General features: G+C 53.3%; 53 protein-coding genes (1 of these 53 running past the window's edge). 21 read left to right on the top strand and 32 right to left on the bottom strand.

Annotated features, from left to right (window positions below):
* Positions 1-351: 351 nt before the first annotated feature.
* Together BLQ82_RS14150 and BLQ82_RS14155 are read left to right on the top strand one after the other, a co-directional pair.
* A complete protein-coding gene (locus tag BLQ82_RS14150; protein ID WP_062527573.1) occupies positions 352-738 on the top strand; it encodes a MerR family transcriptional regulator in 387 nt (128 codons plus the stop codon).
* A 65-nt stretch (positions 739-803) separates the two neighbouring features.
* Positions 804-1628 carry an NAD(P)-dependent oxidoreductase gene (locus BLQ82_RS14155; RefSeq protein WP_062527571.1) on the top strand — a complete coding sequence of 275 codons (825 nt, stop codon included), beginning with the start codon at positions 804-806 and terminating at the stop codon, positions 1626-1628.
* 298 nt (positions 1629-1926) lie between these two features.
* Here the strand turns inward: BLQ82_RS14155 and BLQ82_RS14160 are convergent, their stop codons facing one another.
* The 12 genes from BLQ82_RS14160 to BLQ82_RS14215 all read right to left on the bottom strand — a co-directional run bounded on the left by BLQ82_RS14160 (position 1927) and on the right by BLQ82_RS14215 (position 15069).
* Positions 1927-2718 carry a TIGR00266 family protein gene (locus BLQ82_RS14160; RefSeq protein ID WP_062527569.1) on the bottom strand — a complete coding sequence of 264 codons (792 nt, stop codon included), beginning with the start codon at positions 2716-2718 and terminating at the stop codon, positions 1927-1929.
* Between the two features lie 485 nt (positions 2719-3203).
* Complete coding sequence (locus BLQ82_RS14165) at positions 3204-3875, bottom strand: YitT family protein (RefSeq protein WP_062527567.1); 672 nt, start codon at positions 3873-3875, stop codon at positions 3204-3206.
* 351 nt (positions 3876-4226) lie between these two features.
* On the bottom strand, positions 4227-4727 hold the full coding sequence (locus tag BLQ82_RS14170) for a Crp/Fnr family transcriptional regulator (protein WP_020431600.1): 501 nt from the start codon (positions 4725-4727) through the stop codon (positions 4227-4229).
* A gap of 179 nt (positions 4728-4906) precedes the next feature.
* Positions 4907-5440, bottom strand: a complete 534-nt coding sequence (gene cysC, locus BLQ82_RS14175) for an adenylyl-sulfate kinase (RefSeq protein ID WP_062527565.1) — start codon at positions 5438-5440, stop codon at positions 4907-4909.
* On the bottom strand, positions 5437-6309 hold the full coding sequence (locus tag BLQ82_RS14180) for an STM4011 family radical SAM protein (protein ID WP_062527563.1): 873 nt from the start codon (positions 6307-6309) through the stop codon (positions 5437-5439). Before BLQ82_RS14180 ends, cysC begins: the two co-directional genes overlap by 4 nt.
* Positions 6306-7691, bottom strand: coding sequence for an STM4012 family radical SAM protein (locus tag BLQ82_RS14185; RefSeq protein WP_062527561.1), 1386 nt, complete (start codon positions 7689-7691; stop codon positions 6306-6308). Before BLQ82_RS14185 ends, BLQ82_RS14180 begins: the two co-directional genes overlap by 4 nt.
* Positions 7692-7725: 34 nt before the next feature.
* The gene (locus BLQ82_RS14190; protein ID WP_062527559.1) at positions 7726-8511 is read right to left on the bottom strand and encodes an STM4013/SEN3800 family hydrolase; all 786 of its coding nucleotides are present in this window, start codon (positions 8509-8511) and stop codon (positions 7726-7728) included.
* Complete coding sequence (locus BLQ82_RS14195; RefSeq protein WP_062527557.1) at positions 8508-9752, bottom strand: STM4014 family protein; 1245 nt, start codon at positions 9750-9752, stop codon at positions 8508-8510. The genes BLQ82_RS14190 and BLQ82_RS14195 overlap by 4 nt, the downstream gene beginning before the upstream one ends.
* Entirely contained in the window at positions 9752-10597 is an 846-nt protein-coding gene (locus tag BLQ82_RS14200; RefSeq protein WP_062527555.1) for an STM4015 family protein, read from the bottom strand. The genes BLQ82_RS14195 and BLQ82_RS14200 overlap by 1 nt, the downstream gene beginning before the upstream one ends.
* Before the next feature lie 793 nt (positions 10598-11390).
* Positions 11391-13322, bottom strand: a complete 1932-nt coding sequence (locus tag BLQ82_RS14205; RefSeq protein WP_062527553.1) for a PTS fructose transporter subunit IIABC — start codon at positions 13320-13322, stop codon at positions 11391-11393.
* A 39-nt stretch (positions 13323-13361) separates the two neighbouring features.
* Positions 13362-14273, bottom strand: a complete 912-nt coding sequence (pfkB, locus tag BLQ82_RS14210) for a 1-phosphofructokinase (protein ID WP_062527551.1) — start codon at positions 14271-14273, stop codon at positions 13362-13364.
* Positions 14274-14307: 34 nt separating this feature from the next.
* Complete coding sequence (locus BLQ82_RS14215) at positions 14308-15069, bottom strand: DeoR/GlpR family DNA-binding transcription regulator (protein WP_062527549.1); 762 nt, start codon at positions 15067-15069, stop codon at positions 14308-14310.
* Positions 15070-15474: 405 nt separating this feature from the next.
* On the opposite strand from BLQ82_RS14215, the gene BLQ82_RS14220 reads away from it, so the two are divergent.
* Positions 15475-15780, top strand: a complete 306-nt coding sequence (locus tag BLQ82_RS14220; RefSeq protein ID WP_062527547.1) for a hypothetical protein — start codon at positions 15475-15477, stop codon at positions 15778-15780.
* A gap of 18 nt (positions 15781-15798) precedes the next feature.
* Here BLQ82_RS14220 and BLQ82_RS14225 read toward each other — a convergent pair whose 3' ends face one another.
* Positions 15799-16272: a general stress protein gene (locus BLQ82_RS14225; RefSeq protein WP_062527544.1), complete on the bottom strand. Its 474-nt coding sequence runs from the start codon at positions 16270-16272 to the stop codon at positions 15799-15801.
* Positions 16273-16435: 163 nt separating this feature from the next.
* Here BLQ82_RS14225 and BLQ82_RS14230 point away from each other — a divergent pair, with 163 nt between their 5' ends.
* A complete protein-coding gene (locus tag BLQ82_RS14230) occupies positions 16436-17551 on the top strand; it encodes an AI-2E family transporter (protein WP_062527542.1) in 1116 nt (371 codons plus the stop codon).
* A 139-nt stretch (positions 17552-17690) separates the two neighbouring features.
* Here BLQ82_RS14230 and BLQ82_RS14235 read toward each other — a convergent pair whose 3' ends face one another.
* The 4 genes from BLQ82_RS14235 to BLQ82_RS14250 all read right to left on the bottom strand — a co-directional run bounded on the left by BLQ82_RS14235 (position 17691) and on the right by BLQ82_RS14250 (position 20267).
* Positions 17691-18095, bottom strand: coding sequence for a hypothetical protein (locus tag BLQ82_RS14235; protein ID WP_062527540.1), 405 nt, complete (start codon positions 18093-18095; stop codon positions 17691-17693).
* Positions 18096-18126: 31 nt separating this feature from the next.
* A complete protein-coding gene (locus BLQ82_RS14240) occupies positions 18127-18795 on the bottom strand; it encodes a uracil-DNA glycosylase (RefSeq protein WP_062527538.1) in 669 nt (222 codons plus the stop codon).
* Positions 18796-18874: 79 nt separating this feature from the next.
* Positions 18875-19537, bottom strand: a complete 663-nt coding sequence (gene rnhA / locus BLQ82_RS14245) for a ribonuclease H (RefSeq protein WP_062527535.1) — start codon at positions 19535-19537, stop codon at positions 18875-18877.
* Positions 19538-19691: 154 nt separating this feature from the next.
* Entirely contained in the window at positions 19692-20267 is a 576-nt protein-coding gene (locus BLQ82_RS14250; protein ID WP_062527533.1) for a TetR/AcrR family transcriptional regulator, read from the bottom strand.
* A gap of 76 nt (positions 20268-20343) precedes the next feature.
* Here BLQ82_RS14250 and BLQ82_RS14255 point away from each other — a divergent pair, with 76 nt between their 5' ends.
* The 3 genes from BLQ82_RS14255 to BLQ82_RS14265 all read left to right on the top strand — a co-directional run bounded on the left by BLQ82_RS14255 (position 20344) and on the right by BLQ82_RS14265 (position 23259).
* Entirely contained in the window at positions 20344-20907 is a 564-nt protein-coding gene (locus BLQ82_RS14255) for a hypothetical protein (RefSeq protein WP_062527530.1), read from the top strand.
* A gap of 86 nt (positions 20908-20993) precedes the next feature.
* Positions 20994-22031, top strand: a complete 1038-nt coding sequence (locus BLQ82_RS14260) for a metallophosphoesterase family protein (protein ID WP_062527527.1) — start codon at positions 20994-20996, stop codon at positions 22029-22031.
* 325 nt (positions 22032-22356) lie between these two features.
* Positions 22357-23259 carry a manganese catalase family protein gene (locus BLQ82_RS14265; protein ID WP_062527525.1) on the top strand — a complete coding sequence of 301 codons (903 nt, stop codon included), beginning with the start codon at positions 22357-22359 and terminating at the stop codon, positions 23257-23259.
* 137 nt (positions 23260-23396) lie between these two features.
* On the opposite strand, the gene BLQ82_RS14270 is transcribed toward BLQ82_RS14265, so the two are convergent.
* The 5 genes from BLQ82_RS14270 to BLQ82_RS31985 form a co-directional block, all read right to left on the bottom strand.
* Positions 23397-23948: a hypothetical protein gene (locus BLQ82_RS14270; protein WP_062527523.1), complete on the bottom strand. Its 552-nt coding sequence runs from the start codon at positions 23946-23948 to the stop codon at positions 23397-23399.
* 175 nt (positions 23949-24123) lie between these two features.
* Positions 24124-25251 (bottom strand): DNA alkylation repair protein, encoded by a 1128-nt coding sequence (locus BLQ82_RS14275; RefSeq protein WP_062527521.1) that lies wholly within the window; start codon positions 25249-25251, stop codon positions 24124-24126.
* A gap of 119 nt (positions 25252-25370) precedes the next feature.
* A complete protein-coding gene (locus BLQ82_RS14280) occupies positions 25371-25841 on the bottom strand; it encodes a hypothetical protein (protein ID WP_062527520.1) in 471 nt (156 codons plus the stop codon).
* Between the two features lie 70 nt (positions 25842-25911).
* Positions 25912-26565, bottom strand: coding sequence for a carbon-nitrogen hydrolase family protein (locus BLQ82_RS14285; protein ID WP_074648261.1), 654 nt, complete (start codon positions 26563-26565; stop codon positions 25912-25914).
* A gap of 22 nt (positions 26566-26587) precedes the next feature.
* Entirely contained in the window at positions 26588-26734 is a 147-nt protein-coding gene (locus BLQ82_RS31985; RefSeq protein ID WP_157243857.1) for a hypothetical protein, read from the bottom strand.
* A gap of 132 nt (positions 26735-26866) precedes the next feature.
* On the opposite strand from BLQ82_RS31985, the gene BLQ82_RS14290 reads away from it, so the two are divergent.
* The 8 genes from BLQ82_RS14290 to BLQ82_RS14325 all read left to right on the top strand — a co-directional run bounded on the left by BLQ82_RS14290 (position 26867) and on the right by BLQ82_RS14325 (position 35094).
* Positions 26867-27085, top strand: coding sequence for a hypothetical protein (locus BLQ82_RS14290; protein ID WP_020428986.1), 219 nt, complete (start codon positions 26867-26869; stop codon positions 27083-27085).
* A 194-nt stretch (positions 27086-27279) separates the two neighbouring features.
* Positions 27280-27495, top strand: a complete 216-nt coding sequence (locus BLQ82_RS14295) for a hypothetical protein (RefSeq protein WP_062527516.1) — start codon at positions 27280-27282, stop codon at positions 27493-27495.
* A gap of 285 nt (positions 27496-27780) precedes the next feature.
* Positions 27781-28782 carry a LacI family DNA-binding transcriptional regulator gene (locus BLQ82_RS14300; protein ID WP_082722816.1) on the top strand — a complete coding sequence of 334 codons (1002 nt, stop codon included), beginning with the start codon at positions 27781-27783 and terminating at the stop codon, positions 28780-28782.
* A 166-nt stretch (positions 28783-28948) separates the two neighbouring features.
* On the top strand, positions 28949-30370 hold the full coding sequence (locus BLQ82_RS14305; protein WP_062527512.1) for a tagaturonate reductase: 1422 nt from the start codon (positions 28949-28951) through the stop codon (positions 30368-30370).
* 27 nt (positions 30371-30397) lie between these two features.
* Positions 30398-31885, top strand: coding sequence for a UxaA family hydrolase (locus BLQ82_RS14310; protein WP_062527510.1), 1488 nt, complete (start codon positions 30398-30400; stop codon positions 31883-31885).
* 33 nt (positions 31886-31918) lie between these two features.
* Positions 31919-33331, top strand: coding sequence for a glucuronate isomerase (gene uxaC, locus BLQ82_RS14315; RefSeq protein ID WP_062527509.1), 1413 nt, complete (start codon positions 31919-31921; stop codon positions 33329-33331).
* Between the two features lie 87 nt (positions 33332-33418).
* Positions 33419-34141, top strand: coding sequence for a rhamnogalacturonan acetylesterase (locus BLQ82_RS14320; RefSeq protein ID WP_074648243.1), 723 nt, complete (start codon positions 33419-33421; stop codon positions 34139-34141).
* Positions 34142-34251: 110 nt separating this feature from the next.
* A complete protein-coding gene (locus tag BLQ82_RS14325; protein WP_062527504.1) occupies positions 34252-35094 on the top strand; it encodes a sugar phosphate isomerase/epimerase family protein in 843 nt (280 codons plus the stop codon).
* Positions 35095-35281: 187 nt separating this feature from the next.
* Here BLQ82_RS14325 and BLQ82_RS14330 read toward each other — a convergent pair whose 3' ends face one another.
* Positions 35282-38587 carry an alpha-mannosidase gene (locus tag BLQ82_RS14330; RefSeq protein WP_062527502.1) on the bottom strand — a complete coding sequence of 1102 codons (3306 nt, stop codon included), beginning with the start codon at positions 38585-38587 and terminating at the stop codon, positions 35282-35284.
* 50 nt (positions 38588-38637) lie between these two features.
* Positions 38638-39678 (bottom strand): LacI family DNA-binding transcriptional regulator, encoded by a 1041-nt coding sequence (locus tag BLQ82_RS14335; protein WP_062527500.1) that lies wholly within the window; start codon positions 39676-39678, stop codon positions 38638-38640.
* A 297-nt stretch (positions 39679-39975) separates the two neighbouring features.
* Here BLQ82_RS14335 and BLQ82_RS14340 point away from each other — a divergent pair, with 297 nt between their 5' ends.
* A complete protein-coding gene (locus BLQ82_RS14340) occupies positions 39976-41910 on the top strand; it encodes an NAD(+) synthase (protein ID WP_062527499.1) in 1935 nt (644 codons plus the stop codon).
* A 403-nt stretch (positions 41911-42313) separates the two neighbouring features.
* On the opposite strand, the gene BLQ82_RS14345 is transcribed toward BLQ82_RS14340, so the two are convergent.
* From BLQ82_RS14345 to BLQ82_RS14360, 4 genes are all read right to left on the bottom strand, one after another.
* On the bottom strand, positions 42314-42766 hold the full coding sequence (locus tag BLQ82_RS14345; RefSeq protein WP_062527497.1) for a GreA/GreB family elongation factor: 453 nt from the start codon (positions 42764-42766) through the stop codon (positions 42314-42316).
* A gap of 179 nt (positions 42767-42945) precedes the next feature.
* Positions 42946-43851, bottom strand: coding sequence for a class I SAM-dependent methyltransferase (locus BLQ82_RS14350; RefSeq protein WP_062527495.1), 906 nt, complete (start codon positions 43849-43851; stop codon positions 42946-42948).
* A 96-nt stretch (positions 43852-43947) separates the two neighbouring features.
* Complete coding sequence (locus BLQ82_RS14355) at positions 43948-44346, bottom strand: RrF2 family transcriptional regulator (protein WP_062527493.1); 399 nt, start codon at positions 44344-44346, stop codon at positions 43948-43950.
* Between the two features lie 126 nt (positions 44347-44472).
* The gene (locus BLQ82_RS14360; RefSeq protein WP_062527491.1) at positions 44473-47136 is read right to left on the bottom strand and encodes a glycoside hydrolase family 78 protein; all 2664 of its coding nucleotides are present in this window, start codon (positions 47134-47136) and stop codon (positions 44473-44475) included.
* A 153-nt stretch (positions 47137-47289) separates the two neighbouring features.
* Between BLQ82_RS14360 and BLQ82_RS14365 the strand changes: the two genes are divergently transcribed.
* Positions 47290-48216: an AraC family transcriptional regulator gene (locus BLQ82_RS14365; protein WP_062527489.1), complete on the top strand. Its 927-nt coding sequence runs from the start codon at positions 47290-47292 to the stop codon at positions 48214-48216.
* Positions 48217-48373: 157 nt separating this feature from the next.
* Here BLQ82_RS14365 and BLQ82_RS14370 read toward each other — a convergent pair whose 3' ends face one another.
* Positions 48374-48895: a hypothetical protein gene (locus BLQ82_RS14370; RefSeq protein ID WP_062527487.1), complete on the bottom strand. Its 522-nt coding sequence runs from the start codon at positions 48893-48895 to the stop codon at positions 48374-48376.
* 413 nt (positions 48896-49308) lie between these two features.
* On the opposite strand from BLQ82_RS14370, the gene BLQ82_RS14375 reads away from it, so the two are divergent.
* Together BLQ82_RS14375 and BLQ82_RS14380 are read left to right on the top strand one after the other, a co-directional pair.
* On the top strand, positions 49309-49533 hold the full coding sequence (locus BLQ82_RS14375; protein WP_062527485.1) for a (4Fe-4S)-binding protein: 225 nt from the start codon (positions 49309-49311) through the stop codon (positions 49531-49533).
* 24 nt (positions 49534-49557) lie between these two features.
* Positions 49558-49839, top strand: a complete 282-nt coding sequence (locus BLQ82_RS14380) for a GNAT family N-acetyltransferase (RefSeq protein WP_062527483.1) — start codon at positions 49558-49560, stop codon at positions 49837-49839.
* 20 nt (positions 49840-49859) lie between these two features.
* Here BLQ82_RS14380 and BLQ82_RS14385 read toward each other — a convergent pair whose 3' ends face one another.
* The 3 genes from BLQ82_RS14385 to BLQ82_RS14395 all read right to left on the bottom strand — a co-directional run bounded on the left by BLQ82_RS14385 (position 49860) and on the right by BLQ82_RS14395 (position 54074).
* Positions 49860-50783: a carbohydrate ABC transporter permease gene (locus BLQ82_RS14385; protein WP_062527481.1), complete on the bottom strand. Its 924-nt coding sequence runs from the start codon at positions 50781-50783 to the stop codon at positions 49860-49862.
* Between the two features lie 16 nt (positions 50784-50799).
* Positions 50800-51723, bottom strand: a complete 924-nt coding sequence (locus BLQ82_RS14390; RefSeq protein WP_062527479.1) for an ABC transporter permease — start codon at positions 51721-51723, stop codon at positions 50800-50802.
* Between the two features lie 746 nt (positions 51724-52469).
* Positions 52470-54074: an extracellular solute-binding protein gene (locus BLQ82_RS14395; protein WP_062527478.1), complete on the bottom strand. Its 1605-nt coding sequence runs from the start codon at positions 54072-54074 to the stop codon at positions 52470-52472.
* Between the two features lie 316 nt (positions 54075-54390).
* On the opposite strand from BLQ82_RS14395, the gene BLQ82_RS14400 reads away from it, so the two are divergent.
* Positions 54391-56112 (top strand): sensor histidine kinase, encoded by a 1722-nt coding sequence (locus tag BLQ82_RS14400; RefSeq protein WP_062527476.1) that lies wholly within the window; start codon positions 54391-54393, stop codon positions 56110-56112.
* Positions 56113-56126: 14 nt separating this feature from the next.
* On the top strand, positions 56127-57411 hold the 5' portion of the coding sequence (locus tag BLQ82_RS14405) for a response regulator transcription factor (protein WP_074648245.1). Its footprint extends 326 nt past the window's final position; only the first 1285 of its 1611 coding nucleotides appear in the window; its start codon is at positions 56127-56129; its stop codon lies beyond the right edge, outside the window.

Genomic DNA, 57411 nt, shown 5'->3' on the forward strand with positions numbered 1-57411 from the left:
GCCCATTTCTAGCAAAATCAAAGGTATTTATACCTCTCATTTCACACAGCTGCCTTTCGCCGCTTCCACAACGGTACTTCTCCGTTGTGGAAGCGGCAAATGCGGACAGGAAATCCGCTAATGGGGAGGATTTGTTCATCCCGCAGGACAGGCGGACAGAGATTCCCGTAATTGTCCTATCTCCCCTTATTATAGGATCAAATGAACAATATAATGGCTTCTGTGTCCGATTAACGTGCGTTGAGAGATTGAAGTCTAATGATCCTGTTCGCCTTTACATAGTGCAATCAAAGTGCTAAGATACGAACATGACGTTAACGTTATATTCTAACTCGAAAGGAGTGAGCAAACATGGACCGCATGCGCATCGGCGAGTTGACAGAGCGGGCAGGAGTTACTCAACGCACGGTCCGCTATTACGAGAGCATCGGACTGCTTCCTTCAGGCGAGCGCGAAGGCAACGGTCATCACTACTACACGGAAGAGACGGTCGCCCGTCTGCGGAAGATTGATCAGTTGAAGAAGCTGGGCTTAAGTCTCGAGGAGATTCGGGACGTAATTGAGCTCTACTTCACGGACCCTAGCGGAGTGCAGCCGAAGCGGAAGGTTCTCGGCCTGCTGCGCCGGCATCTGGCCGACACGGACAAGAAGCTCGAAGCACTGGGGCAGTTCCGTGCCGATCTGCAGTCCCATATCGAACGCTTCGAGCGGTGGCTCGAGACCAATGATCGTATCTAAATTTTTTTGTTCAAAACATGACGTTAACGTAATGTTTTGAATATTTCTAAGGAGGAATAATATTAATGAGCGAAAACATTGGATTTATCGGACTCGGCCTGCTCGGGCTGCCCATCGCAGCCAATTTGCTCCAAGCGAAGTATGCGCTGACCGTATACAACCGCACCGCGGACAAAGCGGAGCCGCTCATTGCCCAGGGCGCGTTGCAGGCAGCCCGTCCCGCCGACGCTGTGACGGCCGGGGGCATCGTCGTCACCTTGGTGTGGGACGATGAAGCACTGGAAAGCGTCGTCAGAAGCGAGGATTTCCTGGAGCGGCTCGGGCCGGGCGGCATTCACGTGTCGATGAGCACGGTGTCGCCGGATACAGGCAGAAGGCTGGCGGACTTGCACGCGCAGCATGGCTCCGTCTATGTCGAAGCCCCCGTCTTCGGGCGGCCCGAGGCGGCCGCTGCCAAGCAGCTGTGGATTCCCGTAGCAGGTCCGCAGGAAGCGAAGGAGCGGGTGCGGCCGGTGCTGGAGGCGATGGGAGCCAGAGGGATCTTTGACTTCGGCGAAGAAGCCGGTACGGCCGTGCTCGTCAAGCTGATCGGTAACTTCCTCATCGTCTCCGCCGGACGCTCGCTGGAGGAAGCACTGGGAATGGCCGAGCGCGGCGGGGTCGATCCCAAGGCGGTGGTCAACATGCTTACGAGCACACTGTTTCCCGCCCCCATCTATCAATCCTATGGCAAAATGATCGCCGAGAAAACGGCAAACCTCTCCGAAAGCAAAATTCCGCAGAAGGATGTCGGCCTCTTTCTGGCGGCAGCGCAAAACGCGCAGTTCCCCGCTCCGCTCGCCGGTCAGCTGCTTAATATGCTGGAGGGCGGAGACCGGAGCAGACCATAGCTTGAACCGATTCGCAAAATACGAAGGGGCTGTCCTCAAGGTCACAACAATGACCTGAGGACAACCCCATTTTTTTCTTTGTAAAACAAAAGGAAACCGCAGACCGGAACGGAGAATTAATTCATTGCCGGCTGCAGTCGGCCCCAACGACCAACGGATACTCACCGCCTAAGCTCCCTAGCCGCAGTATGGTCGGCCTCAGTCGGAATTGTTCATAATCATTGGTGCCCGTAACAGTCAGTTATTGGCGTCACGCAAAGCAGCCCAATAGTCGGATGCTGCACCCGGCGCAAAGCGCTTATCTGCCGTCCAGCAGATTGCCCAGGCCGCCGAGGATGCTGCCTTCTTCCTTGCGGCCGGAATTGCCTGCAGCCGACAGGATGCGGTCTGCCATCCGGCTGAACGGAAGCGACTGCACCCATACCTTGCCCGGCCCGCGCAAGGTGGCGAAGAACAGGCCTTCGCCGCCGAACAGAGCGGTTTTTACGCCTTTTACAAACTCAATGTTGTAATCTACCGAAGAGGTCATCGCCACGAGACAGCCGGTATCGAGCTTAATCGTCTCGCCAGGCTGCAGCGTACGCTCCATGACATAGCCGCCGGAGTGGACGAACGAAAGGCCGTCTCCTTCCAGCTTTTGCATAATGAAGCCTTCACCGCCGAAGAAGCCCGCGCCCAGCTTGCGCTGGAATTCAATCCCGATGGAGACTCCCTTGGCTGCACAGAGAAAAGAATCCTTCTGGCAGATGATTTTGCCGCCGTGCTGCTGAAGATCGAGGGGAATGATTTTGCCCGGATACGGGGCGGCAAAGGTTACACTTTTGCGGCCGTAGGCTCCGCTGTGCGTGAAGATTGTCATGAACAAACTTTCACCGGTCAGCAGACGTTTGCCTGCGCCCATCAGCTTGCCCATCAGCCCGCCTCCGCGTGATCCGGTGCCGTCGCCAAAGATCGTCTCCATGGAAATTTCCGGGTCCATCATCATGAAGCTGCCAGCCTCGGCAATCACGCTTTCGCCTGGATCAAGCTGGACCTCGACACACTGAATTTCCTCACCCATAATCACATAATCAATCTCATGTGCGCTCAATAGTATTCCTCCTAATTGTTGGTGAGCACTGCTTCATCAGCTTATTCTCACTTTGTTATGTAATCCTATGTCCGTGCAGCTGAGATATATACGCTCTCCGCTCTTCGCTGGTTTCAAGAGGACTCCAAAAATATGAATCCTACGGCAATTCCAAGTGGAAAAAGGGTAACTAATTTCCTCGTGAACCATGTTCCACTTAAACCTCACATTTGTTGATTTCAGGGAGAAATAAGTTCCCTTTTTCCAACTAGCACTGCTCACTTGCTTCTTCGCAGCGCTAGTTGGAAAAAGGCTATCGAATCCGGCTAATTTCTACCCTTTTGGGTGAATTCACTGAATTTTCGTCTACTTATCCCCAACTTTATACAAAACTTATCCCCCAGAAAAGGGAAATCATAATTTCCTAAATAACAAAAAAGGCCAGCCCGTTGTTCTTCTGGCTGACCTTTCTCTTATCCCCGAAACAGGGGCGGATTCTGAACTCTTCACATTACGGTACCATCATGCGGCTTGCTTAGTTTGGGCTGAATTTTGGGTGCTTTGCTCAGCTTAGGTCTGCCAAGTGAGGTTGTAAACGTAATAACGTAGCCGGCTACGACTACAGCCATTACTGTGTACAGCGTTTCCTTGAGAGGCATGTAGAAAAGCGATAATGCCAGAACGATAACATCCATCAGGATAAATACGGTTCCTACCTTAATCCCCTTCCATTCACTGATCAGCAGCGACAAAATATCGTCACCGCCGCTCGCCCCGCCGCCGCGCAGGACCATCCCCGCTCCTAGACCTGTCAGTACACCGGACAACAGCGCCGCAAGCGGCAGGTTATCCTGCAAGTTGATCACCCATCCGGAGTAACGTTCCATCAGACTGTAGAATACCGTGAAGGCTCCTACGGAGATGAAGGTGTTCAATACGAACGCTCTTCCTTTGAAGATCATCGCAATTAAGAGTACTGGTATGTCTAAGATTAGAATAGATAAAGAAGGCGAAATGCCTAGCACATATTTACCAAGCAGCGACAAGCCTACAAATCCGCCCTCGGTCAAATGATTCTGATAATTAATGTGATAATAAGTAAATGCAAGCAGCAATGTTCCGGACAATATGACTGTGAGTTGTAGCGGCATTCCCATGCCACTGTCTTGTTTCCTCATACAGGTCTCCCCTTATCGTAAATGGCGGCTTAGACGTCTGCCAAGCCTCTACGACGGGTCTGACCGGAGGAAGTGTTACTCCTTCGCATACAATACTCCCTTCCCTCGCAGAGGCGGTTAACGTCAAGAAACAACGATTCGCGCACTTTCTACAGGGAAGCTAAGTATAAGACAGATCATAACGTTTCCAAATCGTCCTTTGGGGAATCGTCCTTCGGGGACACATGGTATCCTGATCCTTTCTCTAATTTGATGTGTTCTGAATAGATTATACCACGCAGAAGTGCCAGTCTAAACAAGTTTCCATTAAAAAACATAAGGAATCATGTAAAAGTTCTGTAAAACCGGCATTTAGCCCGGATTACGCAGCAGGCGGTTGACCGTCTCCCGCCGCACGCCAATCAGCTGTCCGATCTCCTCCTGTGTCAATAAATCCGTCAGCTCTGCGCCATGGGAATATTCAAGAAGCCAGCGTTTCAGCAGATCCAGCCGCTCTCCGGGAGTGCCCACCGTAAGGTGGTCCAGGCGGGTCTGCATGAACCGCACCTTCTCTTGAAGCAGCAAGGCGATCTCCATCACCTTATCCGGATCTTCGCGCAGCTCGCGGTACCATTCCGCTGCCGGGACAAGCTCTACTTCACTTTTCATCATCGCTACAGCCGTTCCATGCGCCTCCTTCGGTGAAATGAGTGAATGATGGGGGACAGTCTCCCCGGGGTACAAGAGATTGAACAGCACCATGTTCCCATTCTCATGCAGCCGGATTACCTTAAAGAGTCCGCTCTTCACCTGAAACAGATTCTGGCAGGCATCCCCTTGGCGGAACAGGACCTCTCCTTTGTGCAAAATCATCCCGCTCTCTCCTTTATATTCTCAGTATGTATTACTCTATTCTACAAAATGTAAAGAAACCCTGTACCAAATTGCAGGCAGGGCATAATTTGGTCAAATTTACCAGGAGTTAGACCGAATTAAGCCGAACTTCACTCCTGTCCTTTTGTTGTTGTACCTCCATCATGCGCTGTTCCAGATCAATACAGACCCTGCCGTTTCTCCAGCCAAGCCAGCAGTTCATCAGCACAATCCTCCGGCTGATGTTTGGCCGTGTACAGCGTAATTTCGGGGCTGGCAGGAGCCTCATAAGGATCGGAGATGCCGGTAAAAGAGGGGAGCTCGCCACGGCGGGCTTTGGCATACAGGCCTTTGACATCCCGTGCTTCGCAAATCTCCAGCGGACAATCCGCATAGACTTCTACGAATTCGTGCAGCTGCTGCCGGGCATAGCTGCGCATTTCTGCATAAGGACTGATCAGCGAGATCACCGTTATCACACCATGCCGGTTCAGCAGTTCCGCAACATAAACCGCACGGCGGATGTTCTCGAAGCGGTCTTCCCGGCTGAATCCGAGTCCGTGTCCAATGCTGCGCCGCAGCTCATCCCCGTCCAGCCATTCCACGGCCTGCCCGGCTGCCCGCAGCCTGTCTGTAACCAGCGCGGCAATCGTAGATTTGCCAGCTCCCGACAGACCGGTGAGCCAGATGGTAATTCCCCGCTTGACACTCATTCTGTTCCCTCCCGTACACCGCAGGGGATTCGTTCCAGCAGTCCGGCCCCGTACACCTGCTGCAGCTGCAGCTCAGGTATATGGATATAGCCGATATAGCAGTCACAGACCTTCATACGGCAGCTTCGTTCCAACGATAAGCCTTCCAGCCCGTCCCGGTAAAGGTTGCCGATAACTCCCCTGTCCTTATAACAGCGTTTGACCTGGCCGGAACCCTGCACATAGAACACATCGCTGCCTGCACTGCAGGCTTTGCCCAGGCTTTCGTAGTCCCTCGCATTGAGCACGAAATAAGGATCTATTCCGCTTAGGAAGGCTATATCCTCCCCGGTATAGTAATTGGGCTTATCCTTGTAGGCATTCACCCACAAATAGACATCCTCCGGCAGAGCTGCACGAAGGGAAGCGATGGCCTCAAAGCTGCTTCGAATCCCGACGCTGCCCACACTGAAAGGAATACCCTGATCATATACAGCCATACATTGGGCAAGGAACCGCTGCTCCGTTACCTGACCCGGATGATAGGTTGCCCAAAAGGCTGCCTTATACGGGTTCAGTCCGGCAGTGAAATCAAGTCCTGCGGACAGATTGGTCTGTATGGCCACCTTGTCCACATGGTCAAGATTGGAGAGTGTAATCATAGCCTCTTTGTACCAGCGGTGAATCAGCGCCTCGCCGTAGGGGTTGAAGAATATAGACAGGCGGTGGCCCTCAGCCCCTTGGACGGAGACCCAGCGGACAAAGGCCTCCAGCTCCTCCCGGTCCTTGGCAAGGCGCGCTGCACTGTCTTTAGTCTTGCCAAAAGGGCAGTAGGGGCAATCATAGTTGCAGGAGGTAAGAGAACCCCGGTAGTAAAGAACAGCTTTCATGGCAAAACAAACCTTTCCATCTGCTCCCGGATCTCTCCCGAAATAAACCAGTCGCCGATTGAATCGGAGTATCCGAGGCCTTCCGGGGTCAAGCGTAGTATGCCTGCTTCTTCCCTGCCCAGACCGCTCTGCAGCAGCAGCCCCAGCTCCGGGTGATCCTTCCACAAGGAGGATGCAAAACGCCCGCTGTAGTCCGCCAGCTTCAGTCCTTCGCTGTGAAGAACCGCCTTCAGAATAAACCGGCGCTTCTGCTCTTCCAGGCTCAGCACAATGCCGTAGTCCGCTGTATCGTAGCGTTCGGCCGCAACATAATCGGCGATAATGCTCTCCGTAGCCTTGCGGCTGACCCCGTAACGGGACGCATAGTGCACATTCCGGGTATAAGATCTGGCTCCGCAGCCCAAGCCCACCATTCCTTCCTCCTGGCAGCTGTAATCCAGGATTTGTTTGTCCGTTCCGGCGGTTTCTTTCGCAAAGCGGCGCATGGAATATTGGGTGTAGCCATGCTCTGCCAAAAGCAGCTGCGCAGCCATATAACATTCATGGCGGATGTCCGTCTGGCGCTGCATATCCTTTGGCTTCACGATCGTGTGGTCACGGGTATACAGCGGATAGATGAAAATTTCCTCCGGCTCATGATTAATTGCCTGCTGCAGGGAAAACAGCCAGGATTCCACAGTCTGACCCGGGAGGCCATAAATCAGATCCAGGTTCAGAATCGGAAAATCATACTGCTTCAGCAGCTCCAGCGCCCGGTATACCTCATCCGGATTCTGCGGGCGGTAAATGGCAGCAGACTCCGCAGCGACAAAGCTCTGAATGCCCATGCTGACCCGGTCCACGGTATGTTCCTTCAGGATATTCAGCTTCTCCTCCGTAAGCGTCTCCGGAGACGTTTCTACCGAGATCGAGGCTGTGGCAGAGTCCAGGCCCATAATATCCTCAGCGATCCGGAACAGCCGGCGGAGCTGTGCAGGAGCGAGCAAGCTGGGGGTGCCGCCCCCGATGGCGAACCTTGCAAACGGCTTGCCGCCGGTGAATGCTGCCCACCGCCTGGCCTGGCGCTCCAAAGCATCGACGTATACGGTATGCACCTCCGCCCGCTTGTCAGGCAGGGTGAACAGGTTGCAGAAGCCGCAGCGGGCCCCGCAGAAAGGAATATGCATATACAGAAAAAAGCTCTCCGCAGGCTCCTCCCGCCAGAGCGGTTCCAGCGGAACCGGAGGATTAAGGTCGCGGTAAGCGGTTTTGTGCGGATAGGAATATAGATAATTGCGGTAAGGGTCAGCGGTAATGTGTTCTCTCCACTGCGTAACGTCCTCCGAAGGGAATGGTGTTCTTCCGTCATCGCGGAGATGCAGGGGAGGCTGTGTTGTCGTCATACGGTCTCCATCCTTTCGGTAAAATCCGGTATGGCTATAGGAAAAACTCCCGGTATGGGACATTCCACACGGTTTCATGCGCCAGCCTGTGTCCATGGTAGCCATCTTCGCCGAAAGCCTCGCCATGATCTGAAAAAGCCAGGCAAAAGACCGGATTGCCTCGTTCACGAAATGCTTCGAACAGCCGGCCCAGCTCACCGTCCACATAACGCAGAGCAGCGCGCTGGGTGTCTATGGAATCTTTGCGGGCACCCGGTACAAAATAGTGATTCGGCCCATGGATCGCCGAGACATTCAGAAACAGGAACAGCCGTTGATCCAGCGGGGTGTCCTTCAGCAGCTTCAGGGCATGATTCACCTGATGTTCTGTGGACCGGGGGTTTGTGACCCCGAACGTCATCCGCCAGTAGCTGTGCTGGAAATAGCCCGGCAGGACCCGGGCGAGCGGTACTTTTTTGCTAAAAAAAATAACTCCCCCAATACAAATAGTCCGGTAGCCTTCAGCCGCAAACCCTGACACGACATCTGGCGTATCAAACAGCCAAGTGTAGGGATGGGTCTTCATTCCGGTGTTCCGCGAATGGAACAGCCTTACATGCTGTGACTTGTCCGTGGTGGCCGGTGTAGGCAGAAATCCGCCAAAAAAGGCATGATGCGCGGCATAGGTGAAGCTCCCGGGGGTATGCCTTTTTTCCCAGGAACCGGTCCCGCACAGATTGGGGCAGTTCGCTTCCTCCAGAACCGCTGCGTCATAGCGCAGAGTGTCGAGTGTGATCATCAGCAGATCGTGGCTGCCGACAACAGCATTCATGTCTGTCATAAGTGCCCTTCCTTTATGAGTTGCTTCAATTCCCATTCATAAGTGCCGAATCCTTGGTACTCTACGTTATAGAGCAAGTCGCCAAAAGGATTGACATCCGCGGCATATGTTAGTTGAGAGCCTGCGGATACCAGCACATCTATACCTGCAACACTTGATCCGGGAAAAGCCGCCAGCGCCTGAACGGCTGTATTCCGCACCTGTTCCTGAGTCTCCCCGGAAAGTCCGGCATCTGCCGGGGACATCCGGCGGCTGCGCAGATGAAGATTGGTGATCGGCGTGGTGCTTACCCGGACAATGGAATGGCAGGCTTTGCCCAGTACCACCAGCTGGCGGATATCAAGCGAAGTGCCTCCTGCACCCGATTTGGGAATCCACTGCTCGGCATATGCCCCGTGGCCGCAGAGCCAGTTGATCAATCCGGCAATCGTGCGGCTGTCGGTATAACGCCGCAGCTTGCCGGAATTATAATAAATAGGGGGACGGGTAATATAATTCTCTACCCCCACCGTGGTCACCGCAATCTCTGCACCTGTGGACGGGTTCACCTGATAGGCAATGACGCCAGAAGCGGCAGACCCGCAGGCCAGCTTAATAAAAATCCGGTGCATGCGCTGCCGGATCATCTGCTCACGGATGGAGCTGTAGTCTTCAAGTGTCTGCTCTGCGCTAAGCGGACGCGGAATTCTGACATCCGCAGAGGCCAGAAGCTGCTGGGTGCGCCGTTTGTCGGTCATATCCGCAATATCCTGCGGATCATTCAGCCACTTGGAATCCGGCAGGAGGAGAGCCGCTTCCTCCCGGAGCCTGGCCAGCAGGCGGCAATAGCCGCGAAACCACTGGGAAGGATGGTGCAGCACACCGGGCACGTCCCTAAGCTTGCCGGCAGTTCTGCTGCTTAGCGGAAACGGGTCGGGCCTCTGCCCGAAGGGATGCAGAACATCCCTGCAGTCTCCGGCATCGGGTGCTCCGAGCGTAATTAAGGCCCGCTCCACCTCAAAGCTGCCGCCTGGCGAGTCCAGCCGGAGCAGCGGCGCGGAAGGTCCGGCAAGTGAGGCGGCTGTCCGCTGCGGGAACCCCTCCGCCTCCAGCAGCTCGGCCAGCGTCCGGCCAGCCAGCAGGCCGGTATACGGTATAATGATGGCCGGGGGTAACCCCAGACGGCTTCCGGCCTGTTGAATTCCGCCAGTCCGCTTGTCACCGGGGATGCCGATGACGATCAGCGGCCGCGTCTTCTTCATCACTCTGTGATCGAAGGATACCGCCAGTCTTCGTCATCATCGCTGGTCTGGCGGTCGCTGATATCGGCAGGCAAGCCGCTGCTCTGCCAGCGGGCAAGCATCTCCTCAGACATGTAATGATGGCTGAGGTTCAGCGCCTTCAGGCCTTTGATCCGCCCGCTGGCCAGAAGGACCTCGGCACCTTTGTCACTAAGCGTTCCTAGGGACAGGTCAAGTGTATCCAGCTGGTCCAGAATAGGGGCATCAGCAACCGCTATGGCGATTTCATCCTGGATTTCGCTGTTTTTTAGGCCCAGGTAAGTAAGCTTGGGGAATTTTCCCGGCTCAATCAGCGGAAGAAGATCTGCTAGGCTGCCGTCAAAGCCATAATCATCCACGCCAAGGTACAGCTCCAGCTTGCGCAGATTTGGCAGCTCAGAAGCCGCGATTTGGGCCAGAACGCCTTTACCCAGACCGCCGGTAATAATAATTAGTTCTTCCAGCTTGTCATGCTCCAGCTTGCTCAGACTCAGCCCGTTCCCGCCCTGAATCGTCAGCGATTGAAGCTCCGGAAAAGCCGGCAGCAGCGGAGAAAGATCACTTTGCGTAATCCACGAAATCTCACATTCCTCATAGCCCATCTCGCCGATAAACAGCTTGCGGAGAGCCGGGAAGCTTGCGCTGTGTTTCACGAGCGCTTCTACAACGTCCTCCGAGCTGTTCTCATATGCCTGGCCCCAGTCTCCGATAATAAGACTGCTCAGCGATGCGGCTTCGGGACTTGCGCTTAAGCTTTCAACCGCGGTTTCTATCCGCTGGCCATCCTCAAATTCATCGTACCCAATCGCAAGCTTTACTTCCGACATGAATAATCCCTCCCGGCAAATTTTGGCTATAAATCACCCTAACATCTTCGGGGATGGTTGGTCAAATGAATCCAAATGCTGCCGGTGAAGCCGACCCTTTTAAACCAGGAAACCCTGGTTGTTAGTAGCTTTTCAGCAAAAAGAGCATATAGATCCTTCTATTCCTGTCTATTCCTGTCCGTGTATCGAAAAAAGCAGAAAAGAGCCTGACACTTTAGTATAAGCTATGTTATGTACGAGCATTGTGCTGGTCACTGAGGTGGAGGTCATTGGGCGAAAGCAGCACCTTCCCTCCTGAGCAGCAGCCAACTCAAAGAACGGTATCTCTGCCGTTATTTTTTGCACTTCTCGCCACTTCTCGTCCTAAATCGGTCAACAACGGCAATTGCGGAGATTGTTCACCCCGTAGCCCGAAAACGCCAAATTCAAGGGTACTTATACCTCTCATTTCGCCAATATGCTAGTCGGGATGGGGTAAAGGTAGTGTGTAAGGGGAGAAGGTGTTTCTAGCGTTTCGTTAGCTGGCTTCGTCAGCTGGTCAGGTGGAAAAAGTATCACTAATTTGTTTAAGCATCAAGTAGCCCGGCAAGCCAAGTGGATAATTTATAGCGCGAAGCATATACGCTTATATTTTAAAATAACCCCACAAAGCAGGGCTTCTGCATGGAAGCTCATTCAGATACTTTTTGGGGGCCTAATGAATACTTTCTGACATGCAAAAGGGCTGCCCTCACCCGCAGAACAAGCTCTGCATAAAGATGACGTTGGGCAGCCCCTTCAAATTCTATTATACTCAGCCGGTCTTAAGCGGCTTCTTCCAGAGGCCGAGCGTCAGACCGGAGATGACTGAGCCGATCAGCACGGCTAGGATAAACAACAAGGCATTGCTGGAGAGCGCAGCCACGAAGATACCGCCATGCGGTGCAGGAACGTTGAGATTCCACAGCTGGGTCAGGCCGCCGGCAACGGCTGAACCTATGATACAGGAGGTCAGGACACGCAGCGGGTCTGCGGCGGCAAAAGGAATAGCGCCTTCTGTAATAAACGACAATCCGAGCACATAGTTGGTCAGGCCTGATTTGCGTTCTGTTTCAGTGAATTTATGCTTGAAGAACGTAGTAGCCAGGGCGATGGCAAGCGGAGGAACCATCCCTCCGGCCATAACAGCCGCCATCATCAGTCCGTTGGTGTTGCCGCTGGAGGTAAAAACGCCAATGGCAAACGTGTAGGCGGCTTTGTTGAACGGCCCCCCCATATCAATAGCCATCATTCCTCCAAGAATCAGTCCAAGCAGAACTGCGTTGCCTGTTCCCAGGTGGTTGAGTCCGTCGATCAGGCCTTCATTAATCCAGCTGAACACCGGATCGAACAGGTAGAACATAATCCCGCCGGTAATCAGCAGGCTGAATACGGGATAGAGCAGGATCGGCTTCAGTCCGTCCAGCGTTTTGGGCAGACCGGCAAACGTTTTGCGGAGCAGGATGACCACATAACCGGCCAGGAATCCGGCAGCCAGACCACCAAGGAAACCGGCGTTGGAATTGAGGGCCATAAACCCGCCGACCATACCCGGCATCAGAGCCGGACGGTCACCGATGCTGAGCGCGATGAAACCGGCCAGGATTGGAATAAGGAAATGGAAGGCGCCATCGCCGCCGCCAAGGGTCTGCAGCAGCTTGACGATCGGATTGTCAACGCTCGCCGTCTGCTCGATCAGGAAGGATATCGCCAGCAGTATCCCGCCGCCGACTACGAACGGCAGCATATGCGAAATGCCGTTCATCAGATCCTTGTAAATTTTGCTGCCGACACTGCCCGATTTGGCTGCCGGAGCCTCATCGCCGCCGCGTCCTTCGCTGCGGTAGATTGGAGCTTCTCCCTTCACCGCTTTGGTGATCAGTTCTTCAGGCTTGCGGATGCCGTCGCTTACCGGTCTTTGCAGCACCGGCTTGCCGGCGAAGCGGGCCATCTCCACATTTTTGTCCGCAGCGATGATTACGCCGCTGGCCCGGGCGATCTCGTCCGCAGTCAGCACATTCTGGGCGCCCTCCGAACCATTGGTCTCTACGCGGATGTTCACGCCCATTTCTTTGGCTTTTTTCTTCAATGCATCTTCCGCCATAAAGGTGTGGGCAATTCCTGTGGGACAAGCGGTTACGGCAACGACGAAGCTCTGTGAAGCCGGGTTGCCCACAATCACACGTTCAGGAGCTTCCGGTTTGGTTCCGCCTGCGCTGGCTGCTTCCTCTGCCTTCGCCTTGGCTTCAGCTTCGGCCTGTTTGGCATCGAACAAAGCCACCACCTCATCCGGTGTCCGGGCATTCATCAACGCTTCAATGAACTCGCTTTCAATGAGCAGCCTCGACAATGCGGCCAATGTGCGCATGTGCATATTCCCCGCTCCCTCAGGCGCGGCAATCATAAAGAACAGCTTTGCAGGCTCTTCATCCAAAGAGGCGAAGTCTACGCCTGCTGCGCTTTTGGCGAATACAACAGTTGGTTCGTTGACAGCCCTGGTTTTGGCATGCGGCATGGCGATTCCCCCGCCGATACCGGTGCTGGACTGCGCTTCGCGCTCCAGAATCTTTTGCTTGAATAAAACGGGATCATTAATCCGGCCGCTGGCCGCAAGGCTGGCGATCAGTTCATCGATCGCCGCTTCCTTGGACGCCGCCTGAAGGTTCATGATCATTGTTTCTTTTATCAACAGATCTGTAATTTTCATTACAATCCACTCCCTTTAATCACAAGTGTGCTGCTTGACTTATATCTGCTCAATCTGAATCTGGGTCTTAAGCTGCCCGATAAGCGCTCTGTCCGCAAGGTCATCCGAGAAGGCCGTTGCACTGCCTGAAGCTACACCTGTCCGGAAGGCCTCCAGCACATCGCCAGTAAGTGACAGCGTGCCGACGAATCCGGCAATCATGGAGTCCCCCGCTCCTACCGAGTTCTTCACCTTACCCTTTGGTGCATTGGCATAGTACACACCTTGATCCGAAATGAAGAGCGCACCCTCTCCTGCCATAGACACCAGAACATATCGTGCACCTGATTCCAGCAATCTGCGGCCGTAGGTAATAATCTCATCTCTGGAGCCGATGCTCACGCCGAACAGCTCTGCCAGCTCATGATGATTGGGCTTTACCAGCAGCGGCCCCTGAGCCAGCGCATCCTTCAACGCCTGACCTGTGGTGTCGATTACAAACTCAGCCTTTTTGCGTTTGCATTCCGCAATCAGCCTGCTGTAGAAGCTTCCTCCCAGCGAAGGCGGAGCGCTTCCGGACAAAACCAGAATATCTCCGGCCTGCAGCCCTTCGAGCTTAAGCAGTAAAGCCTCCGCTTCCTCCTCACGAATCACAGGTCCGGTTCCGTTAATTTCCGTTTCCTCAGCAGCCTTCAGCTTGATGTTAATCCGAGTGTCCTCGGCTACCGTTACGAAGTCACTCGAGATTTGCTCTTCACCCAGCCATTGCCCGATATATCTTCCGGTGAAGCCCCCCAGAAAGCCTGTTGCCGTATTGTCCACTCCAAGCTGGTTCAGCACACGGGAGACATTGATTCCTTTGCCGCCCGGGAGCTTGAGATCCCGTATCATCCGGTTTAAACCGCCGAGCGTCAAATCTTCAACTTCCACGATATAATCGATGGAAGGATTAAGCGTCACAGTATAAATCATGGTTATCCCTCTTTATTATGTGTTTAGCTGGCCCTTACACCAAGGTGTAGTCGAGGTCCAGGCCTTCCAGCCCGCGAATGAAGCCTTCAGGTGCTCCAGTATCCAGAATGCAGTGATCGATTTCCTGCAGGTCAGCCACCTTGCAAAAGGACACCTGGCCAATCTTGCTGTGGTCTGCCAGAAGGATAGCCTGCTTGGCTACGGCAATCATTTTGCGTTTGGTAGCGGCCTCCAGCATATTCGGCGTAGTGATGCCTTCATGCATATCCAGCCCGTTCGTCCCGAGAAAAGCTTTATCTACGCGGACCATTTCCAGCGAACGCTCCGTCATCGGTCCGACAAAAGCCAGTGTATCCGGCCGCAGCATCCCTCCGGTGATCGAAACTTCGATATTGCGGCAATCCTTCAGCTCATTGAGCGCAATCATGGAATTGGTGATGACCTTAAGGTTCGAGAACGTCTTCAATGCCCTGGCGATCTGCAGCGTTGTGGTCCCTCCATCCAGAAGGATGGCGTCACCTTCCTGAATCATCTCAACAGCCTTGCGGGCGATCCGCTGCTTCTCTTCAAGAAACCGGTCGGCTTTGTCCGGAAACGCCGCTTCAAAATTCACACTCTGCAGCGAGACCGCTCCGCCGTGCGTGCGTTTCAGCAGCCGTGCTTCTTCAAGCTCCTTCAAATCACGCCTCACGGTGGATTCGGATACGCCCAGATCCTGGCTAAGCTCCTGTACGGATGCCCGGGTATGCCTTTCGACAAACTGGACGATGCTTCTTTTGCGTTCTTCTTCAAACATGATGCCCACTCCTTGTGAACAGCGAAGAATAGTAAAACTGCGGTTATGCTATCTATGAAGCGATGCTCAAAATGATCAAAATCACGCTCACTCAGTGACCATTGTTGATCATTTATGCTCATTTATGATTGTAACAGCGTTTACATCTGGTGTAAAGTGATTTTTCTTTGGCTTATTTTCTCTTCATGCAGCATAAATATACCCTTTCCCCAAGGTTTTTTTGCCCGTAACCCTGAATACTTGATCCAAGAAATTCCAAGCTGCTCATTTCCGCTCATTGTTGCTCATTTCCCGCCCGGCTGTCCAGAAAAATACTGTTCAGAAATATCCTCTCATTCGCCTATTCCTTCCGGCGCCGTTTGACATATTTTATAATACATATGGGAAAAAGCAGGTGAACAGGAGATGGCCTATAACAACAAAAACAACAATAACTTTGGATACGGTAATAACGGGAATGGCGGCGTTGGCGGCAACAGTACTAAGAACAGCAACGGTGCCCCCCTCGAAACTGAAGAGCTGGATGCGGAAGACTATGCCATTATTGCCGCCGGGCTGACAGCATTGGGGGACATCTTCGCCTTTTTATCTCTCGTGAAAGCCAAGCAGGTAACCAAAGAAACGGGGGGCCAGGCCGGCATAGATCCGGTTCTGTTCATACAATCGAGAAAAAAAAAAGCAGCGAAACGGAAAAACCGTCCACTGCGTTGATTTTCGATTCATGTATGCTCATGGAGAGCCTAGCGGAATGGCATGATGCTGTTCAAACAAGTTGCTTATCGCTTGCCGGTGCTGCTCTTCCTCCAGGGTTACAATGACAATAATATGTTCCTTGCCTGCATGGCGGGCGTAGACTATCGCATCCTCCTGCGGAATTCCGATGCTGATCAGACTGACGGCAAGTCCATCCCCCTCCAGATCCGCTCCTGCCAGCTTCCGGGCTGCCGGACCGGCTGCAACCGCTGTATCAGGCAGCATTTCCAGCCCGACACCCAGCGCTTTGGCGGTTCCGAACAAGCCTTCATTCCCCTCGCCGGATTCTGTGCGGCCAATCCCTGTATCGTGGCTGATCATCTTCAGCGTATTCTTTTCCTTCGTCACCACCGAAATCTGCTTCGGCTTGATTCCCTGTTCCCGGACAGCCTCAATCGCCAATGCAGCGTCGCCCGGATGGCCAAAAATCCCCACAACCAGTATCGTCATCACTCATTCCTCCTGTTAAAGCGATATTAACCTCAGCTTCCCGCGGCTAACCAGAGAAATCCTAAGTTTGGGACAAGCGATATCTGAATCATTCTCGCAAAATCCGGTTATAAAGATAGAATCGATACATATTGCTATAATTGAGAGATCAGGGGGTGCTGCAATGCTGCAAAGCAAATATTTTAGGACATGTCTGGCCATTATCGCTTTTTTGACAATTCTATATCTGGGCTCCAAAGTCGTTTTTTTGATTACACCATTGGTAGCTATTTTCAATCTGCTGCTTGTGCCAATGATGCTGTCAGGCTTTATGTATTATTTGTTGCGTCCGCTCGTCAATTTCCTGGAGAGCAAGAAACTGAACCGCATGCTGTCCATTCTGCTGATCTATGTCGTGTTCATAGGATTGTTTGTCCTCTTCTGGGTGCTGGTCTGGCCAACGCTGCGCGAGCAAATCCAGAATTTTATCGACAATACTCCTTATCTTGTAGAGGGGATCCAGGAACAGTTCAATAAGCTGCAGAGCGACCCATACTTTTCCCGCTTCTTCAAGGGGGATGCCGATCTGTCAGCACGGATATCGGGTTACTTGAGCGATACTATCACCTGGGTGACCAATTCCATGTCCAATCTGATCAGTGTGGTATCAAGCATTGTAGTGGTCATTGCTACTCTGCCTATTATTCTGTACTACATGCTGAAGGATGGACATAAGCTCTCCCCCATCCTGCTCAGCCTGGTGCCAAGAAAATACCGCAAGGAAGGGCAGGATATGCTGCAGGATATCGACAGTGCGCTCAGCGGATTCATTGTTACAAGAGTGCTGCTGAACGTGGTGCTGGGGGCCATGCTCTATATCGGTTTCCTGATTATCGGACTGCCTTATTCCCTGATGCTTGCCATCATATCTATCCCGCTTAATTTCATTCCGTATGTCGGCTCGCTCCTGGCTGCTGTTCCCGTTGTGATCGTGGGTTTTATAGAGTCCCCTACGATGGCTATCTGGTCGGTGGTGATTATAGTCATCGCCCAGCAGATTCAGGATAATGTGCTTTCTCCGATTATTTATGGAAAATCACTGGATGTGCATCCGCTGACTACTGTAGTGCTGGTGCTGGTGGGGGGCGATTTCTATGGGATCATCGGCGTGTTAATCGCGCTTCCGGTCTATATGATCCTCAAAATCATTTTCCTGCATATTTACGAGATTATCATCGCCGAGCGTGTGGAAGAGGTTACGGTTGTCAAAGATGAGCAGAATCTGACTCAGGACAGCTAAGTTTATACTACCAATATAGCCCTACAAAGTGGAGCCATTGCATTGAAGCTGATTCCTTTCGGGGACCCGATAGATACTGTTAAAAAAAGACGCAAGCCTCTCTCATGGAGAAGCCTGCGTCTTTTGCTGCCGGAACCGGTCAGCCCCGGAGGGAACGTACTACAAAGACATGGCTGCCTTTCAGCAGATTCTGTCCATCCTTCAACGTAACGGAGCCCTTGGTATGTGAAACAATCGTTGTATTGTAAGCAATCAGCTCATCGCCCTTCCAGACGGTTACTGCCGATTTAAAATAGACTGCATTGTCGAACTGCTGGCGTTCTCTCATGACGTATCCGACAGCATGCAGCGTCGGGGCCAGGGCTCTTTCCTTGGGGGCCAGAGCCTTGATGAATACAATGTCATGAAAGGGCACCGCGATTTCCTGATGGCCAATTACAGCCACCGAAGCCGCCGGGTCCCATTTGCGCAAAACACCTTTTATGATCGTGTAGGGTTCTTCGCCGCAGTACATAATAACGGGCCTGCCTACCCAATGCTTCATGGCCCCACCCCCTTTGCTGTCTCTGAGCTGACTATATATTCGGTATGGACCAGTCTATTCCCTGTAAGCCATGCGACTCCAGATACTGGTTGGCCCGGGAAAACGGCCGGCTGCCCAGAAATCCCCGGTGCGCCGAGAATGGGCTGGGATGCGGAGACTGGATCACCAGGTGGCGGCTGCGGTCGATATATGCCCCTTTTTGCTGGGCATGGCTGCCCCACAGGATAAAAACCAGAGGCTCCTGCCGCTCATTCAGCTTCTCCATCACCGCATCGGTGAAAGTCTCCCAACCGAGCCCTTTATGGGAGTTCGGCTGGCCTTCCCGGACAGTCAGTACAGCATTCAGCAGCAGCACCCCTTCCTCAGCCCAATGCATCAGCGATCCGTGGTTCGGAATAGAAACACCCATGTCTTCATGCAGTTCTGTGTAGATATTGCGCAGGGAAGGCGGTATCCGCACTCCCGGTTTGACCGAGAAGCTGAGTCCATGTGCCTGTCCTGCTCCATGATAGGGGTCCTGCCCCAGAATAACTACCCGTGTTCTGTTGTATGGCGTCAGCTTAAGCGCCGAGAACAGTTCCTCCTTGGGCGGGTAGACCGTGTATTGCTTGTACTCCCGTGCCAGTGCATAGCGCAGCTCCTGAAAATAGGACTTCTGCGTTTCTTCCTGCAGGATCTCATCCCAATCGTTGCCGAACATCTCCGTTCTCCTTCCGCTCCCATGCGTGTTATTCAGTCATTACCTGTTATTACCCAAAATATATCCGGCTCCCGGCAGATTATTTGCGCCCGTAATCAGCCTTAATCTCGCCCCACTCTTTGGTCTGCCACTTGAGAATCTTGTTGTTGTATGTATTCGTCTGCAGCCAGCGTTCCGCGCGGTCGATCAGCGTCCAGATTTCCTCTGTGGAAGCATCGCGCGGCAGCGTGGTAGCCACCTTCTTCTGCTTGACCCATTTCATGGCATTCACAGAATCGCTGTAGATCGTCCGGCTGCTGCCCTCTTTCTTCAGCAGGGCCAGCGCATGGACGATCGCCAGGAACTCGCCAAGATTATTGGTGCCTTTGGAAATAGGTCCGCAGGAAAAGATAATGTCTCCGGTCTGTGTATCCACACCCTTATATTCCACAGGCCCTGGGTTGCCCCGCGTCCCCACATCCACGGAAATGCTGTCATACTCAATTTCTGCCGGGGTTGCTGCGGCTGTGCTGCGCTTATAGGAGCTTGCCGGTTTGCTTTTGCCTGCTCCTGATGCGGCTGCTCCGCTTCCCCAATTGCCCTTCCAGCCAGCCTTGAAGGCAGCAGCCGCCGCGGCCCTGGATTCATAGGATTTATATTTTGCCCCCGTATAATGATCCGTCTGTGCCTGGCATTCCGCCCATGTTCCGTATACACCGGGCTTCTTGCCCTCCCAGACCACATAATATTTCTGCTTAGCGATTGTGATCTTCCCCTTCCAGCCTCAATTGCGAGGTCAAAAGAATATTGTAATCCAAACGGCAGCGAGTTTGAAGTCCTAAATAACGAGGCCCGCAGCCGCCGCATATTTCAGCGGATAATAACCCGGCTGCAGGTTCATAATATACCCACGGAAATTAGTCCAGGACCGCAAGTGTAGTATCGGCAATCCGCTGCAGCTTGCTTGGATCCGGGCTCGATTTGACCATAACCCGAAGTCCCACCAGCGCATTATGCAGGAATACCGCAAGGTCAGCCGCCCGGAGATGTTCAGATATTTCTCCGCTTGCTTGCCCGTGGGTTATCAGTTGTTCCAGCAGCCGCTCAGTATTCAGAAAAGCATCGTTTACTTTGGAGGTGGCCTCCGGGTCATGATTGGCCAGTTCAACCGCAGTGTTCACCAGGAGGCAGCCTGCGGGCTCCGTGTCCTGCCTATGGATGATCATATCGAACAGCAGCCGGATGGCTTCTTTGGCGGAATCCACGCCTTCTACGCGCCCTTCCATTCTGCTGACAGTCATCTCTGCAAAACGTTCCATGGATTTTATATATAAAGTATGCTTATCACCAAAAGTATCGTACATGCTCCGCTTGTGAATGCCCATGCCGGCAACCAGATCCTGCATCGAGGTTTTCTCATAGCCCTGCTGCCAAAAAACATTCATTGCTTTGCCCAGCACGTTGTCGACATCAAACTCTTTGCTTCTTGCCATCATCAAGCTCCTTTCTGCCTCTATTTTATCATTTATAGAACGTTCGGTAAATATTAACCAGAAGGAGGATATTCACATGAAAAAGCTTGCAGCCTTAGCGGCGATATTCGTTCTGACCTTGCTTGTCGGATGCGGCAACTCAGCGGACAACAATAACACGGCAGGCACAAATACGCCGGCAAACAACGGGAACGCCAGCAATGCCACCGCCGCACCGGATGCTGTAACCTCGGCTTCCGTGGTTGACAACGGCGAGGATTTCAAAAAGGCGATCAGCAAAGAGGGCACCTGGATTGCCGCCACACTGAAGGATCTGACCTTTACGGAGGATCTTGTCGTCGAAGGAGAGTTCAGCAACAAGGGTGAACCCGCACGCAAGATCGCGCTGTACACGCAGGATGCGGATCACAATATCACCAACTCCTTTAGACTGACGGCTCCCAAAATTACGATTAAAAGTGAAAATACCCAAATTCAGGGCGGCACTTTTGTTGGTGATGTCTATGTGCAAGCGAACGGCTTCAAAGTGGTGAATGCCACCATCGAGGGCAATGTCTATTTCTCCGATGATAAATACCAGGCCACCTACAGTGCGTCGGACCAGGGCAAAGTAACAGGTGTAACCGAAGTCAAAAAATAATTACGGATTACCGCAAAGGTGCTTCCCTTACGGCTTGAATGCCGGGGAAGCACCTCTTTGCGGGTTAGGGGAGAAAAGAGGCTATCATGCATATTTCATTCCGCAGGCTTATGCTTGTAACTCCGCTGCTTGCCCTGTTTTCGTGCAGCTGGCCAGAGGATAAGACGCAGCTGCCGCAGTATCGGATTCAGTCCGGACAGGATCTGACCATTCTGACTACAACAGACACACACTACTTGTCCAAAAGCCTGACCGACTATGGCCCGGCCTTCACCCAATTTCTCGCCGCCGGGGACGGGAAGCAGCTAGGCTACAGCGAAGAACTTATCGGTGCACTCGCCAACGATATTGCCATCCGGAAGCCGGATGCCGTTATCATCAGCGGGGACCTCAGCAATAACGGAGAGAAACGCAGCCATCAGGATCTGGCGAAGCATCTGAAAGCCATTGAGCAGGATACGGGGACACGGGTCTACGTCATCCCCGGCAATCACGACATCCTGAATCCATGGGCCCGCAAATTCAAGGGCCAACGGAGGTATCGGGCGGACAATGTTACTCCGCAGAAATTCCGCAACCTCTATCAAGATTTCGGGTATGACGAAGCTTTGCTGGAGGATCGGGATTCCCTGAGTTATCTGGCAGCTCCCTCCGGCGACTTGTGGCTTCTCATGCTGGATACCAGCCAATACACCAATAACAAGCAACTTGGACATCCTCAGTTGGACGGAAGAGTAGCAGCCTCGACGCTGCAGTGGATCGATGAATGCGGCAAGCTGGCGGCAGACAGCGGCGCGCAGATCGTGGCGGTCATGCATCACAGTCTGCTGGATCACAGTGAGTTCATTCAGAAAGGCTTCACAGTCAATGATAATGCCGGGGTGATCGAAGCCCTGACAAGAAACGGTATTAACACTGCCCTCAGCGGCCATATTCACATCCAGGACATCAGTAAAAGCAGCAGGAACGATAGCAGCATATACGACATCGCAAACAGCGCCCTATCCGTATATCCCCATCAGTACGGCATGCTGCACTATTCCTCTGCGGATCATGCCTTGGACTACAACACCTTCAAGCTGGACCTGGAGATGTGGGCGCAAGCGACCAGGCTGCACAGATGAGAACCTGCTGCACTAGGGAATCTACACGGGCAGAAATTTCAGGAAGCGTTCCGCTACGCAGGCTAGCGCTAGCTCGCTGACATTCTTGCTGAATTAAGCTGGAGTATCTAGTGAAATGGGAATTTGAACTTGCAGAGTTGAATTTCCAGGTGTCTTTATGCAAAAATGCATGTTGCTCCCCCTTCACAAAGATCAATTTTTCTTAATCAACAACTGCATATAGAGCTTGCGGAGCGGTAGTCGTAATGTTTAAGAACAGTGGATTGCGTTTAAGTTAGGGCGGTAGGTACACTTCTGCTGAAGCGCTAAGGAGGATGAGGATTCAATGTTCAAACGCATGGATGAGATCATGATCGAGATTCCCGATGTCGAGAAGCCGGACCCTAATGCCGCAGCCGCCGTACAAGAACTGCTTGGAGGAAAATTCGGCGAGATGTCCACACTTAACAATTATCTCTATCAATCTTTTAACTTCCGTTCCAAAGACAAGCTGAAGCCCTTCTACGATCTGGTAATGAGTATAACGGCCGAGGAGCTGGGCCATGTCGAGCTGGTATCGCATGCGGTGAATAAATGCCTCAGAGGCTCAACAGCATACAAGGAACCGGACTCCACCCCACTGGATGCTGTAAAAGATGCCCGGCTGTCCTATCACTTCCTGGCCGGAGCCCAGGGGGCGATGCCGTTCGATTCCATGGGCAATCCATGGACCGGGGCCAATGTGTTCAACAGCGGTAACCTGGTGGAGGATCTGCTGCATAACTTCTTCCTGGAATGCGGAGCAAGAACACACAAAATGAAGGTCTATGAAATGACCGACCATCCGGCTGCACGGGCGGTCGTCGGTTTCCTGCTCGTCCGCGGCGGCGTCCATGTGGTGGCCTATGCCAAAGCGCTGGAGATTGCAACGGGCGTCAACGTCACCAAGCTGGTGCCTATCCCTTCCCTCAGCAACAAGTCTTTTACCGAAGCAGCCAAATATGAAGAAAAAGGGGTGCACACCAAACTGTACACTTGGAGCGACAATGACTTCAGCTCCATTGACCAGATCTGGAAGGGCACCCATCCTGAAGACGGCCTTCCGCTGGAAGTGATTCAAGGGGCGCCTGAAGGCGTACCTATCCCTGAAGCGCCAGAATCCAAGGAAGAGTTCGCACCGGGCATTTCCGCCGAGGAATTCAAGGAAATTGCCAAACGCCTCAAGATGGCAGGAAATATAAAAGATTAGGCCAGCATGAGTATAACGGTTAGTCTGATATGGGCAAGCAGAAGCAGCCTCGCATTCATTTAATAAAACGGCACTGGTTCAGCCAATGAAAACGGCTGCGCCGTCCTTAACTGGACAGCGCAGCCGTTTTGGTCCGATTAATCATACCCGCCAACCGATTCAGGAAGCGCCTGATATTCGGGCTTGCTCTGGACCAGCTTCACAATCTGGTCCCGCAGTTTCTGCAGCTTCCTGGCATCCGGAGTGGTTTGGCAATACTCTCCGCTCCAATTTAACGCCTTCTGCTCGCTATTGACCCGAATGATCCAGTATTCCTCATCATAGGGGATCTGCCTGCAGCTTTTGTCCGCAATCTCCAGCTCCATACCACCCAGTACATTCATCTCACGCATCTGCCGGTAAATCTTACTCCTTTCAGCATCCGTCAGCCTGAGCTTTGCTGTAGCAGAACCCTTGGAAATCAAATCCTTCGTTACCGTGCCCTTAAAGGTATTGATCTCATTCTTAGCAGTAATCCCATAACGCACAGAAAATGCAAAATCCTCAGGCATCTGTTCCGGCATATTTACAGCCTCCGCAGACGGCTCGGGCTGCAAGGCGGGAGCAGAATGCTCTATATCTTCACAGCCTGCAAGTAAAATCACCAAAAAGGACATCAGCAGATCCGGATAAGCTAGCAGTTTGTTCACGGTCAACCCTTCTCACTTAGCTTTAGAATCAAGTAGACATTCGTATCATGGGGTACACCGCCCGGCACCGAGGCTTCATTCGCAGAAAGTACTACAGCGCTGAAACGGTTCAGGTCCAACAATTCATAGCTCCTCCCAGATCCGCAGCATTGGAGGCAGCAGAGTCTGCTGCTTATCACAGCTCCAAGTCTCCTTTGCGCTGCGGCTTCAGTACAAGCTCTGTAGATGCCGCTTCCCGGCCGTTCACCAGCAGGGTGATCTTATGTTCCCCCGCATAATGGCGGCGGGTGGTCAGATCCGCCCAGCGGTGGGTCCGTTTTCCGGTTAGGCGGGTGCCTCCCGGAACCGTTTTATCCGAGAGCAGGAACAGCTTGCGCGAGGTTTTGCCCCCGGCTTTTACAAAATCAATTCCGTATTCTATACGTATACGGGCCTCATCCCCCTCGCGGACGTTAAGGGCATAAGCCAGCTCACAGCTCCCGCCTATCTGCAGTTCCGCAGGCTCCACAGACAGGATGGCGCTGACGGCAAGCGGGGTTTCGTCCTCCTGGCCTGCATAACCAAAAAGCGCCAGAACCTCAGGGTTCGCTTTGCGGATCAGCGTGCGGCAGCCATGCCGCACGATCCAGTCTGTGTGCGCATTTACGCCTTTCCAGCGCCGGACCATATCAATCACGACACCGGGGTGGTCCTTCGCGATGTCGTTCAGATTGTTCGCCACACTCTTGCGCACGTATAGCGAAGAGTCTGCCTTCAGCTGCTCCAGCACCGGGAGCACCGGCGACGGGTCACGCTTGAACATGGGCAGCGCCTGGCCCCAGGGAAGGCGGGGCCGGCTGCCCTCGCTCGACAGCCGCCGCACATGCTCGTCCGGGTGCTGCGACCAGCGCAGCATCTGCGCCATCATCCGCTGCGGGTCCCGCAGCAGAAACGGCCGGACGGCAAATTCTGCCGACGATTTGGGCGTGAAGCGTTCCAGCGCTGACATGGACAGTTCCCAGTGCTCATCGCTTCCTCCGAATACCTCAACGAAATCGGGGAAGATCAGATACGGGAAGCCTACGCACTCTTTATCTATGGCAAAAAGAATTTCCAGAGCATCCTCATACCGCCGGGGCAAAAATGCTCCCAGTGTCTCCGTGATCCGCCGCATCCGTCCCTTTAGCTCCAGTTCTTCCCAGGGGTCCTTCATCGCCGTAGTGACGAATCCCTCCAGATCAAACCCGCTATATACGGACAGCAGCTTTTTGCCGAAGCTGCGCAGAAATCCCTCATTGTACATTGCTTTTAACGGTTCCGCCATTTCTGTCTCCTCCTGCCGGTTACTGCCTGTGCAGTGTATTACACTTCTGGTTACAAGTGTAGCCAGAAGAGCGTAACATAAATAACTCGACAGCTTAATGTCATATTCAATCGGCAGGATTATGAATAATGTTTAAGCTCAGTGCTTTTTCTGGCTCTGTCCACGATTGGGCCTTGTAAAATATTTACAAAGGCAACATTGCTGGAACGGATGCTTAACAGCTCATCCTGTATGCAGACACCCATGGCTTCCAGAACATTTTCAGGAAACGAGATATAATGTCGCTCATCCAGATAGACCCAGCTGAATATCCTCTGTTTGGTGCGGTATATGTAGCCTTCTTCAGTCTGGTTAAACAGAACAGGATCTTTTTTCAGAACATCAAGGAGGTAGGATTTGTGCGCTTCCAGCATCCCTCTGGACATTACACTGAATCCTCCCGAGGTTCCGCTCCCCGACATTATAAAAAGCTTGCTGCATTTCTGTATGCCATACTCTTCAAGCGGCTCGTCCGGCAAATACAGTGTGCGGTCTTCTTTTACCTTAAGCCAGCCGTATATGTATTTTCCTCCTGGTGTAATTAAAGGCATCACGGCACCTCCTCCCCCAATTTATAACCAATCACTTATGCTGTCCTCTAACGATTCCGGCGAGACCTGTTCATGTTTCAGCAATCACAACCGTACCGCTTTTCAAATCCACAATACGGCTTCGTGTGTCAGCGTGTGAAATGAACAGCGGTTGCCCGTTTGCCTGTATACAGTAGGATATAGGGATGGACACCCCGCAGTTCCGGTAGGAGCCGTCGGCATGGCTGGTCCCAATGATGGGACATTGATATTTCACAGCGATCCGCGCTGCCTCCACCGTCCACAAGGCGAACTGTTCTTCACTGAACATTCCCACTCCAATCGGATGAGCGATGAAATCTAAGGTTCCAGCATTCCCTTCCAGCCCGCTCAGCCCCTGCAAAATTTCAACACACAGCAGATAACCTATCCTTATATCACCAGCCTCAACTACCGAAGGAGTATGCAGCTCTCCTTGCATCGGAGACTTCGCCCGTTCCAATAAAATCTCTCCGTCCGGACCGATCATTAACGCTCTGTCTTTGCCGTTATCGTCTTTGTAACTGGTAATCATCAGCTTCCTATACTGCCTGGCAAGACTGCGGAGTATCTGCACACTGCCGGTATCGGCTACATACCCTTCAGGGTAGAGCACTGCATCACAATAAGCGGACCACTGCCTCAGCTCCTCTTGCAGCTTCAACATATCAGCTTCATGATCAGGCTGGGAGACCAGTAATTTCATCAGGATTCCTCCATACATTTACTCACTGCTCCAGCGCGGCAACCGCCTCCCAATCGCGGATCGGCAACTGCTCCAGATACCCGGTGAACATTTCGTCAACCCACTGTTTTTCTGTTTCTTTGGCGATTGCGGACTTCTTATACTGCTCCAGCACACCTTCGCGGTGCATTTTCAGAAAAGCGTCATTTTCACATATTTTGCAAATTAAATCTTGTTTTCAAAATGTACTACCTGGCGTATTATAGATAAAAAGCTTTTGTAGACACCCGCGCTAAAGCGAACGAACGGAGGAATGTCAGCCATGCCGCAGACACTTGTTAAAAATGTTGATTTTTTTGTCGCCGCCCTATCGCAGACCTATGTGTCCGCGCTGCAGCTCGACCCGGATGGAATGTATTCCCAGGTGGGCATCGGAATCGTCGAGAAATTTGCTGAAGACTATGTACGCCTCAAAAGATTCGACGGCAGCGTCTCCCATTACGACCGGGAAATCACGAAATTCCAGCATAACAAAGCCTGATCCATCTCTATTACATTCCGCCTTGAGCATAATTATCCTGCTTACTCCAGATGAAAGGCTGTAAGCCCTTGGCATTACGGCACTGCCCTGACCCCCTTCTCCCCCTGTATAGTGGTTCAGTTCCTCCCATTTGGTTAATCGTTACATAAGATGGCCGTTTGGGACATATCCTAACTTTTGCAGGAGAGAAAGGAATGAGAGGCATGAGCGACCAAGAGAATTTCACGGACGGGCGCAGTCCCGGCTTTAACCAGATCCCCGATGCCAGCAGACCTGGACAGACAGCCTCTACGGACAAGCTGGACGATATCGTCGGAGGTATTATGGATAATGTGCAGGAAACCCTGACCGGCGATCCCCCTAAGGAATCCGGCAAGCATCGGGCTGGCAATACTACCACGGACAAGTAAGAACACCCCTATGGCAAGAATCTGGTGCAATCTTGACGGTGTGAAAATGGACTTAGGCCGCATACACCTAAACCATTGATAATCTGGATAGCACACAGCCGGTAAATTACTAACGAAAAGGCGGCACACGTTTAGAGCGTGAGCCCGCCTTTTTGGCAACGAGTGCCCCGGAGGTAACACTCCGCCATAAAATTTTAACGTGTGCATTTCAATAATTCCTTGACTTGACAGTGCCGAGGCCGTAAACTGAAATCGTTAACAATTCTATTTTTCCGGAGAGATATTATGATCACCATCAAAGATATTGCACGTGTTGCCGGCGTCTCCCATACAACCGTTTCCCGGGCGCTGAACGGCAGCCCGCTGATCAAGAAGGTCACCCGGGACAAAATAGAAAAAATCGCCGCAGAAATGAACTACATCCCCAATTACAGCGCCAAAAGCCTGGTAACCAGACGGTCCTTCACTATTGGTCTGTTTTTCTCCAGCATTGAGCAAGGGACCTCGGCCAGTTTCCTGGTGGATGCCATCAAGGGAATCAGCCACATCCTGGATGAGAACTTCAACTTGACGGTCAACGGCATTGACGGCGTGCATCATTTTGGCAATATTCAGCCGCAGCGCTTTGACGGTATCCTGGTCATGAGCCAGAGCGATGAGGATAATGCCTTTATCTATCATGTGAAGAAGATGGGCATCCCACTGGTCGTGCTGAACCGCCAGCTTGAAGATCCCGGCATTATGAACGTGGTGGCAAATGACCGTGAAGGTGTGAAGGAAGCCATCGACTATGCCGCCCGGCAGGGACACCAGAAATTCGCCATTATCGAAGGCAAACCCGGCTTCAAGTCGTCGAGCGAGCGCAAGCAGGGCTTCATGGACAGCCTGATTGCCCATCGCCTTCCGCTGAACTCCGATTATTTTGCGGCGGGTGATTACAGTATTGAGAGCGGTTATGCGGCTATGGCTGCTCTGCTCCTGCTAGAAGATCCGCCGACAGCCGTATTCTGCTCCAATGACGATATGGCGATTGGTGCGATGAATGCCTGCTACGCCCACAAGGCTGATGTTCCCGGCAAGATTTCTCTGATTGGATTCGATGATATCATGTTCTCCCGGTACACGAATCCCGCCTTGACCACAGTCCGCAAACCGATTACAGAAATCAGCGAGCTTGGCACCAAAATGCTGGTCCAGCTGCTTCAGCAGCCGGAGACCCAACCCCAGCAGCTGTTCGTGAAGACATCGTTAGTCATACGCCAGACGGTAGCTGAATTACAGCAGTAATGAGGGGGTTGGCGAATTCCAACTAATCTTTTCATTTGGACATTGTCCCGCGGATTAGTTCTACTAATTCCACTTAAGCTTTAAAAAAAGAGCCTCTCTTTTTTTGTTTAAAATGTTCACGTGTGCATTATTCCAATTCATTATAAAAGGAGATTATTGAACACTTATGACACAGCGTTTATCCAGAACCACTCAGCCCGGCCTGCCGCAATATCCGGAACGGATGATTCAATTTGGGGAAGGGAATTTCATGCGTGCCTTCGTAGACTGGCAGCTGCAGCAGATGAACAAACAAGGCCTGTTCAACGGAAGCGCAGCGGTTGTCGTGCCGATCGGCCAGGGACTCGGCGGACTGATGGCCGAGCAGGATAATCTCTACACGGTGCTGCTGAACGGCATCATGCAGGAGCAGCCAGTCAATTCGCGCGAGATCATCACCAGTGTCAGCCGGGTGATCAATCCCTACAGCGACTATGAAGCGTATCTGGCCCTGGCCGAAAATGATGAGCTGGAGTTTATCACCTCCAATACAACCGAAGCAGGCATCGCCTATCAGCCGGGAGACCGTTTGAAGGATGCGCCTCCCTCAAGCTTTCCTGCCAAATTGACCGCCCTTCTCTACAGACGGTTTGAGCTGGGCAAAAAAGGCTTCGTCATCATCCCCTGTGAGCTGATTGACCGCAATGGGGAAAAGCTGCGGGAAATTGTGCGCCAATACGCCGCAGATTGGAACCTGGGTGAAGCGTTCCTGCAGTGGCTGGACGCCGAGAACACCTTCTGCTGCAGTCTGGTTGACCGGATTGTTCCGGGTTATCCGCGCGACAAGGCCGCTGAGCTGGAAGCTGAGCTGGGCTACCTCGACAAGCTGATGGTAACCGCAGAGCCGTTCCTGTTCTGGGTCATTGAAGGCCCGGCGTGGCTGTCCGAACGGCTTCCGCTGGCGAAAGCCGGACTTAACGTAGTCGTTACAGATGACATGACCCTCTACCGCGAGCGCAAGGTTCATCTGCTGAATGGGCCGCATACAGCCATGGTTCCCCTCGCCATGATGGCAGGGCTCGAAACCGTGGAGGATGTGATGAACGATGAAACGTTCTACCGCTTTGTGCGCGGGCTTTTGGATGAAGAGCTTATTCCGATGCTGGATCTGCCGCAAGAAGAGCTTCTCTCTTACGCGGACGCTGTGCTGGAGCGCTTCAAGAATCCGTTCATCCGCCACGAGCTGGCCTCGATTTCACTGAACAGCATCTCCAAGTTTAAAACCCGGCTTCTCCCTGTACTCCTCCGGTATCAGCAGGAACGCGGCCAGCTGCCGCCATTGATTACACTGGCCCTTGCCGCACTGCTGCTCAGTTACCGGGGAGACCGTGTGAAACGTCAGGACAGTGCTGAAGTGTTGGAAGTCTTTGATCAAGCCTGGGGCAATCCTCCCACCTTCGCTGCTTCAATTCTTAGAGAAGTCAGCCTGTGGGGCCAGGACCTGTCACAGGTGCCGGGCCTTACTGAAGCAATTGACGCCCAGCTGCACCAGCTTCAAAGCTCCGACAGCCGTGCCGCACTGCAGCAGTTGGTCCGTTCAGAAGCCTAATTCATCATTTTTTATAGGAGGGACAGCATGAAACGATTAATGAAAATGAATCCCCGGGATACAGTAGCCGTCGCGCTGCGTCCGATTGCCTCCGGTGAAGTACTTTCCTTTGAAGGGCTTAGCCTCACAGCCGCCCAGGATATTCCGCAGGGGCATAAAATCGCCTTAACCGGCTTCGCGAAGGGCGATGTCATTACCAAATACGGATACCCTATCGGGCATGCGGTGGAGGAGATCCGGGCGGGTGACTGGATTCATACGCATAACATCAAAACCAACCTGTCGGGAGAGGAAGAATATGAATATCTTCCCGACCTGCATCCTGTCGCCTATCCGAAACGCGACCTGACCTTCCAGGGCTACCGCAGGGCAAACGGCAAGGTTGGCATCCGCAATGATCTGTTCATCATCCCTACAGTTGGCTGCGTGAACGGCATCGCCGAGCAGATGCTGCAGGAGTTCAAGGCAGAGCATCCCGATCCGGGCGGTTTCGACAACTTCACTGTGCTTAAGCATCCTTACGGCTGCTCGCAGCTCGGCGACGACCACCGCATGACCCGCAGCATCCTGCTGGATGCCGTAAATCATCCCAACGCCGGGGGCGTGCTTGTCTTCGGCCTGGGCTGCGAGAATAATATCGTCTCCGAATTCCGCAGCATGCTGGGCGGCTATGACGAGAGCCGGGTCAAATTCCTCGTCGCCCAGGAGGTGGGCAATGAGGTGGAAGCCGGTCTGGCTCTGCTTGAAGAGCTGTACGAGGCCGCAAAAAATGATGTCCGCGAGCCCGTTCCACTCAGTGAGCTGAACATCGGCCTGAAGTGCGGCGGCTCCGATGGTTTCTCCGGTATTACTGCAAATCCGCTGCTGGGCGCTTTTTCCGACTTCATTATCTCCCAGGGCGGAACCTCCGTGCTGACCGAGGTCCCTGAAATGTTCGGGGCGGAAAAGATGCTCATGGCACGTGCGGAGAACCGCGAGGTCTTTGAAGACATCGTTTCCCTGATCAATAACTTCAAGCAGTACTTCCTCTCATACGGTGAACCGGTGTACGAGAATCCCTCTCCCGGCAACAAAGCCGGAGGAATCAGCACGCTTGAAGACAAATCGCTGGGCTGTACGCAAAAGGCAGGCAGCTCGCCCGTTGTGGATGTGCTGGATTACGGGGTGAAGCTGCGCCGCAAAGGCCTCAGTCTTCTGCAAGCTCCGGGCAACGACCTGGTGGCGGCCTCCGCCCTCGCCGCTTCGGATTGCCAGCTTGTGCTTTTTACGACCGGCCGGGGAACACCGTTTGGCAGCTTTGTGCCTACGGTCAAGGTGGCGACCAACAATGAGCTTTTTGCCAAAAAGGGCCACTGGATGGACTTCAATGCCGGACCGCTGCTGGAGCGTCCGATGGCCGATGTGCTTGAGGAATTTATCGCCTACATTATCGATGTGGCCAGCGGCCAAAAAACGCGCAACGAGCAGAACGAAGTACGTGAGCTGGCGATTTTCAAAACCGGAGTTACGCTCTAATCCTGATCAAATCCAAGCAAAGGGAGAATTGCAATGTTTTTAAATGACGATTTTCTGTTGACCAGCGAAACGGCACGCCGGCTCTTTCATAATCATGCCAAAACCATGCCGATTATTGATTACCACTGCCACCTCGACCCGAAGGAAATCTATGAAGACAAGGCGTTCCGCAACCTCACCGAAGCCTGGCTGGCCGGGGATCATTACAAATGGCGGCTTATGCGCGCTAACGGGGTTCCGGAATCCCATATTACCGGAGATGCTTCCGACTATGACAAGTTCCTGGCCTGGGCCCGTACGCTCCCGAAGGCTGTCGGCAATCCCCTGTACAGCTGGACCCACCTGGAACTGCGCCGTTTCTTCGGGATTAACGAGACGCTGAACGAGGCTTCCGCTCCTGCGATCTGGGAGGAAGTGAACCGCAAGCTGGCTGAACCGGCCTATACGCGGCGGAGTCTGATCCGGAAATCCAATGTTAAAATCGTCTGTACCACCGATGATCCGGCGGATTCCCTGGAATATCACCGGCTGCTGAAGGAGTCGGAGCAGGACTTTCAGGTCTTCCCGACCTTCCGACCCGACAAAGCGCTTAATATCGACGCCGATGGCTTCACGGTTTGGCTTACCCGGCTGGGGGAAGCTGCTGGAGTGCCCGTAACCACGTATGATACGCTGGTTGAAGCCTTGCGGAGCCGTGTGGAATTTTTCCATCAGAACGGCTGCCGGCTATCAGACCATGCGCTGGATGTGCTGCGTTATCAGGCGGCTGGTGAAGCTTCACAGCTGGAGCGGATTTTTGCCAAACGTCTGGAAGGTGCTGTTCTGTCGCCGGAAGAAATTACAGTCTACCGGACAGAGCTGCTGTCAGAACTGATTGGAATGTACCATGATAAAAACTGGACCATGCAGCTGCACCTGCACGCCTTCCGCAACAATAATACGCCGATGTTCCGGCGGCTGGGCCCGGATACCGGGTATGACGGAATTAATGACCTGTCATTGGCAGAGGCGCTCTCGAAGCTGCTGGACCGGGCCGAATGCAGTAAGGGATTGCCGAAGACCATCCTGTATTCTCTGAATCCGGGAGATTACCCTGCCCTGCTCGCGCTGATGGGCTGCTATCAAAAGGACACCGCAGGCAAGCTTCAGCTCGGCTCCGGCTGGTGGTACAACGATACCCGCGACGGGATGCGCCGCCAGCTGACCCTGCTGGCCGACAACAGCCTGCTGGGCAATTTCGTCGGCATGCTCACCGACTCGCGCAGCTTCCTGTCCTATACCCGCCACGAGTATTTCCGGCGTGTGCTCTGTGAGCTGCTGGGCGAATTGGCCGGGCGCGGTGAAGCGCCGGACGACCAGGCCCTGCTTGGACAGCTGGTGGAGGATATTGCCTACAACAACGCCGCCGGCTACTTCGGCTTTGAAGCCCGCAGCGCAGCCAAGTAGCACAGCTAGACAGAAGCGGACACGCCATCCTTTTGAAGATAACCATTAAAGGCACAAAGTACAAAGTATCAGGAAAGGAAGTATATTATGCCTACGCTATATATTGCCGGTGACTCCACCGCCGCACAGAAGGGCGGAGGCGAAAAGCCAATGACCGGCTGGGGAGAATTCCTTCAAGAGCATTTCAGCCCTGATATTGCTGTAGATAACCGGGCGGTTAATGGACGCAGCACCCGCTCCTTCCTGGCGGAAGGTCGGCTTGAGGATATCGGCAAGGACTTCCGGAGCGGCGACTACCTGCTGATCCAGTTCGGACACAATGACCAGAAGGTAGAGGACCCCGCCCGTTATACCGATCCCTCTACGGAGTACCGCCGGAATCTGCTCACGTTCATTGAATTTGCCCGCAGCCGCGGCGGATACCCTGTTCTGCTGACTTCGGTCAGCCGCCGCCGGTTCACTGCAGGCAGCGAACCTGACCCGCTCGCGGTCGGGCTGTACCCGGAAGCGGTGCGCGAGGTTGCAGCGCAGACCGGCACGCCGCTGCTTGATATTTTTGCCTCCTCCCAGCAGTTGTACCGCGTGCTGGGAGTGGACGGCTCGCGGCAGCTGTTCATGCATCTGCCTGCAAGCGTGCATCCCAATTATCCGCAGGGCATCACGGATGACACGCATTTCTGCAAAGAAGGCGCCGCCCGCATAGCTGGCCTGACCGCCGAGGCGATCTCGCAGTCGGCAGAGCTGGCTGCCTTGCATGCATATTTGCGGCGGCCGGGGTTTCGCGCCGCAGAGAGCATGCCAGCAATCTAAGGCTCCCATGGACTCCGCCGATCATCGGAAGAGAGGAACATCGGGTTCGCGATGTTATCGAACGCCGGACTCCGTGTTACCTTCAAACGCCGCAAAAGGAGGTTTTTATTATGACTGCCCCGCTTCATCTAGGTGTACGCGCCCATGATTTTGGCCGTCTGCCTTTGCCGGAGCTGACCGGGAAGCTTAGCAGGTATCGTTTTTCGCATATTCAGCTCGCTGTACATAAGTCCTTTCCCGAAAGTGTTCCTGCGCTGACTGCGCTAAGCCCAGGAACCGCTGCTTATTTTGGCGAAGCCTTCCGCCAGGCAGGAGTCCGGATTGCCGTGCTCGGCTGCTATGTGAATATCGTCGATCCTGATCCTGTCAAAAGACAGCTGGCTTTGAACGCATTCAGCACCCATCTTCGCCTGGCCCGCGATTTTGGCGCCAGTCTGGTTGGTACCGAAACAGGCAGTGTAGGCAAAGGGTATACTGCGGAGAATTTTACCGAGGAAGCCTTCCGCCAGGTAGCAGTTTCGGTACAGGCCTTGGTGGCGGAGGCGGAGCGGTTCGGCGTAACGGTAGGCATCGAAGCAGGGATCAATCACCCGCTGCATACCGCACAGCTGGCACACCGGCTGCTCACGCTGATTCCCTCCAATAATCTGCAGATTATTCTCGACTGTGCCAATCTAATGACCGCGGACAATTACCGGCAGCAGGATGCCGTGATTGGGGAAGCGCTGGAGCTGCTGGGGGACCGGATTGCTGTCCTGCACCTGAAGGACTTCACGGTCAATGACGGACAGATCGGGATTGTGCCTGTCGGCCAAGGGCTGCTTCACTTTGCTCCGCTGCTCCAATACATAAAATATAAACGGCCGCATATTCAGGGCATTTTGGAGAGTACCCCAGAGGAATATATGCAGGGCAGCATAGATTTTCTGCAGCGGCTGTATGATGAAGTCTGACCGGTTGCAGGAAACTGGGGACAGAAGGAAGCGATAGCTATAAAACTGTGCCGCAGACCGCCTAACCGACCCCGATTACTATGCCTAAGCGGCACACCAAAACGGGCATCCCCTCACACCTGCCGTGAGAATCGGATGCCCGTTGCTGCTGTCTGTGACTAATTTTACCGGCTTCTATGCCCGATACCTAACCGGATAATTTTACAATAAAAGTAATAATTTCATACGGCTTGACGTCAAAGGTAACCGCCCCGCCAGGCTTCACTTCGCCCGCAGGCCGCTCCATCAAGTCACATTCCTGCCAGGAATGAACCGGATAATCGCTGCTGAGCGTTACGGTGCTGCGGGTGCCCGTATACTCATGCAGGCGGACGATGAAGCCTTCGCCATTCTCCGCCATTTTAATGGCGTCAACGGCAATGCTGCCGCAGTCCGTCTTAATCAGTGATTTACCGGCCCCCGCAGCATAACCGCCCTTAACCACACGCAGCGGATTATTCAGTGACCAAGCTTCCTGAACTGTACTGGCTGCTGCCCAGTCGCCCTTATGCGGCAGCAGGGCATAGGTGAATCGGTGCTCCCCCTGATCCGCCTGCCAGTCAGGCTCGGTGGCCGACTTGATCAGCGACAGCCGCATTACATGATCCTTGATGTCATAGCCGTATTTGCAATCATTCAGCAGACTGGCGCCATACCCCCGCTCCGACAGATCGGCCCATTGATGGCCCACACTTTCGAACCGCGCATAGTCCCAGCTTGTATTCCAGTGCGTCGGCCGCTTAACGTTCCCGAATTGGATGTCATAGGTAGCTTCCGTAGCCCGCACCGCTACCGGAAAAGCGGTCTTCAGCAGCTGATGCTGCTCATGCCAATCGACCAGTGTCTCAAAGTCAATCCGGGCGCTTCTGCTGTACACCTTGACCTTCTGAACAATGGAGGAGTCCATATACTTCCATGTGAATTCCAGCACTGCCGCAAGCAGGCCGCATTCGGTCAGCTCTACTGAGCGCAGGTCAGTGATTTCTCTCTTTTTCTCCTGATAAAACAGGTCAATATCCCAGGCATCGAACATCTTCGGCTTATCCTCAAAAACCTGAAGCACGTTGCCGTTCTCGCCCGGAGCCAGCACCTCCCGCTGTTCCCGGCGGTCATAAATGCGGCTCAGCTGCCCCGCACCGTTCCATTCCAGCACATAAAACGGAGTCGTAAGCCGGGAATCCTGCCATTCGAACGGAACCGGACTACCGGACGTTAAGGAGTTGCCTTCCCGCACCTCAGTCTTTCCTGCGGCAGAATCGGCAGAAACAGCAGAACCCGCTGAATCCACCTGAACCGATAATGCTGCCGCAGGTCCTGCCTTTATGACTGTGCTGCCCAGCATCGGAACCGCCGGAACCTCGATCAGCCAATCCCCGCCAACACGCTGGGAAGATAACTGTCGGCCGTCCGCAGTGGTCCACACCCTGTCCTCACCTACTGCTTCATAAGGAATGGCTGCCAGCTCCGTCCGATCGTAGAAAGCTCCATTGAAGACGGTATATTCTGTCTCATGCCGGGTACCGGCCCCTGCAGCCTGCTCTTCGGCCTGCCCATGTGCCTTCCCTTCTGCTAACCCTTCTGTCAGCCCTTCTGCCAGCCCTCCAACCAGCCCTTCAGCCGCAGCCTTCGCCGCCGCGCTGCCGATCCGCTCCGCTTCCGCATATTCCAGTCTTGAATCCTCGTACACCTCGCGGATGGAGGAGCCTGGGATAATATCATGGAACTGGTTGCGGAGGATGGTGTGCCAGCCTTCCAGCAGGGACTGCGCCGGATAGCTGCTGAAGCTGCCTTTTTCTACAGCCAGGAGGACCTGCAGCCACTCCGCTTCACGGTACAGCAGTTCCAGCTTCCGGTTCATCCGCTTGTTGTAGGCCTGGCTGGTATACGTTCCCCGGTGGTACTCCAGGTACAGCTCCCCGTCCCAGGTATGAACATACTGGTCAGTGGCGCGGACCGTTTCATTCAGGCGTTCAAAATATTCATCCGCCCGCCCCGTCCGGACCGCAGGAATGCCCGGCATCTTGTCAAGGCGGCGGCGCATTTCCAGCATTTCGCGGTTAACGCCCCCGCCGCCATCACCATATCCGTAGGAGAGCAGCAGCTCGCGGTTCAGATTCTTATCCCGGTACTGATCCCAGATGCCCTGAACGGAGAAGGCTTCAATCAGACCGTTGTAGGTGTAATACCAGGCGCCGGAGTCAGGCCCTTCAGGTGTGGTGATAAAATGGGTCAGCACTTCACTGCCGTCAATGCCTCTCCAGCGGAACGTATCATGCGGCATACGGTTATATTGGCTCCAGCTGATCTTGGTGGTCATGAAGGTATCAATGCCCGATTTGCGCAAAATCTGCGGCAGTGCCCAGCTGTAGCCAAATACATCGGGGAGCCATAAATATTTGCAGTCCACACCGAATTCCTCCCGGAAGAACTTCGTCCCGTACAAGATCTGGCGCACCAGTGATTCCCCGCTGGTCAGATTGCAGTCCGCCTCCAGCCACATCGCACCTCCGGCTTCCCAGCGGCCCTCTTCCACCCGCTTGCGGATTTCGGCATAGATTTCCGGGTAATCCTCTTTGATGTACGCATACAGCTGAGGCTGGGTCTGCAAAAATATATATTCCGGGTACTGCTTCATCAGACGGAGCACCGTCGAGAAGGAGCGCGCGGCTTTTTCCCGAGTATGGGTAAGCCGCCACAGCCAGGCAACGTCGATATGAGTATGGCCGATTGCGGTTACGGTTACCGGATGCTTCGCCTCAAGCAGCGCCAGCTGCTCCAGCAGCAGCGCTTCAGCCTCCTGGACGGAAATGTAAAAGCCTGCGCTGCCCGGTTTCGACCAGTCCAGCTTGTTAAAAGCCCGGTTGAGCGCCATCAGCAGCTCCTGCTTCTCCGGCTGATTGTCGGCAAGCTGCTTGTAGGTGGATAGTGCAGCACGGCCTGTATAATATAAATTATCCGCCGCCTCATCCAGCCAGGCCAGCTCTGCCCGCTTGATCCGGTGTTCCTGGGGAACCGGGAGGCCACCGCCCTCCAGCCCAGACCACAAGCGGAAGGTGAAATCCAGCGCACGGCCCGCCGCATCCTCCTCCAGAAAAACCTCCTGGTGGTTGGAATCCACCCCCTGATAAGGCTTGCCGTCAATATACAGCAGCGACTCAAAGCCGCTGTTGTTGCCCCCGCCGGTCCGGCCGAAGTCAAAAAGCCCGACCACGCGTTTCCCCTTCCACTCCGCAGGCACTTCAATGGTTCTATGCAGCCAGATGTATGCATCCCGTCCGGTCCAGTAGTCCCCCTGCTGAAGCCGGCTGCCTCCTTTGGGCTGCGGAGGGTATACCCCGTTCGCTCCATCCTTATCCTCTACTGCCAGCCAGTCATTCAACTTGGCAATTTCGCGGTAACGGTACCCTTCCAGCTCCCGCAGCCGCGCACCCAGCTTCTCCTCAGTCCAAAACATTTGCCCTTCCTCCTCTAATAACACGTGTTATGTGCCCGGAAAAAGCGCACTTACGCGCTTTCTCCCGCCCTTAGAACTGCAGGCAGCCATATTTTCCCGGCGGCTTCTGACGTTGTTCCGCCTTCAATCTGCTTCAGCACCCGCCGCACCGCTTCTTCCCCCATGCCTACATAGGGAATTTCCACACAGCTTAATGCCGGGAGGCTCAGCCGGTGGCCCTGGATCGTGTTGTCTGCCGCCATCACCCGCAGTTCTTCGCCGATGCGCAGGCCCAGCTTATGGGCGGCCCGGTACAAATCCGGGACCCCGCTGGACCAGTTCACCAGCAGCGGCGGCGGCGGCTTGCTGATATCCGCCAGCTTCAGGAGCCATTCCTCCCAGTCCACCCGCCCTTCCCGTTCGGGAAGGCGGAAGGAAAAGGGATTCATGCCCCGGCCGCTGCACCAGCGGGTGTAGGCGTCCCGGCGCGTCCGCTCCGCCCAGCTCCGGATGCTGCCATGATATACCTCAGCATATACCGGAGTCTGGACCTGCGGAGTTCCCGGCCGCAGCAAATAATCCAGCGCCAGCTCCACACTGCCCTTGTAGTCGGCCAGCACAGAGCATACCCCCTCCGCTTCGGCATAGCCCTCCACGGATACATAAGGAACCCCCGCCTCGCTGACCTTGGCGGCCCATGCCTCATCGCGGTAGCTGGTATCATCCAGCGTCACGATGCCGTCGATCTTCCGCTGGTGGTAGAGATCCACCAGCTCATCCCTGGCCTCGCCGTCCGGCCGGTGGCCCGGCGAGCAGAGCAGAATGTGATAGCCATGCGCTTCACATTCCCGCTGCATGCCCTCCAGCAGCCGCATGAACAGCGGATGCCGTGTGTCGCCGAACGCAGCCAGACTCATGGTGCGGCCCGTCTTCATGCTCCGCGCCTGGGCATCCACATGGTAGTTCAGCTCGCGGATCGCTGCCAGCACATTCTCACGCGTCTCTCCGCTGACGCCGATACCCGGCGTGCCATTCAGCACAGCAGAGACCACGCTGCGGGATACACCGGCCAGCTTGGCGACGTCGTGGCTGGTCACTCTTTTTTTGCCCATATCAGCACCTCGGCAAAAGTATAACACGTGTTATTTCTGTTGTATACCCTTTTTATGGAAAAGGTCTGAAAGGGGATTCACCCGGCACCGGCAGTACAATCGGAATGCAGCAAAAAGGGGACAGCACAGCCTTTAACGGCTTCCGCTGGCCCCTGTTTTTGGGCCGGTTATTCTTTCACTCTCGGAGCTGCATGCAACTTCATGCTCTATTCGGCCTTTTCTACTTGTTACGGGCACCAAATCATGGGTACAATTAATTATTAGTACGTGCCATCATACAAAGGATAGGTGAAACAAATGCAGAATTTCGGATTCGCAAGAGTCGCGGCCGCCTCCCCTGAACTGCGGGTTGCCGACTGCGAGTATAATGCAGCACAAATTATGGATGTGATTGGACAAGCGGATGAGAAGCAGGTGGAATATCTGGTGCTGCCGGAGCTGTCCATTACCGGATATACCTGCGCGGATTTATTCCTGCAGCCGGTGCTGCAGGAAGCCGCACTGGCTGCCTTGCAGAAGATCGCCGCCGCTACCAAAGGGCGGAATCTGATCGTCATCGCCGGTTTGCCCGTTGCGATAAAAAGCAGGCTGTTCAACTGCGCTGCCGTACTGCAGCAAGGTAAAATTCTGGGGCTAGTAGTGAAGACCTGTATCCCCGGCTACAGTGAATTCTATGAGCCCCGCTGGTTTGCCGGAGCCGAAGAGCTGGAGATATCAGAGCTGCGGATGGGTGAAACGGCCGTGCCGATCGGCAATGATCTGATCTTTACCAGTGAAGGCAGCGGCATCTCCTTTGGTGTGGAAATCTGCGAGGATCTCTGGGTTCCGGTTCCTCCGAGCAGCCTGCTCGCCCAGGCCGGAGCTGTCTTGCTGTTCAACCCTTCGGCCAGCAATGAGCTGGTGGGCAAAGCGGATTACCGCCGCCAGCTGGTCTCCAGCCAATCCGCCTCCTGCGTGGCAGGTTATGTCTACGCCGGCTGCAATACCGGCGAATCGACAACGGATGTCGTATTCGGCGGCCACTCGCTGATCGCCGAGAACGGACAGATGCTCGCGGAATCCGAGCGCTTCACCCATGAGAGCCGCATCATCATCGCCGACATCGATGTGCCAAGAATCCAGTATTCCCGCACAGTGATGGGCACCTTCCGGGCCGGCAAGGGCGGCCGCAACTACCGTGAGGTGCTCTATGCGGCACCGGGCGCCCTGCTTGAAGGACGGGAGCTGGCCCGCAGCCTCGCCGTGAACCCGTTTGTTCCCGGCAATCCGCAGCAGCGCGACGACCGCTGCCGGGAGATTCTCTCCATCCAGACCTCCGGCCTGATGAAGCGCATCCGCCATATCGGCACCAAGCAGGCGGTGATCGGCATCTCCGGCGGTCTGGATTCCACGTTGGCGCTGCTCGTTGCCGTCCGGGCGATGGAGCTGCTGGGCCGCCCGGCCAGCGATGTGCTGGCGGTCACCATGCCGGGCTTCGGCACGACGAACCGCACCTACGACAACGCCGTCGGCCTGATCAAGGCACTCGGCGCTTCGCTCAAGGTAGTGGACATCAAGGCCGCCTGCCTGCAGCATTTCGAGGATATCGGCCATGACAAGGATGTTCACGATCTGACTTATGAGAACGTTCAGGCCCGGGAACGCACGCAGATTCTGATGGACCTGGCCAACAAAAACGGCGGCATTGTGATCGGCACCGGCGATCTGTCGGAGCTCGCCCTCGGATGGTGCACCTATAACGGCGACCATATGTCTATGTACAGTGTCAACTCAGGTATTCCGAAGACGCTTATTCAATATGTCGTCGCCTGGTATGCCGACCACGAGGCAGACGAGACCGTAAACAAGCTGCTCTACGACATCATCGACACGGGAATCAGTCCCGAGCTTCTGCCGCCATCCGCTACCGGCGAGATTGTCCAGCTTACGGAGAATATCCTCGGGCCTTATGTAGTGCATGATTTCTTCCTGTATTACATGCTGCGGACAGGCGCTTCTCCCGCAAAAATGTTCTACCTTGCCCGGCATGCTTTTGGCGACGCCTACCCCAAGGAGCAGCTGGTGAGCTGGCTCCGGGTATTCGTGACCCGCTTCTTCACCCAGCAGTTCAAGCGCTCCTGCCTCCCGGACGGACCGAAGGTCGGAACGGTCAGCCTCTCGCCGCGCGGCGACTGGCGTATGCCGAGCGACGCTTCTGCAGCGCTTTGGCTGCGTGAGGTCGAGGAGCTGTAAGCAGCAGCTGATCCGCTGGACAACCTGGCAGCATCCGAATACAAACAGCAACGGCTGCGCATCCATAAGGACAGCGCAGCCGTTGTGATGTAGTATGACTTTTGGATCGAGACCGGGGCGGAAGGAGCTTAGTGGAAAAAGTGAACTTAATCCGGCCCATCTGGCTCCAGAACCATCTTTAGTGGGAAAAAGGTAATCTAATTCAGCCGATTCACCCTATTATGAGTAAAATTGCTTAAATTAAGTCTACTAATTCCAACTAACACTGGTGCAGAGCGCCTTCCAGCCGATTTAGTTGTACTAATTCCACTTCGATCACCTTCCCACACGAAGCAGGCGCCCTTTCCATTGAACAGCACCAGAAGCACGGTTAAAAATAAGCTTTCCCACCCTATCCCAACCGCTACCTCTGCTTTTCACGGACGGCATAATCATAGACGTTATTCAGTACAAGCACCTGGTCACTGCCAAGCGGAGTATGAACCGTTACCGTCTCACCGGGTTCAGCCAGGAGCAGCGCTCTGCCCATAGGGGAGCAGAGGGAGATCGAATACTCATCCAGGCTGGATTCGCCGGGAATCACAATACGATACGCGTCTGTCAGCGTTTCCGGGCCGATCCGCAGCGAAATCCAGGAGCCGACCAGCACCGTAGAGCGCGCTAGCTCATCACCGGTGCCGGACAAAATGCGCTGCACACATGCTTGATACTTCTCAATCAAAGCACGAATCTCCGCACGGTCCGCAGGCGATTCCATAGCTGTCCGTTCCAGAATGCCATAGGTATTCTCATCAAAATATACAAGCTGGCGCACCAGCTCCTCACGCAAAGAATCCGTAATCAGACTATGGTTCATAGTAGATTTCACCCGCTTTCTTCATCCGGTCTTGCTCGAAAACCTGCACTTGTCCTCTCATTTCGCTCATTCCTTCCATATAGTAAAATAGATCCCGCTATGGGGATCTATCTATAACATATCATCTTTTGTCAGAAATACAAGGCCAATCCGCCTTTACCGCCGTTTGCCCTTATTGATTAACGTTTGCCGGTTTCTGCTCTGCTGTACATATTCAGCTCCTGCAGCCGGATCAGCACCTTGCCGAAGCGTCCTCCCTGCTTAACCTGCACCTTGCCGTCAGGATAAGTGCGGTGCACATATTCCGTAACGGTCCGGCGGGCCGCCTCATCCGCGGGCAGCTTATGATGCTTCAGGAGCATCAGTGTCTCCTTGATCGCCTCCTCGCTGGAGAGCTCGGTGCTTTTCATCTCGCGTGTGATCAGCGACTCAAACGAATATCCCTTCAGATAGAGCAAGTGGGTTAAATAAGCCATATCCGAGCTTTTCACATGCCATTCATGCCCGTCCAGCAAAGGAAGCACCTCATTCAGCAGACTGTTCTCTCTGTCCCCTGCATTCAGGCTGATGTAGCAGTACTTGCGCGCACAGCTGAGCACACTCTCCACACTCTCCCAATCCACAACCACCGGAGACATGGATACAAAGACCAGATCGAAAGCGCCCTTCCAGCCTTTGGCATCAAGATCCACATGTTCAAACCGCTCACGCACCAGCTCTACCTGTCCCGGATCGAACCTGGCGGTATTCTCCATGAACAGCTCGGATAATGGAAGGTTCGGCTCCACTGCGGTAACTCTCGCCCCTCTGTCGGCAAAAGGAACCGTGAACCCGCCCGAAGCCGCACCCACATCCAATACAGACAGTCCTTCAAAGTCGACACCCTGGCCTTCAAGCCAGCCGATAATCCGCTCGCTTCTGCGTCTTCCTCCTTCACTGAACACTTCTTCATTAAACGACTTCGCTTTATGGTCAAAGGTGCGTGCCATGTCCATCCCCGACTGCTTGAACCTGTTGCCCGTCGCCTCCGGGTCCTCTTTCCAGGCCTTTTCCCATACATCGGCATTAAATAAATCGGTTGTCATTTCAGTTCATCCCTTTCCAAGATCGTTAATTTCAAGCTTTTACAGATTTAAAAGACTATCTATATCTATAATCATTCCGCCAAAAACGGCGGATGATCAGTCCACCGTCATTTTTCCGGCAAGCTCGGACATCTTCTTGTTCTGCAGATACTGCTCCATCTGCCGCTCCGCTTCGACCATCTCCTGCTGAATCAGACACTTGCTGGAGTGGTTGAGCGTACAATCGAACAACGAAGCCGTACCTTCAATGGCATGAATGATGTCCAGAAAAGAAATCTCTTCCTGCTTGCGCTTCAGCCGGTACCCGCCGTTCGCACCGGATGCGGACTCGATGAGATCCGCCTTTACCAGCTTGGTCAGGATCTTCGACAGATATGTGGGAGATACCCCCTGCCGTTCCGCGAGCAGCTGTACACCTATTGGCTTGTTCGGTGCAGCAGACACCAGATAGAGCATTGTGTGCAGCGCATAGTTGGTTGCCTTTGAATACTTCATGAACATCCACCTCAATCAAAGACTTTATTAATCTATAATAGCGCTAAAGAAAGCAAAAAGCAAACGGAGACTTTAACAGCCGTTCACTGCCGAAATCCGTTTGCTTCCTTCATTGTTACTCTTAGCTCATTTCGCGCCCAGCTTATAAGTAAACCTATAGTCCCCGGAGCCCAGTATTACTTTCACCTTATGCTCTAGCTGCTCTGTGGAATGTACGCCGGCGGTCCGCTCAAGCGGCACATCACCCTCCAGCACACGGGCCAGACTGGCATTCGGGAGATATAGCGTTGCAGAAGTGTTCGGCGGCACCGAAACGGACATTTCCATTTGATCCGCAGTTATACTCCATTCCGAGCGGATGCGCCCGTACATCGTTTCAAGCGTGGCTGCAGTCCAGGTCAGATCCCCGCCCGGCTGCGGCTTGATCACAAATTCCTTGTATCCCGGATGCGCTTCATCCAGTTCAATGCCTGCAACATGGCGGTACAAAAAATCCCCGATGGCTCCATACGCATAATGATTGAACGAATTCATATCCTTGCTCCAGAAGCTTCCGTCCTCCTTTATCCCGTCCCAGTGCTCCCAGATGGTCGTCGCTCCTCGGGTCACCTGGTACAGCCAAGAGGGATAGTCGGTCTGCAGCAGCAATTTGTAGGCCGCATCCGTATGCCCCGCTTCACTTAACACAAGGTTGAGATAAGGTGTGCCCACAAACCCGGTGGTGAGATGGTGGCCGCTTTCTTCCAGGAGCTTCAGGAGTTTGTCTGTTGTTCTTGCTTTTGCCAGGCCTTCCACCAGCCCGAACATCAGGGCCAATACACAGGCTGTCTGTGTGGGTACGGATAAACGCCCCGAAGGCGTGATAAACTCCCGGTTAAAAGCTTCTTTAATGCGGCTGTGCAGGTCCGAGTAATGTTGGGCGTCTTCAGTTCTCCCCAATACATCGGCCGTCTTCTGCAGAAGCTGAACGGAATAAGCATAAAAGGCAGTTGCGATCAAATCGGTATCCGTAGCACCTTTGTAGCTGTCCGGTTTGGCATCCAGTCCCAGCCAGTCGCCAAAATGAAACCCCGTGTTCCACAGATATTCATCTTGGCCCTGCTTGCGGATATACTCCACCCAGCCTCGCATGCTTGGATACTGCTGTTCAAGGATACGCTTATCCCCGTAACATTGGTACAGCGTCCAGGGACAGATCACGGCGGCGTCGCCCCATGCCGCAGACGAATGCTCATTTTCTCCCAGGACGTTCGGGATCACGAACGGAACACCGCCATTGTCCAGTTGATCGGCAGACAGGTCTTTGAGCCATTTGGTGAAAAACGGCGCCACATTCATCAGATACGCGGAGGTGCGGATGAACATCTGCGCATCCCCGGTCCAGCCGAGCCGCTCATCCCGCTGCGGGCAATCCGTCGGCACATCGACAAAGTTGCCTTTTTGGCCCCACAGGATATTGTGCTGGAGCTGGTTGATCAGGGGATTGGAGCACGCGAAGGAGCCTGTGTGCTCCATATCCGAATGAAGCACAATCCCCGTGAAATCCTGCAGCGAAGACTCCTCGCCGAACCCGGTCAGCTGCACGTAGCGGAATCCATGGAAGGTAAACCGCGGCTCATAGCTTTCCGGGCCCCCGCCTTTGGCTATATACGTGATCTTCTGTCCGGCGCCTCTCAGATTCTCGGTATAGACATTGCCGTCCCGGTCCAGCACCTCGAAATGAACCAGCTCCACCTGCCGCCCGCGCGGGGCATCCAGGGAAAATTGCATCCAGCCGACCATATTTTGCCCCATATCAAGCACGGTTTCACCGGCAGGCGTCTTAAGCAGCTTAAGCGGCTTGATCTGCTCAATTTTTTTTACCGGAACATTCTCCTGCGCCACCAGAATCTCCTTCGAATGCGCGATGAGCTCGACCTTGGACCAGCTGCTGTCGTCATAACCGGCCTGGCTGAACCCGCTCAGCTCCAGACGGGCATCATAGGTCTCTCCATGATAAAGCTCCGACATCAGAATCGGGCCGGCGGCGGCAGTCCAGTGCTCACCCGTCGCAAATATCTGCTCGCTCCCATCCTCATAGGCCAGATGGATTTGCATCAGCAATGCGGTGCGGCTGCCAAAAATATGCCTGCGGTTATCCCAGGCCAGGTTCCCCTTGTACCAGCCGTTCCCCAGCCAGGCGCCCACAGCATTCTCTCCGGCTGCAATCTGCGCTGTAATATCATAAGTCTGCACCTGCAGCCGTTGACCGTAGCTGGTCCAGCCCGGGGTCAGATAACCATCGCCTACGCGCATGCCGTTGAGTTCCAGTTCATACAGCCCGAGAGCAGTCGCATACATTCTGGCCTTAAGCGGTTTAGCAGAGGTGTGAAAGCTGCCCCGAAGGAGCGGACACTGCTCTGCTTCTACACCGAGTAGAGACAGCGGGGCGCTGATCCATTCAGCCTGCCACTCCTCCTGTGCCAGCAGCCCCATCTCCCAAAATGCAGTTTCCGACCATTCTGTACTCCGGTTCTCCATATCCCACACTCTTACCCGGTAGTAATAACGCTCCCGTGAGCGCAGCAGCAGTTCCGCCAGTTCCACATGGGCCGATTGCTCCGAAACCACCCTCCCGGAACTCCATAATATCCGGCGGAAGTCCGCTTCAGCAGAGACCTCGATCTCATAGGACTGCTGCAGCACATTCCGTTCCTCCGATAGAAGCTGCCAGCTGATTCTTGGGAAGCGCACATCAAGCCCGACCGGATTTTCCTTATACTCCACACGTAACTTTTGAACCGTCAGCATCCTGTCCACCCCGTCTTTTCTTGGATTCACCCTATAATTTTGAAACGCTTTCTATTACAATTATAAGAATTCAAATCCATTCTATTACCTGTAAAAAAGACATTTCACCTGCGCAAAAAGGACTTTTGGTCCAGCGGAGAAAGGGGTGGACGGGTGAATTCTGCAAACCATACGCTGAAAGGCGAAAGCTTTTTCGAAAAAAATCTGCTCCTGTACGTGAACCGTGCTACAGAGACTTATCAGCTTCCGCTTCATTCCCATGATTTCATCGAGCTGGCCTTCGTTGCGGAAGGCAAGGGGTTCCACTATATAGAACAGGAGGTTCACCATGCCTTCAAAGGACAGTTGTATTTCATTCCCATCGGCGTCTCCCATGTCTTCCGGCCGTCGTCGCCCGAATCCCTTAAAGAACCGCTTGTAGTCTACAATTGTTTGTTTACACCCGGGCTGCTGGAAGGACTGGTTTCGGTTATTCCGGACCCGGCGATTGCCGAATATGCGGCACAGATCCGAAATCACCAGGTTTCTGCGTTCTCAGTCACCGACCTTCATAGCTCCATTGAGAATCTCTTTCTCTCGCTGCACCGGGAGTACAATTTACCGCAGACCGGCTCCGGCACCTATTTATTGTCCCTGTTCATTCAACTGGTGGTTACCCTCTACCGCTTCAAGCATGATGAGCTTCATTTTCCGGTGAACAAGCACACGCGATTCCTGCATGTTCTCCGCTATATCCAGCAGGAGTATGCCCAGGATATCACCTTGTCCCATCTTGCCCAGGCCTTTGAGTGGAGTGAACGTCATCTGCAGCGGTTGTTCCAAGCGCACACCGGCCAGACCTTTCACCATTTCCTGCAAAATGTCCGGATTCAAAAAAGCTGCGGGCTGCTGGCCCGGCAGCCGCACACTCCCCTCCCGCTCATTGCCGAGCAGGTGGGGTACCGTGACACCAAAACCTTCAGCCTGGTCTTCAAACGGATTATTGGCAAAACCCCCGGCGGGTTCCGGCAAGAAGCGGAAACTGCTGCGGCGACAGCAGGCGGGGCCAATAATAGCAAATCGCAACAGCAGCTTTATTAGCAGCAGGCTGAGCGATGGCTTACAATATTCCGTACAATAAGAAGCGTTCCTATTGAAAAAGAGGCCGCCCCGTGTCATTGCAGCCAATGACGGAGCAGCCTCTAATATTGGATTTTTTACAGCGGTTTACATTGCAGTTCCGCTGGCCATGCCCGTTCTACTTCTGCAGTTCGGCATCCTTTTGCTGGAGCAGATCGGCGTATTCGTCTTTATATTGCTCCAGCTTGTCCTTCAGGCCGCCATTGTCAGGATCGGCCTTCAGCTTGCTGCTTGTGGACAGGATGTTGTCGACAACGGTATCTATTTTGCTGTCAATCGCCTTGATCTTGCCTTTGGTTACGGCTGTTCCGGAGTCTGCTGTCAGCGTGGGCACCGGGCCCATTGTAATGCCTGCATTCTTATCGGCCAGCGACGGCAGAGCCGCCGCCTCTTTTTCGTCCAGACTGATGGTCCTGCCTGATAGAGAAACCTTATATCCTGCCAGCTCCCCGATTGCCCGGACCGGCGCATAACTTTTGCCGTCAATTACAATGGCTGGGACCGCCAGTTTCTTGCCGTACACGTTTACGGTGTATTCTGCTTGAATTGTCTTGCCCACTAGACTTGTAGAAGCCCCGATCGCCTGGGTACCGATCATCAGTACCGCACCGGCTAGGAAGCCGGCAGCAAGCTTTTTCATAAGAAGTTCACTCCCCGTAAAATACTATACTTCCTAGTTTACCATTTTACGGCGATAGATGGCGAACTTGCTGAGAAACTGTACTTTTCCAGCTTTTTATATCAAATTTTAGCGAAATCATAGCAGCTTTTTTTCAAATAAATATGGTATAGTCATCAATGTTAAGCCTATATAAATTGAACTTGTGATTTTTCTATTTGGGATTGGCCGTGACTCCAGAGAATGTTTGGACTTCCGGCCGCTGTTGTCTGCAGATTTCTTGATTATAACCCGCTGTTCGCGGTGGAAATCCGCAGACAAAGGCGGACGCTACCGCTCCTACAGTTCCAAACTTCTCCTCCGCCACTTTTCCCTTCATTGTAATATTTTCAAGTTCAATTTATATAGAATATGAAAATGAAAGGTGTGAACGTATGACAAACGATCAGAAGCTGTATTACGGCAAAAATATCACGGTGAAGTTTCAGTCCGAAAAATGCATTCACTCCGGTGTTTGTGTTAAAGGTTTGCCTGCGGTTTTCAATGTAAGCAAACGTCCTTGGGTTGAGCCCGATGCGGATGCCGCAGAGGCCATTGCCCGGCATATCGACAAATGCCCGAGCGGCGCGCTCAAATACGAGATTCTTGACCAAGAATAATAGCATACAGAAAGAGGTGTCACGATGCATAATGTAGCTCACGATAAAGACAACAAGCGGTTTCTGATCCGGGATCAGGACGCCATCGCTGCTGAAATGACTTATGTCACCTCAACAGCCAGCCTTTATATTATTGATCATACCTTCGTCAACACCGCTTACCGCGGACAGGGGCTTGGAGACCTGCTTGTCGAAGCAATAGTGGAATACGCAAGGGAGAATGGGATTAAAATATTGCCCTTATGCCCTTTTGCCAAAGGCAGATTCCAGCAGCGTGCCGAACTTGGAGATGTCCTCCATCAATAGTTGCAGCCCTGCCCATTAGCCTACTCCTTCACCGCGCCGATCATCACACCTTGATTGAAATACTTCTGCACAAAAGGATACACGCACATAATCGGCACTGTAGCCACGATAATGACGGAGTAGCGCATCATATTCGCCAGCCGCAGTGCGATTTGCGCCGCTTCGCCCGTTCCCATGCCGGACTGCATCTGATTGGTGATCAGAATATTGCGGAGGATCAGCTGCAGCGGATACATGTCCGGGTTCTTGAGGTAGATCAAGGCGTTGAAATACGAGTTCCAGTAGCCGACGGCAATCCATAAGCCCAGCACGGCAATAATCGCTTTGGACAGCGGCAGCACAACCTGGGCAAAGTAGCGGAGGTTGCCGCAGCCGTCGATCTGGGCCGCCTCCCACAAATCCCCGGGAATACTCGTCTGAAAAAAAGTCCGGGCGACAATAATGTTGTAGACCCCCACGGAGAAGGGCAGCACCATCACCAGGAAGGTGTCATACAGATGGAAGTCGCGGATCGTCAGGAAGGTGGGAATCAGCCCGCCGTTAAAAAACATCGTGAAGATGAAATACAGCGAGATAGTTTTTCGGCCTGTCAGGTCTTTGCGGGACAACGCGTAGGCTGCCGAGATGTTCACGGCCAGACCGATCACTGTTCCGACGACCGTGTACAGGATAGTATTCCGGTAACCGGTCCAGATGTTGTCATGGCGCAGCAGCTCTTTGTAGCCGTCGAGGGTGAAGCCTTTGGGGAACAGCCAGACCTGTCCTCCCGCTACAGCAGACGGATCACTGAACGAAGCGATGACAATAAAAAACAGCGGGTAGATCAGAATCAGCAGAAACACCGCTGCAACAATATACATAACGAACTCCATAACCGTATCCGAGGTGCGGTTATTTTTTATTTTTCCTATTTTCTCCTGAGCCGCAGGCTGTAGGACTCCCATGATGCTGCTCCCCTTTCTACCACAAGCTGTTTTCACTGAGTTTTTTGGAAATCTGGTTGACCATAATGAGCAGTATGAAATTAATGACCGTATTGAACAGGTTGATGGCTGAGGAGAAGCTGTACTGGCTGCTGAGCAGCCCGATTTTATAGACATAGGTGGACAGAATTTCACTTGAGGTGGCGTTCAGGTCATTCTGCATCAGGTAGACCTTCTCGAAGCCGACGCCCAGCAGACCGCCGACGCGCAGGATCAGCAGGGTGATGGCGGTCGGCATCAGCATCGGAATATCAATGTAGCGGACCTTGTGCCAGCGGCTGGCCCCGTCCACAGTAGCAGCCTCATACAGACTCGGGTCCACCGCCGACAACGCCGCGATGAAGATAATGCTGTCCCACCCGACATGCTGCCACACATCGGACCAGACATATACACTGCTGAACCATCCGGCGGAACCCATGAGATCCGGGGCCTCTTTGCCGAATAGACTGTACAGATTGCCGACAAGGCCGGTGCTTGGGGAGAGCAGTATCATCATCAGGCCGACCATAACCACTGTGGAAATGAAATGCGGCATATAAGATACAGTCTGAAAAAAACGTCTGAACCGGTTCGGGCGCATCTGATTGACCATCAGCGCCAGCATGATCGGAATCGGGAAGGTAATCAGACTGTACACGCTGATGATCAGTGTATTCTTGATCGTGGACGAAAATTGATAGGAATGAAAAAACTTCTCGAAATACTTGAAGCCTGCCCAAGGGCTATCGGTGATTCCCAGCGCCGGACTATAATCCTTGAAGGCAATAAGCACCCCGTACATCGGCTTATACGCGAATAATAACGTGAGGACTGCCGCAGGAAAAAGCAGTGCATACAGCCCCCAGTTCCGTTTGATCTGTCCCCAGGTCCGACCTGGATGGCGATGACCGGATTTCATGGAACCCCTCCTAAATTTTGTTGAACTTTCAATGGAACTTGAGTTTTTCAATATTGGGCTCTGGTCGTAATTCCGGTGAATGTATGGACTTCCGGCCGCTGCCCATCTGCGGATTTCTTGATTCATACCGCTGTTCGCGGTGTGAGCCTAAACCTCTCTGTTCCCTCAGTATATCGTCCCTTTTTCACGCCTGGCGGACCTTTTAGAGGTCTTAACCGGACTTTCCGCGCCGCCTTTCCCGGGATAAGAAGCAGTCCTCCGGCAACTCCGGCAGGCTACTTGCATATCCGGACTTTCACTGACGTTATCTGGACTCTTGCGTTCACCCGTGCACCACCGCAATGGTTGTAGGGATGGCAAATGCCGTCCTGCAAAAAGCTGGCGCGGGACGGCATTTGCTCAAACCGGTGGCATTTGTTTAATCCGGTGCATTCGCTTAAACCGGTGCAGAATTGCTACTCCTATCTGAATTGGCTTTAGTCCAGTGCTAGTCGAATTCTGTTGCACTTTATGCAGCAGATGAACTCAAAATCCGCCAAAAATTTGAATCTATTGCACTCTGTACAGCAGAATTCCGGCGAAAGGGGGCTTTTGACCCCAAATTAAAAATTCTATTGCACGAAATACAGCAGAATGCGTCTGCTCCCCGAATAATGTGGAATCTATTGCAGAAAGTGCAATCAAGCCATAATCGCAACTATCAGCATACCCTCCCTGCAGAGCTTCGCCCTGCCTGTCCTTGAAGGTTATTTAACATTCATATACCGGGCATAAGCGTCAGTGCGGATTTTGAGGAGCTTTTCCAGACCCATATCGTTCAGCTTCTTCACATAGGCATCCCAGCCTTCGTCAATCCCGCCTTTGGTAATAAACTGGGCACGCATCGTGGTCACATAGCTGTCGATGTCCGTGGTCAAGGTTGGCAGCTCCTGGAATTCCTCGGAGGTGTACATCACGTTAGGGAATGGCGTGGTTACGTAATCACTGCCCAGCTTATCCAGCTGCAGCTTCAGTCCGTCGCCGCTGTTCGGGCTCAGCACAATATTCTTCTCAAAGGACGGGCTTACATATTTCGGCCCGAAATCACGCAGCGACTGGTCCCAGTACCAGGCATCCGCACTCGTTCCCGCCGGCGGGTCCATCAGCGTGTAGGTGCTGTCATCATTCTTTTTAAGCACTGTTCCGATAGCCCCCCAGAAATTCTGGATGCTGGCTTCATTGGTATAGAACTGGTCGGCCCAGCGGGCGGCGACTTCCGGATTTTTGCAGGAGGTGGTAATCAGCAGCTCGTTGCGGGCGAGATTCATCCCGATGGGGTTGCCGATGGTATATCGTTTACCGTCCGGTCCGGCCACAGGCGGAATGGTTTCATACTGTTCACTCCATTTGCCGAATACGGCATCCGGTGTCCATTGGTACGAGAGGCCTACGATCGGCGCGTCCGGATTCTGGAACTTGGCCGAGATCATGGTGGCGTCCTGGGTGAACAGCTCTTTGTCCAGCAAGCCCTCGCTGTATAATTTGTTTTCCCATTTCAGGCCTTCCTTGTACTCTTCGGAAGTAGGGTAATATACAGCTTTGCCGTCCTTAACCAGCATATTGTTGCTGTTGAGATCAGTGATGCCGAACGGGCTGATGAGGTCATTGCTGACTTCGATATACGGAATTTCATCCGCCTTGCCGTTTCCGTTCGGGTCTTTTTCCTTGAAGGCCTTCATCACATTGTACAGATCATCCAACGTGTCCGGCGTCTTCAGGCCAAGCTTATCAAGCCAGGCTTTGTTGATGACCGGCTGACGGGAGCTTTTGGGGCGGGAAGGCAGTCTGGTTGGCAGAGAGTAAATCTTCCCGTCGGGGAAGGTGCTGATTTTTTTCATCTCCGGCGTTTCTTCCATTGCGGCTTTCAGGTTAGGCATATACTGATCGATATACTCATCCAGCGGACGGAAATAGCTTAAGTTGTTGACGATATCGGAATCGGAAAAGGTCTGGTCGCCCACTACCACATCCGGCAGCGTGCCGCTGGCCAGCAGAATGGACTTCTGTTCCGCCCAGTCGTTGGAGGACATGACCTGCCAATCAATTTTGACATTCGTATTCTTCTCCAGGTCCTTCAGCCACTGGTTCTGGGTGAAGGTATCCCCCATGCTTCCCCAACGTACAGTCAGCACCTTCAGGGTGACCGGTTCGTTGACGATCGGCAGGCCTTCTTTGTTGAAATCACCGGTTTCAGCCGGAGCGTTCGCCTTCTCCTTGTTCCCGCTGCAGCCGGCCATTCCCATAGCCATTACGGCTGATAGAAGCAGCAAGGGCCATTTCTTGGCTAATCTGCTTTTGCTGTGTGTACCCATTCTGTAATCCCCCATTTCATTGGTTGCATCTGCTTTACACCCCTAATGATAGCTTGCTGCATCTTTGTATTCCGGACCCATTGGCGGCAATATCCGGACCTCTGCATCCGCTTACATTATTTTGGAGACACCCCTGCCTGTTCGCATGTGCAGGTATGACGGTATTCAGACTTTCGCTTGCAGTTTCCGGACTTTGTCAGGGAATGCCGGGAATAGTGCATGTAATTTCCCCCGGGAGGTTTTATAATGGCTTTGTTAGCCCACACAACCGCTTTCATCTAATGAACGCGCAGGAAAGGTAGCGGTATGTAAGACTATGATCAAACGAAAAGCAGGCAGCAAACCGTATCCCATCCGCCATTATGTACGAATTATGATCCTGGTCTCGTTCGCCGTGCTGGTGCTGGACCTTGTCATCAGCCTGGCCTCTATTTCCATTATGAAGCAGCAGTCCACACGGTATTTGCAGGATACGGCGAAACTGTACATCGACCGCATCAACCATGATTTTGCCTATATTAATCATTATATGGGCTGGACACTCGCCAACGATGAAAGCCTGAATATGATGAACGCCTATGAGCCTGACAGCAGCGAGTTCCTGAAATCAAACGACAATCTGTATAAACGGTTTACCGAGCTGCAGAAGAATTACGGGCAGGAATACAACTTCTTTTTTTATTTGAAAAATCAGTCTTTCTTTCTGAACTGCGCCCCGATTAGTGTCACCTATACGGATTATCTGGAGCTGAAGAAGCAGATTTATTCCTATATAGAAGATAAGGATGTGTATGCGAAGTTTTATTCCCGATGGACGCCTATTCTGGTCAACGGAAAATACTATATTATCAACATCGTCCCGTATTACAACCGCTATCTGATCGGTCTGATCTCCGCCGACAATCTGATCCGCCCTTTGCGGCAGATTAACCTGGGGGCCAACGGCTATGCCTCACTGGTGGATGAGAACGGCACCCGTATTTCAAGTCCCCTATCGGGCAGCGGGAAGCTGGTGCAGCAGGAGCAGAATTGGCCGGGCCTGCTCCGGTCCCGCACGACGATCAGCACTGAATTTTCCAATACTACGTTCAGCGCGGACATGGTCATTCAATTCGGAGCCTTCGAGAAAATCATGATTGCCCAATTGCTGATTATGCTCCTGTTCTTCATCGTGACGTCCACCATCTGCGCCGTAATGCTATTCTTCAATAAAAGAGTGCTGGGTCCGATCCAGAACTTCTCGGAGAATCTGGCGCACATGAACGAGAACGGTCAGCCGGCCGGCTTCAAAAGCAGTAAAATCATCGAGCTGGAGCAGGCAAACGACCAGTTCAAGGACCTGGTGGAGCAGGTCAAAACCTTCAAAATCGCCATCTATGAGCAGGAGCTGGAGAAACAGCGCATTCAGCTGGACTATATGAAGCAGCAGATCAAACCTCATTTTTTTCTGAACTGCCTGACCAGCATCTACAGTATGGCCCAGATTCAAATGTACGAAGAAATCGAGAATATGGCCATGTCGACCTCCAAATACTTCCGCTATACCTTTCAGAATGGCGAAAACTTTGTCCGGCTGGAGGATGAGATCGAGCATGTCCGCATTTATCTGGAAATCCAGCGCAGCCGGTACCGGGATGCCTTCACATATCATATCGTGCAGGACGAAACAGCCAAAGATGTGCTGATCCCCCCGCTGGTGCTGCAGACTTTTATTGAGAACTCCGTCAAATATGCAATCTCCCGGGACCCTGAAGTCCAGATCAGACTGGCGGTTACCCGGCGTGAATCAGAAGAGGAACAGGTGACGGTGATTCAGATCTCGGACAACGGACCCGGCTTTAACCCCGGGGTGCTTGAGAAGCTGGTGCGGGGCCAGCCCCTGGATCAGAGCAAAGGAACACATATCGGCATTATGAATACGCTTAAACGGCTGGAATACCTGTATTATAAAAGAGCGGCAGTCCACTTCTCCAATATAGAGGGCGGCGGCGCTTCTGTCATCTTAACCCTTCCGGATCTTCCGAATACTTCAACATGAATGGAGAATTTCCTATGAACGTACTGCTGGTAGATGACGACTATTATGTAGTGGCAGCTCTGCAAAAGAAAATGGACTGGACGGCACTGGGCATCGAAACCGTATATACGGCTAACAATGTCGCCCAGGCCCGGGAAATCGTGGAGAACCATTCCGTGCAGATTCTAATCTCAGACATTGAAATGCCGCAGGGCAGCGGTTTATCGCTCCTGGCCTGGATCCGGGAAAACGGTTATCCGATTCAGACCATTCTCCTGACCAATTATGCCGACTTCAATTACGCGCAAAAGGCCATCGAGCTGCAAAGCTTCGAATATTTTCTCAAGCCGATTGAGTTTGACAAGCTGATGCTCATTATCCAAAAAGCGGTTGCGCGCGCCAAGGAGCAGCAGCATAACGAAAAAGCCATCCAGGAGGGCTATTATTGGCAAAAGAACCAGGCGAAAAATCTGGAGCATTTCTGGCGCAGAATGGTGAGCGGAAGCAGCTCTTCCCCCATCAGGCCGTCAGCGATCACCTATGCCATCAAGGAGCAGAATCTTTCCTATCATATGGACGATACACTGCAGCCGCTGTTGTTCAATGTCTTTCCCTACAATGGCAGTATGGGTAAGGAAGAGAAGGATCTGTTCGATTTTGCCCTGCTTAACATTCTGTATGAGCTGTTCCGGCATCCTGACTTCGGGATTGAGAGCATCCTGGAGATTAAGGATTACAACTGGATCGCCATCCTGAAATGGAACCAGACCCCGGATACCGGTACGCTTGAGGAAATCTGCGCCTTCTTGATCCAGAAAACGAACCCTTATCTGAAATGTGATGTCTGCTGCAACATTGGCCTGCCCGGTGAACTGAATCAGATCGGCACGGTCCTGAAAAGCCTGACCGGGATGGATGAAGAGATCACACGCTGCCGGAATCATACTTATATGGTAGAGATGTACCAGAAGCAGAGTAAAACCGCGTACATCCCCCCGGATCTGGCCCATCTGGAGGAGCTGCTGAACCGGAACAGGCTGGCCGCTTTTCAGGAGGAAGTAAGCCGTTATCTGAAGGGGCTGCTGGTCAACCGGACCGTGGACACCTCCATCCTCAGCCTGTTCCGGCTGGATATTGTACAGCTCGTCTATTCTTTTCTCAAAATGAAGGGCATTCAGGTGCATAAATTGTACAGCGGCAAAGTGAATGACCGGCTGCAGCTGCATTCCCTGACTTCTATCGAGGACATGGAGGAATACCTGAAATACCTGGTGAACACCGCCATGAAATACCGCGACCTCACCGCACAGCCCAAATCAG

It is taken from the genome of Paenibacillus jilunlii, assembly GCF_900102965.1.
GTDB lineage: Bacteria > Bacillota > Bacilli > Paenibacillales > Paenibacillaceae > Paenibacillus_AQ > Paenibacillus_AQ jilunlii.

What these genes read in the sequence shown, in the direction of transcription:
- BLQ82_RS14190 (WP_062527559.1), bottom strand. Translation starts at nt 8,511, where the DNA reads ATGACAGACATGAATGCTGTTGTCGGCAGCCACGATCTGCTGATGATC.
- pfkB (WP_062527551.1), bottom strand. Translation starts at nt 14,273, where the DNA reads ATGATTTATACTGTGACGCTTAATCCTTCCATCGATTATATCGTGGAA.
- BLQ82_RS14335 (WP_062527500.1), bottom strand. Translation starts at nt 39,678, where the DNA reads ATGGGCAAAAAAAGAGTGACCAGCCACGACGTCGCCAAGCTGGCCGGT.
- BLQ82_RS14390 (WP_062527479.1), bottom strand. Translation starts at nt 51,723, where the DNA reads ATGAAATCCGGTCATCGCCATCCAGGTCGGACCTGGGGACAGATCAAA.
- BLQ82_RS14260 (WP_062527527.1), top strand. Translation starts at nt 20,994, where the DNA reads ATGCATATTTCATTCCGCAGGCTTATGCTTGTAACTCCGCTGCTTGCC.
- BLQ82_RS14300 (WP_082722816.1), top strand. Translation starts at nt 27,781, where the DNA reads ATGATCACCATCAAAGATATTGCACGTGTTGCCGGCGTCTCCCATACA.
- uxaC (WP_062527509.1), top strand. Translation starts at nt 31,919, where the DNA reads ATGTTTTTAAATGACGATTTTCTGTTGACCAGCGAAACGGCACGCCGG.
- BLQ82_RS14195 (WP_062527557.1), bottom strand. Translation starts at nt 9,752, where the DNA reads ATGAAGAAGACGCGGCCGCTGATCGTCATCGGCATCCCCGGTGACAAG.
- BLQ82_RS14345 (WP_062527497.1), bottom strand. Translation starts at nt 42,766, where the DNA reads ATGAACCATAGTCTGATTACGGATTCTTTGCGTGAGGAGCTGGTGCGC.
- BLQ82_RS14375 (WP_062527485.1), top strand. Translation starts at nt 49,309, where the DNA reads ATGACAAACGATCAGAAGCTGTATTACGGCAAAAATATCACGGTGAAG.
- BLQ82_RS14225 (WP_062527544.1), bottom strand. Translation starts at nt 16,272, where the DNA reads ATGACGATACTGGTTGTGGGGATTTTTGGCCATCCGGGCGACGCTGCA.
- BLQ82_RS14370 (WP_062527487.1), bottom strand. Translation starts at nt 48,895, where the DNA reads ATGAAAAAGCTTGCTGCCGGCTTCCTAGCCGGTGCGGTACTGATGATC.
- BLQ82_RS14400 (WP_062527476.1), top strand. Translation starts at nt 54,391, where the DNA reads ATGATCAAACGAAAAGCAGGCAGCAAACCGTATCCCATCCGCCATTAT.
- BLQ82_RS14250 (WP_062527533.1), bottom strand. Translation starts at nt 20,267, where the DNA reads ATGGCAAGAAGCAAAGAGTTTGATGTCGACAACGTGCTGGGCAAAGCA.
- BLQ82_RS14340 (WP_062527499.1), top strand. Translation starts at nt 39,976, where the DNA reads ATGCAGAATTTCGGATTCGCAAGAGTCGCGGCCGCCTCCCCTGAACTG.
- BLQ82_RS14170 (WP_020431600.1), bottom strand. Translation starts at nt 4,727, where the DNA reads ATGATTTTGCACAAAGGAGAGGTCCTGTTCCGCCAAGGGGATGCCTGC.
- BLQ82_RS14205 (WP_062527553.1), bottom strand. Translation starts at nt 13,322, where the DNA reads ATGAAAATTACAGATCTGTTGATAAAAGAAACAATGATCATGAACCTT.
- BLQ82_RS14220 (WP_062527547.1), top strand. Translation starts at nt 15,475, where the DNA reads ATGGCCTATAACAACAAAAACAACAATAACTTTGGATACGGTAATAAC.
- BLQ82_RS14355 (WP_062527493.1), bottom strand. Translation starts at nt 44,346, where the DNA reads ATGAAGTATTCAAAGGCAACCAACTATGCGCTGCACACAATGCTCTAT.
- BLQ82_RS14185 (WP_062527561.1), bottom strand. Translation starts at nt 7,691, where the DNA reads ATGACGACAACACAGCCTCCCCTGCATCTCCGCGATGACGGAAGAACA.
- BLQ82_RS14320 (WP_074648243.1), top strand. Translation starts at nt 33,419, where the DNA reads ATGCCTACGCTATATATTGCCGGTGACTCCACCGCCGCACAGAAGGGC.
- cysC (WP_062527565.1), bottom strand. Translation starts at nt 5,440, where the DNA reads ATGAGTGTCAAGCGGGGAATTACCATCTGGCTCACCGGTCTGTCGGGA.
- BLQ82_RS14385 (WP_062527481.1), bottom strand. Translation starts at nt 50,783, where the DNA reads ATGGGAGTCCTACAGCCTGCGGCTCAGGAGAAAATAGGAAAAATAAAA.
- BLQ82_RS14305 (WP_062527512.1), top strand. Translation starts at nt 28,949, where the DNA reads ATGACACAGCGTTTATCCAGAACCACTCAGCCCGGCCTGCCGCAATAT.
- BLQ82_RS14280 (WP_062527520.1), bottom strand. Translation starts at nt 25,841, where the DNA reads ATGCCTTTAATTACACCAGGAGGAAAATACATATACGGCTGGCTTAAG.
- BLQ82_RS14330 (WP_062527502.1), bottom strand. Translation starts at nt 38,587, where the DNA reads ATGTTTTGGACTGAGGAGAAGCTGGGTGCGCGGCTGCGGGAGCTGGAA.
- BLQ82_RS14290 (WP_020428986.1), top strand. Translation starts at nt 26,867, where the DNA reads ATGCCGCAGACACTTGTTAAAAATGTTGATTTTTTTGTCGCCGCCCTA.
- BLQ82_RS14360 (WP_062527491.1), bottom strand. Translation starts at nt 47,136, where the DNA reads ATGCTGACGGTTCAAAAGTTACGTGTGGAGTATAAGGAAAATCCGGTC.
- BLQ82_RS14155 (WP_062527571.1), top strand. Translation starts at nt 804, where the DNA reads ATGAGCGAAAACATTGGATTTATCGGACTCGGCCTGCTCGGGCTGCCC.
- BLQ82_RS14240 (WP_062527538.1), bottom strand. Translation starts at nt 18,795, where the DNA reads ATGTTCGGCAACGATTGGGATGAGATCCTGCAGGAAGAAACGCAGAAG.
- BLQ82_RS14200 (WP_062527555.1), bottom strand. Translation starts at nt 10,597, where the DNA reads ATGTCGGAAGTAAAGCTTGCGATTGGGTACGATGAATTTGAGGATGGC.
- BLQ82_RS14295 (WP_062527516.1), top strand. Translation starts at nt 27,280, where the DNA reads ATGAGAGGCATGAGCGACCAAGAGAATTTCACGGACGGGCGCAGTCCC.
- BLQ82_RS14325 (WP_062527504.1), top strand. Translation starts at nt 34,252, where the DNA reads ATGACTGCCCCGCTTCATCTAGGTGTACGCGCCCATGATTTTGGCCGT.
- BLQ82_RS14235 (WP_062527540.1), bottom strand. Translation starts at nt 18,095, where the DNA reads ATGAAGCATTGGGTAGGCAGGCCCGTTATTATGTACTGCGGCGAAGAA.
- BLQ82_RS14150 (WP_062527573.1), top strand. Translation starts at nt 352, where the DNA reads ATGGACCGCATGCGCATCGGCGAGTTGACAGAGCGGGCAGGAGTTACT.
- BLQ82_RS14255 (WP_062527530.1), top strand. Translation starts at nt 20,344, where the DNA reads ATGAAAAAGCTTGCAGCCTTAGCGGCGATATTCGTTCTGACCTTGCTT.
- BLQ82_RS14310 (WP_062527510.1), top strand. Translation starts at nt 30,398, where the DNA reads ATGAAACGATTAATGAAAATGAATCCCCGGGATACAGTAGCCGTCGCG.
- BLQ82_RS14275 (WP_062527521.1), bottom strand. Translation starts at nt 25,251, where the DNA reads ATGGCGGAACCGTTAAAAGCAATGTACAATGAGGGATTTCTGCGCAGC.
- BLQ82_RS14180 (WP_062527563.1), bottom strand. Translation starts at nt 6,309, where the DNA reads ATGAAAGCTGTTCTTTACTACCGGGGTTCTCTTACCTCCTGCAACTAT.
- BLQ82_RS14265 (WP_062527525.1), top strand. Translation starts at nt 22,357, where the DNA reads ATGTTCAAACGCATGGATGAGATCATGATCGAGATTCCCGATGTCGAG.
- BLQ82_RS14165 (WP_062527567.1), bottom strand. Translation starts at nt 3,875, where the DNA reads ATGAGGAAACAAGACAGTGGCATGGGAATGCCGCTACAACTCACAGTC.
- BLQ82_RS31985 (WP_157243857.1), bottom strand. Translation starts at nt 26,734, where the DNA reads ATGCACCGCGAAGGTGTGCTGGAGCAGTATAAGAAGTCCGCAATCGCC.
- BLQ82_RS14395 (WP_062527478.1), bottom strand. Translation starts at nt 54,074, where the DNA reads ATGGGTACACACAGCAAAAGCAGATTAGCCAAGAAATGGCCCTTGCTG.
- BLQ82_RS14350 (WP_062527495.1), bottom strand. Translation starts at nt 43,851, where the DNA reads ATGACAACCGATTTATTTAATGCCGATGTATGGGAAAAGGCCTGGAAA.
- BLQ82_RS14230 (WP_062527542.1), top strand. Translation starts at nt 16,436, where the DNA reads ATGCTGCAAAGCAAATATTTTAGGACATGTCTGGCCATTATCGCTTTT.
- BLQ82_RS14215 (WP_062527549.1), bottom strand. Translation starts at nt 15,069, where the DNA reads ATGTTTGAAGAAGAACGCAAAAGAAGCATCGTCCAGTTTGTCGAAAGG.
- BLQ82_RS14380 (WP_062527483.1), top strand. Translation starts at nt 49,558, where the DNA reads ATGCATAATGTAGCTCACGATAAAGACAACAAGCGGTTTCTGATCCGG.
- BLQ82_RS14285 (WP_074648261.1), bottom strand. Translation starts at nt 26,565, where the DNA reads ATGAAATTACTGGTCTCCCAGCCTGATCATGAAGCTGATATGTTGAAG.